Consider the following 57,671-nt stretch of genomic DNA (forward strand, 5'->3'; position numbering starts at 1 on the left):
GGGAGCTTATTTTTATTGTTCCAAATTCTATTTTAACTAATACAAGTAATAAAAAAATTAATGAAGAAATATATAATAATTTTTCAATCACTTATTGAGAATTAATAACTGAAAATATTTGAGAAAATGCATCTGTTCCAACTGCTATCATAAAAATAATAAAAACAAAAAATCATAAAGACAAATTAAATTATTTCTTTAATAATGGAAAAATTATATTTGGTGAAAAAATTAATTGAAATGGAAAAACAGAAGTTAAAGTTGGAGGAGCTTCAGGTTTTAACTCTTTGTTAGAAAATGGCGATGTTGAATTTGTTTTTTCTGAAACAGAAAGAACAAATAAAACAAAATTTATAAAATATGAACCATTAAAATGAAATAGATCAGTCCCTAAATATCCATTAAATTTTTCATTTCAAATTTTTGTAAATGCAAAAACCAGAAATAATAAACCTTTTTATATTTTAAAAAAACTACAAAAAAATGAATTTATTAATTATGATGCTTCAGTTATATGTATTTTTACTTTTGGAAGTAAAGAAGAAACATTAGAATTAGTGAATAAATTAAATAATTATGATTGGACTAATGCTGGAATAAAAAATGATGGTCGTTTCCATTTTTCACAATCAATTATTGAATGTATTTTAAATTAAATACATTTTTTTGGTTCTATTTTTTTGTTTTTGTATTCTTCAAAATCAAAAAATAATTTAGCTCTTTTTTTAGCACTTTTGTAAAAATTTTTCATAATGAAGTTTTTTAGATTCTTCATAAGTTCTATTTACCTTTTCTCTATTTTTATTTCACACACATTGAAAAGGTAAATTATTACCATTTGGATTTAGTTCATAAAGTTTTTTTAATGAATTGAAGAAAATATCTCTATTATTTTCTTTATTAATCACTAAAAAATAATAATCTCTATTATTATCTTCCATATTTGAATAAAGTTTTATTAAAAAATTTGACCAATTTATTTCATTTGAAAAAGCAGGGATTTTACCAGTTAAACAAAAATACATTCCTATCTTACAATTTAAATTATCAGAACTATTTAAATTCAAATTTGAAATTTTTAAGTTGATAGGACAAAAAAATGTATTATCTTCATTAAATATTAGAAAATCATATTATTCTCTAATATTGGGAATTTTTGCGATTAAATTATTTTTTGTTAAAAACTGTTTGAACTCATCGTTATCAGCTATTTGTTTAATAATGATAGATTCTGAATTTGCAGAATTTATTCTTCCATCTTTATTTTTGTTGTTTAAAGAAAAATTTTGCTTTTTTAATAAATCGACAATAAAATTTAATATTTTTTCATCGTTCATAAAAAGCATTATAAATAATTATTTAATTTTGAAGAGAAATTTATGAAACCTACATTTTAAATTACCTAGCTTTCTCAAATGTTTCTCAAATATTTCCGCTATTTTTGAATTCATATTATCCTTATAATAGGAGGGAAGGATGAAGACAAAACATAAGAAATTATTTTTTATTGGTCTTACCTTTTTAGTTTCTTCTTGTCTTCTACTTTCTTCTATTGGAATTAATAAATTGGTTAGAAAAAAGAAAATAAATAAAGAAGATAAAAATAACCAACATAAAAAAGTTGTTACTATAAAAATAAAAGGGGCGGTATTTTATCCAGGTGAATATATAGTAGAACATGGCAGTAAATTTTTTAATTTGCTGCCAAGAATTAAATTAAAACCTAATGCTGATATAACTAAAATTGATAATAATTTAATTTTAGAAAAGGATTTAACTATCTTCATTCCATTTAGCAGTAAGGCCAAAATGAAACTAAAAGATATTAAGAAAGTTGATGATTTAATAAATATTGGAATAAAAAAATCTATAGCTACAAAATTATTTAATTTGATAAAAACTAGGAATTGAAATATAAGATGGGAAGACATTGAAAAAGTTTCTGGAATTGGTGTAAAAACTATGCAAATTCTCAAAGAAAAAATCCAATTATAAACTCATTATTATCAATATTTTTGTTAGCTTTATCTTTATTTTTGATAGTTATTAGAGAAACTACTGTAATATTTTCAATTACTTTTTTAATAATTCTATTATTAAATATCTTTAATTACAAAGTTATTTTGCTTGGAATTAGTTTATTTACTATTTTATTTTTATCTTGAAATATAACATTTTGAATCTTAGCTGGTCATCAGAATTTGAAAATTGGCGGTGATTTTGAAATAGTAAAAGTTTATTCTCATAGCTTTATAATTAAATATAACAGTATTAATGTTTTGATAAAAATGTTTAAACATCATTATAAAGTAGGGAATATTATTTATGTTTCTGGAAAAATTTCAATGATAGAAAAAATTACTAGTTTTAATAAATCAGTTAATGTTTTTCTAGAAATTCATAAGCCATTTATTAAATTTATTTCGAATAATGAAAACACAAATTATTTTCATACAAGGCCTTTTCCTTCTAATATATTTTTGAATCTAATTTTATTTTCTAAAAAAATACCAGAATCAAAAGAAGTTAATGAGCTTCTAAATCAATTGAATATTTCACACTTTTTTGTTATTAGTGGATTTCATTTTTCAATTTTATTTTTCATCTTAAACTTTATGTTTAAAAAAATAAAATTTACCAAAAATATAAGCGAAGCAATTACATTGTCACTACTTTTTGTGTATCTTATGATTCTAAAATTTCAAATATCAGCTGCAAGAAGTTTCTTCTATATTTTTCTAGTTATAGTAAATGAAAGATTTTTCAACAAAAAATTTCAATCACATTCTATTTTAATCTTTATTGCTTATATCTTTTTAATGTTTAATCCACTACTACTTTTTAATTACTCATTTATATTTTCATTTACTATTACATTATGTGTTCTATTAGTTAATGATCTTATCAGCAAAAAGAAAATTCATTTTTTTTGAAAATCGCTCATCATTTTATTTTCAATTTATGCATCTTCGTTTTTAATTTCATTAACTATTAGCAAAGAAATATCAGCATTTGGTTTTTTATATCAACTTATATTCACACCAATATTTTATATTTCATATTTTTTAGGAATAACTATGTTTTGAAGTGGTGAAGTGATAAGACAGTATTTTGTGTTTCTATTAGAATTCTTAAAACTATTAAATAGTTTTAACGTGTTAATAAAAATCACTGCGGATCTCAGTGATTTAGTAATTGTGCTTTATTTAGTTTTCGTGGTAACCTTTGAATTATCTAAGAAAATTAAGAGATATCAAATTTATCAAAGAAATCCTTTTCAGTTAGCATCTTTATGCCAAGTTCAGTAGCTTTTTTCAATTTACTTCCAGGATTTTCACCGTAAATTACATAGGTTGTTTTATTAGAAACTGAATTTTGAATATTTCCATTATTTATTTTAATTAAATTTTCATAATAACTTCTAGGTTGAGATAAAGTTCCTGTAATTACAAAATTCATATTTTCAAAGATTCTACTTTTTATGTCATCTTTGTGCTGATTATTAATATTTAGCTCTAGAAGTGAATTAACTAACTTGATATTTTCAGGGGTTTTAGTTCATTCAATAATTGATTCAATAATTTTTTCGCCGATTTCATTATATAAAATAAGCGATTTATAATCATAGGTCAATAAGTTTTCTAGTTTTAAAATTTTAGAAGCTATGAATTTAGAAATCTTTTCACCAATGTGCTTTATAGAAAGAGCTGATATCATTCTATCAAGTGGAAGTGATTTGGATTGTTCTATTGAATCTAAAATTTTCATAACTGAAGTTTTGCCCATTTTATCCATTGCAACCATTTCATTGATTTTATCTTTTAAGAAAAAGAAATCAATGGGTGACGATAGAAGTTTTTTTTCAATAAGTCTTTCGATTACTCTTTCGCCCATTGAAAAAAAGTTTAAACATTTCAAAGATGCAAAATGAATTAACTTACGTTTAATAATTTCGGGACATGATTGATTTAAACAATATTCTTCTAAATTAGTATCACTTTCTTTTAGAGTAGAACCACAGTAAGGGCATTTTGTGAATCTTTTTATATGATCTAATTTAATTTTTGGATTAACCAAACTAATTACACAAGGAATTATTTCACCAGCTTTTTTAATATAAACTTCATCACCAATATTCAAGTTCAATTCTTTAACATAGTTAAAATTATTTAAAGTTGCATAGGTGATTAATGAACCAGATAGTTTTACAGGAGTTAATTTTGCGTTATATGTAACAAGTCCTGTACGACCTATAGTTATAAAAATATCTTCAATTTTTGTACTTTCGATATTAGGAGAGTATTTAAAGGCAATGGCTGAATGGGGAAATTTTTGAGTTTGACCCAAAAGTGGATATAAGTTAAGTTCATTAACTTTGATTACTATTCCATCTACTTCATAGTCTAATAATTCTTTTTTGGCTTTAAATTCAGCAATATATTGTTCAATTTCTTCAATATTTTTAACAACTTTAGAAATAGTTGTTATATTAAAATTCATCTTTTTTAAAAATTCAAATGATTCTTGCATACTATTGATGTTGTGTTTTTCAGCATCAATTATGTAATAAAGAAAGGCAGATAATTTTCTTTGTTTAACTATTTCAGGATTTAATTGACGTAAAGTTCCGGCAGCTGCATTACGTGGATTAGCAAGTAAAGGTTCAGAATTAGATTCTAGGATTTTGTTTAGAATATTGAAATTAGAAATAGATAAAAAAACTTCGCCACGAACTTCTAGCTCTTTTTTATAATCTATTTCTTTTGGTACACCTTCAATTTGCAAAACATTTTGTGTAACGTCTTCTCCAGTTATACCATCACCACGAGTAACAGCTTGCACTAATTTGCCATTAATGTATTTTAGCGAAATAGAAAGCCCATCAATTTTGGGTTCGATAAAGAAACTAAAATCGGAAGTTATTTTTTTTACATTATCAATAAATTTGATAATTTCTTCAATTGAATATGCTTTATTAAGCGAAAGCATTGGGGCTGCATGTGTTACTTTTTCAAAAATATTTAAAGACTTAGCATTTATTTTTTGGGTTGGAGAAGATTTTAATTCTTCATATGAAAAAAAAGCAGAATATTCATTTTCAAGTTTTTGTAATTTGATTATTTCTTTGTCATATATTTCATCTGATATAGTAGGGGCATCTAGATTGTAATAAGCATTATCTCATTCTTCGATTTTTTTTCTTAATTCAAAAACTTGTTTTCTTATTTCATTCTTTTTATCTTCCATAATTACCTACTAAATTCTTTGGAATGAGTTTATTCATCATAAAGGAAGAGGTATTGTTTCAATTTGACAAATAATGATAAAAGCTGTAAATATCATCATTAATGAAATTGCAAGAAAGTCTCTTCAACTAATAATTAATTGTCTATATTGTGTTCTTTTAGCATAAGGTTCATAACCACGCGAAGTCATAGCATCTGATAAATCATTTGCTTTAGCAAATGAAGCCACAAAAAGTGGAATTATTAAAACTAAAAATGCTTTTGCTTTATCTTTCAAATTACCATGCTTGAAGTCAATTCCACGACTAGCTTGTGCCTTCATAATTCTATTAGCTTCATCAAGTAAAGTAGGGATAAAACGTAGAGCTATAGAAATTATCATTGTAATTATTTGGGTTGGAATTTTTATTAAACGCAGTGGTGATAAAATGTCATCAATGGCTTTGGTTAAAAGTACAGGTTTTGTAGAAACTGTTAATATAGTAGTTGTAAGAATAACACCATAGATTCTAAAGAAAATCGAAGCAGTTCTTATTAATGAAAATTTTGTAAGTTGGAATGTTTTATCCACACCAAATGGTGCTCAGTAAATATCATTAATTATAGTTTGCCCACGATGAACTATATAACTATCTATATTTTTATCGCCTGATATTGGAATATAAGGGATATCAGCATTTTGAATAGCGCCTTTGATTGTAAACATATTAATTATAAGAACAAAAAAGGCAATTCAAAATGGCATTTTGAATTTTAAAATACAAGATTTAAATGACTTAGTTGTAATCATATAAGCAATCATTATGAAAAGAACAAAGAAACTTAATGTTACAAAATGGTCAATAACAAAGAATAAAACAATAAACAAAATATTTCCCAAGAATTTAAGTCTTGGATCCAATTTATGTACAAATGTATCTAAATTGACATATTTTCCTATTATTGTTCTATTCATCTTATTTTATTTATTCCTGTTGTTTGTTTTTGGTTTATCTTGTTTTTTAGAGATTATATTATTTAATTTATCCGCTAGTTCATCAAGTGAATTTACTTTTCCTAAATCAAAACCTTTGGCTTTTAGTTTATTTACAAATGATAGAAGTTTGGTTGGAACTAAATTATTTTCCCTCAAGAATTTTTCATCATTTAAAACATTATAAGTATCTCCATCGTAAATGATTTTTCCATCTTTAACAAATAATGTTCTATTAGTTCAACGAAGTGCATTATCTAAATCGTGGGTAACAATTATGATAGTAGTATTAGTTTCTTGGTTTATTTTATGGAACAGTGAAAGCATTTCTTCTACACCATTAGGATCAAGTCCGGCTGTAGGTTCATCCAAAATTAGAAATTTTGGTTCCATAGCTAGAATTCCAGCAAGTGCTATTCTTCTTTTTTGTCCACCTGATAAATTGAATGGGCTACGTTTTAAATATTCTTCAGTAAGGCCAACTATTTTGATATATTTTTTAGCATTTTCTTTTGCTACTTCTTTTTTTATTCCCATAGAAATAGGACCAAAGATAATATCTTTTTCAATAGTAGATTCAAATAGTTGATATTCAGCAAATTGGAAAACAACACCTACTTGTTTTCTGATTGCCTTCATATTTTTTATTTTACGTTTTGTTTTATGAATTTGAATATTAGCATAGATAATTTCAAATCTATCTTTTCGACTTAAAGCTTTAAGTCTAACTTTTTCATCATTTCATTCTTGAAGTTTTTTATTATATTCTTCAATTTCTTCAGTTGAAGCCAACTTAGAAAGTTTAGGTTTAGAACCTAATTTAATTTTCTTTTTAAGTGGTACATCAATAAAATCGATGTTACCAGTATCAGGTAAAATAAGTCCATTCAAAGTTTCTATTAAAGTAGTTTTACCACTACCAGTAGGTCCAATGATGGAAATTCTTTCACCTTCTTTTATGCTAAGTGATATATCTTCTAAAACTTTAATATATGATGGAAGTCCTTTGTTATATTCTTTAGAAATATTGTTTACTTTAATTTGCATAGTTCCTCAATTAAAGTGTCTTCATCATAAGTAGGTTTAACACCTTTGATTTTTTCTGATAGTTTATAAATAAAAGGTGAATCAATTTTTGCAATTTCAATAATTTCTTTGTTGTTAAGAATTTCAATTGGACTTCCTTTTGCAATAACTTTTCCACCTGAAAACACAATTAAAATATCAGCAAGTAATGCTTCATCCATATCGTGTGTTATAGAAATCAAGGTTTTATTAGTGCTTTTATGTAAATTATGAATGATTTTATAAATATCAACTCTACCACGAGGGTCAAGCATTGAAGTTATTTCATCAAAAATTATAACTTGTGGATCTAATGCTAAAGTTGAAGCAATAGCAACACGTTGTTTTTGACCTCCTGATAAATTTTGAGGTTCACGTTCTAAATAGTTTTCCATACCAACAGCGGTGGCATATTTAACTACAATTTTACGCATTGTTTGATAGTCAAGTTTCTTGTTTTCCAGACCAAATGCTATATCATCTTCAACTGTTGAACCGATAAATTGGTTATCAGGATTTTGAAAAACTATACCAATCATTCTTCTAATTTCTGAAATATTTTCAGGATTTATTTCAACTCCATCAACAATAATTTTGCCACTTGAAGCTTTATAAATTGCTGAAAGCAATTTTGAAAATGTAGATTTTCCAGAACCATTATGACCTAAAATAGCAATATATTTGCCAGTTTCAATATCTAAATTTATATCATCCAATGCATACTTTTCTGCACCAGGATATTTAAAGTATAAATTCTTGATTTCTATCATAATTATAAAATTATATAGGAATTTAAGGTCAATAAAATAAACTAAATTAATGAGATTTTTCTAGTTAATTATCTAAATAAAATAGCATTCAGTTTTTAATAAAACTGATTTTTTGCTTGCAAAATTAGTGTAATAAAAAATAAACACACCTAAATGTGTGCTTATGAACAAATTTCTAGATCTTTGTGATCAAATTCAACAGGAACTTTACGACCAAATTCTTCAATGTTTACAAATGCTCTTTGAGTTGCATCATTGTTTTTTATAATTTCACCAATTTCATCCTTAAAAGGTCCATCGATTATTTTTACAATTACACCTTCTTTAAAAGCAGTTTCGATGTCACCTTCCTCAAATTTTTTGAAAAGAATTTTTTCTTTTTCAACCATTGATTGGAAATCTTTCTTGCTTATTGGAGTAGGCTTTGCTCCTTTCCCGGAAGAACCAATTAACCCAGTAACATATTGAGTATTTCTGACCAAATATCAAGCTTCATCAGTCATAACCATATTCAAAAAGATATAACCTTTATACATATTGATGTATTTAACTTTGTATTCTAAACCTTTGGTCTTATTTTCAAGTTCTTTATTTGGAAGGTGAGGCATTTTGAAGATTCTAATTTCTTTAACTAAATCTTCCATATGTTGAGTTTCAATTTTATTTCTCAAAGCTTCAATAACTTGCTCTTCTTTACCTGAAACAGTTGAAACCATATATCATTTAAATTTGTATTCAGTTTCCATAATTATCTCCTAAGATTTTATTCCAATAGCATTTCAAATAGTAGTAAAACCTAATGTTACAAGAAAACAAAAAACAGCCATTACAACCAAAAAAGCAATTGTAATACCAAATCATTTCCAAACCTTTGAACTCTTTGGTCATCTAATTCTTTTAATTTCTTTGATGAAATTTTTAGTAGTTGAATCAATATTGCTTTTTGGTTTAGCAATTTTTTGTTTTGTTTCTTGATTTTCCACTATTTTTCCTCTTTGTGTAATGTTTTACTATTGCAATATTTGCAGAATTTATTTATTTCTAAACGCTTATCATTGCTTTTATTCATAGTGTAATTTTTGTGTTGACAAGTCGAACAAGCTAATGATATTTTTTTGGTCGTATGCATTTTAATTATTATATAAAATTTTTTAATTTAATTATAATTTAAATTAGCAATGGTGTCTACGAAGATTTTTTTTGTTATTTCAATAAATATATTGTTAATAAGTTTATTTGCTTTTTTAACAATTTTGCTTTTTTCAAAGTTTGCACCGAAAGTAATTTTAAAGAAGATTACAAAATATCAAGATATATTTAATAAATACGAAGATTATATAAATAAACTTGAAAACCAATATGCCTCTTTTTTGGAAAAAACCAATAGAAAAATGGTTAATGAAAATGATACACAGATATACGAACTTATTATGAGTTTTGAAAAAAGCAAACAATCATTTGATAGTCTTTTTTTGCAATGTAATTTCAAAATAACAAAACACATTGAAAAACATAGTGGCTTTGAAACCAAATGTGTCGTAAATATTTTAAGGCTGCAAAAAAATATGAATAAAATTTTGAGTGATGGTAAGCTAATTCATTCAAAAATAAATGCATTAATTAATGAAAAAATTATCATTCCCCAAACTATTCTAGAGCACTTTGACACTTTGCAAAAAGTGCAAAAAAATATTGATTATATTTTTAGGCAAAATAAAAATCTAACTATATTTTTTATTGAAAAAATAAAACTTCTTAATCTTGCAATTAAAGAAGTTTCGAAATTTTTTCTTAATGATATTTATTTAACTAAATCAGTTAGCTTCAATGTTTCAAAACTACAAGAATACAACAAGCTAATCAGAGAAAAACTTCTTGTTGCATCTCATGGTGAAATGTATCGTAATATTGTTGAAAACTCTCTTCCTAATTTGATAATTAAAAATAATTATTTGGTTGAAGACAACGATAAAGATAAAGAATATGAAAAAGCTAAGAAAAAATATAATGAACTTTTAATTTATTTAAAAGATGAACTCGCTTTATTGAATTTTGTTGATAATGAAAGCTGATACAGTAATTTGCTTTTTGATATCATTGAACAAATTTATCAAAAGAAAAGTTTAAGAAAATTTAAATACCATGCTAAAGTTTTTCTAAAACAATCTATGCCACATGTTATTATAGATATTGATGAATTTAAGGTTAATCAGGAAGAAAATAATAAAGAAATTAATAGCTTATATTCAAAAATTCCAACTAATGTTGTAAATGAATATATTGCTAACAATGAAGCTATAAATGAATATATAATCAAAAGTATAGTAGGAATTAAAAATATTTACGATGAAGCAATCAAAAAAGAAGACTATATAAAAACATTGAATGATTTAAAGAATAAACTAATTGAATACAATGAATTAAAAAAATCCCAAATTGAAATTTTTAATAATATTCAATTTTATAGAAATGAAAGAAATGTTTATTCTTTAAGATTTCAAAGTTTTAGTCATCACCTTTTTATGTTAATAAATGCTTGTGATAAATTCAAGGTTATATTAAATGAGGAAGAAAATCAAGAATTTGCTTTACTTTTGATGCTTGATAATAAGTTAAAACAAAAATTTGAAAATGAAAATTATGAAAATGTTTTCTTAATAGAAGATGTTGATATCTATAGCAAAAGAGTTTTTGAACATAGTTCAAAAATCAATTTAAAAATAGAATGTGCCAAGGTTACAAAAATAATTGTTCAAAAAATTGCGCCTTATGTATCATCAGATGAAACAATGAAAAAATTATATGAACAATTAAGCAAATTAAATAATTTAAATAAATATGAAGAAGCAATTGAAACAATATATGATTTCTTGCAAAATCATTTAAATTAAAACTGGAGAAAAATGTTTGACAAAATTTTAATTCGCTATGGCGAACTCACTTTGAAAGGTGATAATAAAAAAGATTTTATTAAAAAACTAAAAGAAAATCTTTTGTATTTTATTGATAAAAAAGAAATCTCAATCGAATATGATCGTGCTTTTATTGAATATAATGAACATAACATAAAAATTTTGCAACACATTTTTGGCATTTTTTCTTATTCGCTTGTAATCCAAACTACTAATGAATTAAAAGATATTGAAACTCAGATTCAAAATTATATTAATACAAAAAGCAATATAAAAACTTTTGGAATATTTTCGAGACGTAATCTCAAAACTTTTCAACTAAATAGTATGGAATTAAACCAATATTTTGGTAATTTTGTTAGCAAACTTTTGCCTAATGCAAAAGTAGATTTAAATAATCCTGAAATCAAAATTAATATTGAAGTTCGCAAGAATGCTACTTATATATTTTTCGACAAAATAAAAGCTTTAGGCGGTATGCCTTGTGGATCGGCCGGAAAAGTTTTACATATGATGAGTGGTGGAATTGATTCGCCTGTTGCAGCACATTTACTCCAAAAAAGAGGATTAAAAGTATTCTTTTTAAATTTCATAACCCCGCCACACACCGACGAAAAAACAACTAATAAAACTAAAGAACTAATCGAAAAATTAGTTGATTATCAAACATCAGCCACTTTATATCAAATTAATTTTACTGATATAATGAATTTACTAAGTTTAACTAGCAATCAAAAATATAAAATAATTTTGATGCGTAGAAGTTTCTATAGAATTGCAGAAAAAATAGCTCAAAAAAATAAATTTTTAGCACTATCAAATGGTGAAAGTTTAGGACAAGTTGCTTCACAAACGCTTGAATCTATTAATGTAATTTCATCAGGTATAAATTTGCCTATACTAAGACCACTTATTTCATTTGACAAAATAGATATAATTGATATCTCACAAAAAATTGGAACTTATAATATTTCAATAGAAAAAGCATGCGAAACTTGTGAGTTGTTTGCTCCAAGAAATCCAATTACAAAACCTCATCTTTTTGAAGTTGAAAAACTTGAAAAAGAATTACCTCAACTTGTAGAACTTGAAAACCAAGTTATTGAAAAAATGGAAATTTTCAAGTTTGAATCTAAATTAAAAAAATAAAATTAACATATTTTTATGCTTTGAAATTGACTTTTTTAGTAAAAACTAGCAAAAAAGTCAATATAAAAAATAAAAATGGAAATAAAAAGAGATCTATATTTAAAATAAATTATTTAAATAATTTATACAATGAAATATATTTAAAAGATATCAAAGAAAGATATAAACTAAAAAATAATAATAATTTAACTTCTATTTTAGATTTTATCGCTTCAAATATAGGTTCATTAACAAATCCTGTAAAACTAAATAATGCATTCAAATCAATTTTAAATGTAGAAATATCAAAAAATACAATTGACAATTATTTAAATATTCTAGAAGATTCTTTTTTAATCAAAAGAGCAATTCGTTTTAATATAAAAGGTAAAAAATATATTAATACCCTATAAATTCTATTTTACTGATATAGGACTAAGAAATGCGAGACTTAATTTTAGGCAAATAGAAGAAAATCATTTAATGGAAAACATAATTTTTAATGAATTAATTGCTCGTAATTATTTAGTGGATGTCGGTGTTGTTGAAATAAATGAGTTAAATAAAACCAATACTTATTCAAAAAAACAACATGAAATTGATTTTGTTGCAAGTATGGGAAACAAAAAAATTTATATTCAATCTTGCTATTCAATGCCTACAAATGAAAAAATTATTCAGGAAATTAAACCATTAATTAATGCTCAGGATTTTTTTAAAGAAATAATCATTGTAAATGATGACATAAAATCCAAAATAGATGAATATGGAATAATTACTATTAGTATTAAAGAATTTCTTTTAAATAAAGATATTATATAAAAGATAAAAACAATGGAAGTTTGATACTAAAAAATAGAGTCAGTTGTAAACCTGGACAAAAATATTAGACTCAAATCTTTTTTCTGATTTGAGTCTAATATTTTTGTACAAGTTTAGTTACTCTATTTTTTAAAATTTGTAATTATTTTCAAAGAGATTCCATTGAAACCGGTTTCATTTCTTCTTCGGGTGGAGCGAAATAAGGGAAGTTGCTAATTTGAAGTTTTTCACAAACATATACAGTTCAAAAGTTATAGATTTCAGAATTAAATGCAGATACTTTTTGATTATATATTCTAATTGCTGCATAAATTTCATCTTCTTGATTAACAATTTGAGTTTGAAGTTGCATAAATAGTTTTTCAGATTTTAATTCTGGATAACTTTCAAGTTGAATATTAATTCCTCTTCTAACTTCATCTAATATAGCCGCTGTTTTGGTTGGATCTTTTTCTTTGTTTGCGTCATCTATTCTTGAACGTAATTTAGTTACATTTGTTAAAGTATCTTTTTCGTGTTTTGCATAACCTTTTACAGTGTCCAACATTGCTTGAAGGATAGCAGTTCTTTTCTTTTGCGCAGCTTGGATTGTTGCAGATGCCTGAATAATTTGAGATTGTTTTCTACGATATTCATTTTTTCTAATTATATAAGCAATACCAAATAGCCCAAGAGTAATAATAAATAAGAAAATAACACCAAATTTTTGTGCACCATTTGCTTTTGCTGGAATTTCTCTATTATCTATATTTGGTCTAAAACCTTCTTTAGGTTGCTCGTTTCTTGTATCAAATAACATTTATAGTCCTCTATGTAAAATAATCTTGTAATAAAATTATAGTTTAGTTTGTTGGAAAATTATCATTTATATAATTTGCAATCTCAGTGTTATCATATTTATCAAGTTCATTTAAATATAGTGCAAAAGTGTCTTGATTAATAATAATAGTTACAGCACCTCATAAATGTGAAAATTGTTTGTAGAAATTGTAAATAAAGTTAATAATTTTTTTGCTTTCTTCATATTGGGAAGTAGCTTCATAATTCATATGAATTCTACATTTTCCAATTAAATCATTTACTTCAGCAATTTCAGGGTCATTATCCGGATTTGGGAAAAATATTACTGCAAGGTTATTTCTAGAAGAAATAATTTCTGAATTATTAGAAGTTAAATGTGTTACATTTAATAAAATTTGCTTTGGTTCTCTAATTTCATTATATCTAATATAAGGCACTGGAACTTCTTGATAAAAATCTGTGGCTTGTTCAGCCTCTCAACCATTTAATATGACACTAGTTTCAATTCAATTACCAGCAATATAATTATCATTTTTTCAAGTTATAAATGATGCTTTGTCAGGTGAATCATTTCAATTAGTGAATGTAAATGCTTTTCTTCCAACTACATTTGTAAGCAAATTAAAATAATGTCAATTTGTTGAATCATCTTTTTCTTTGTCAATAGTTACATCTAATAAGTAAGCTTCTTCTCTACCACCGAAATTTTCATTTGCAATCTTTGAATTAGAAAACATCAAGGTTAATGCTTCCATCATATTTCTAGTTTCATTGGCGATTGTGATTTTTATTTTTTGTCTAATTTCATCAAGATTAAGAGTTTTTTGTGCTGAAATAGTTTGTCAAATTCAATCTCCACTTTGAAGATAAGAATCACACTCTTCATTATTTTTATTAGTTACATACAGATTTTTTTCATATTTATTGATAGTAAATCTTTCAGTTTTAGGTCTATTTTCAGAATCTAAAATTTTAGATAAATTAATAAAATTTTCTTGAACTAGAGCAGGGAAGTATTGAAAAAGTCCATAAATATCATTATAAGAAAATTTATACCTTCTATTAAATTCATCATTTTCTAAATAATCTTTTTGTTGTTTTTTTCAAATTTTGATTTCTTTTTCCGTAAGACCATAACCTTCATGAATGAAATTAAGTTTAGGTAAATAATTTGTAGGCATTGTATAAAAAGGAATTAATTTAGTAAATGGTGTTGGTTCATGGTGATAAGAAGTTATTACTCTATAACTTGTATTGCCTTCAGAATTAGTATATGAAATAGTTCTAGAAGCTTGAGTTGTTACTATTTTATATTCTAAAATTTCAAGTAAGATGTCATAAAAATATGTATTTTTAAATCTATATTTTTTGACAAATTTTATTGGTAATACTTTTGCATTTTGACTACTTAATTTAGCAATAAATTCAAGTTCTTCAACTTTTATATTTTTCACTTCTTTAAAGCTATATAGTTCTAGAAACTTACTAACTAATCCAGCATAACCAAATTTACAAATTTCTTGTCCAATTAAAGTTTTTGTATGATTTCAAATATTATCAATTTGATTCAAAGTTTCATTTCTATATAACTTGAAAGCTTTTATCACACGAGCATTAGCTAAAAAAGCTGGCATAAGTCCAAGCCCAATGACTGTAAAAAATAAAATGAACATTAGTGCATTAGCAAAAATTCGACCACCGATGTGATCTTTTTTTCTACGTTCTTTTATTTCTTTGCGAAGTTTTCTAATTTCTTCATATTGTTCATTAGCATATGCTTTCAATTTTTCATAATTTTGAAACTTTGAGACAAAAAAAGCATCAAACGCTTCATCAAAAGTATTTATAAAATTCTTATATATTCTTTCATATGGCTTATTACCAATATTTACAATATCTATTTTTGTATCATAAATTTGGTTGCTAGCATCATTACTTTTATTTGGTTTTTTAATTAAATTTTCAATGTTCTGCTGATTCATTATTCTCTTTTCTTATCACAAACTCTTAGTTATATATATTATAGAATAACTAACTAAAAATAATGTAGTAGTTGAGAAACATTTGAGAAAGTTTTAAAAAAGAATTGTGGTTAAAACAACTCTTCTTTATCTTGTATAATAGCATACCTATTCTTCTTGTTTTCTTCTGGTGAAACTTCTTCGTGAGGTTTAGAAGATATTTTATTTAAATGTTCTTCTTGAAGTTCTAAGTCAATTATTTTTGTTTGTTCTGCTTTAAAGTTATTTAATTCTTTTTCGCTCACAAATTTTGATAAATAGTTTTCTGCAGTTTTTTCTATTGTTTTATTTAATGCATTTGATGCTACTGCAGCAGGAGAAACTATTTCTAAGCTAACTGTACTAGTATAAAAAGGATCATCTTCAAATATAACATCAACTTTAGGTTGAACTGTGATTTGCTCAAATTCAGTTGAAAGTTTGTGTTCAATTTTCTTTTCTTCAATAATTTCTTTTTTAGCATCTTGAACTTCAGTGGGTTTTGGAGTTTCTTTTAAAGAAGTAGGAATATTTAAGTTCTTAATTTTTTCTTCCTGGTTTTTAGCTTCAAAATGAAGTTCAAGCGGAGGAAGCGATGATTTTGTTTGGATGGGTTCGGCGGTTTCATAAACTATTTCTGGTTTTGGAGTTGGTTTAGTTCCAATAGTTTCCTGGAGATTTTTATTTTCTAATTGACTAGCTAGTGGACTAAATTTAGGAACTTCGGCAATAGATTCGACTGCTGGCTTTGATTCTTGAATTTGATGAGTTATAATTTCAGAAGTTTTGATAATTTGAGGTTCAATTTCTTGAGGTTTACTATCTAAATTTTCACTAGTTTTAGTAATGGTAATTTCATTAGGAGCAAGTAAGTAACGAATACTTTTTGATTTTATTTTATCTATTTCTTGTCTTGCTGCTTTTCTTTTTGATTCTGAAAAACTTAAGAGTTTAAATCTTAAATCACTAATAAAGAAAAACGAAAGCGCAACTACAAGGGTGGTAATAGATAAAATAAATGAAATGGCAATTCCAGCTTTATTTCCAACAATTGAAAATAAAGAATAAAAGAAAGTACCAAATATACCAGCTCCATATTTGTAGGGAAGAGTAGGAACTGCATTGGTTTTAAATTCATCAAATCAATAAGAAAATACTTCTTTAAAAGCACTTGCAGGTTTTGTCACAAAAATTTTGTTTGCTACATAATAAATAGTAGATCCAAATATGATGATTGCTAAAAAAAGAGTAGCAAGTCTTCACATACTAAAATGAAAAAAACGTGCTGTATAAGTATTTTTTAAATTAAATAGTTTTTTTAGACAAAATAAAATAAGCCATAAATAAAAAAGAATGGAAAACATTCCAAAAAATATATTTATAGAATATGAATGAATGGTAGTTAAACCTTTAACATTTAAATAAGAAATGGTAATTAGTGAAAATAAAATCAAAATCAAAACAGTTCATAAAAAACTTGTGTCTTTTCAAACAAAATATTGTTTTTCTTTTCGATACTTGTTTTTCTGACTTTTGATTTTTAAGTTTAATGAATTCTCACTTGTTTTTTGCATTCCTACCATTGCTTTCTAAATTTCATATAAAGTAATAACAATCAAAGGTTCTTTATCAATTGTGCGATAAATTTTTCGCTTAATTGATTTACGCAAATTTTCCTGAATTGCTCTTAAATTAATTTCTTTTGTGGTTTTACCTTCAAATTCTTTTTTAAACAATTTGTTGATAATATTATAAATTATATCCTTGTTATCTTTTGTAATTGCACCATATGATGCAATATGAACATCACCAATTGGCATTTTTTTACGATAATTAATTAAACAACTTAAAGCAAGAACTCCATCACGTCCAAGGTTTTCACGTTCTTTAATAACCTCAGTTGAAATATCACCAATGCCAAAACCATCAATAATTAAATTTCCTACATTTTTAATGGTTTGTTTTTGTGAAATTAGTTGAAAATTATGAAACTCAGCTACTTTTCCATTTTGAAGTACTATACAATTTGCAAAATTCATGCCAACATCACGGGCATCATGAGTAGCCACAACCAAATAACGGTAAAGCCCTTGAATAGGAATAAAATATTTAGGTTTCAATTCACGAATGAAGTTTTTGATATCTTCTTTTGCGGGATTGCATCTATAGTATTCATCAGAATTAAGTTCCATAACATTAGGAGTATTTCTTGCCACTTCATCAAGTGTATATGCATAATTAACTTCAAGCCCATTAACAGGAGGAGCTACGAAAATAACAGAATCATCTTTTCTAAATTTTAAATAGATATCGTTTTGTGTGGCAATCCTCACAAAACGAAGATAAAGTCTTTCGATAGCACCAGTTACTAATATGACCGAATTATTCACTTTGTTAGCTTCACGGTAATCTAAGAATTTAGGTCATTGTAAATTAGGATTAATTTTTTCTACTAATTGAATCAATTGTGAATAATTTCTACCATAAGTTATTACAGGACGATTATACATTTTAGCAAGAATTAAAACTTCATGTGCCGTAATCATATCTTCATCATATAGTCCAATAATAATTCTTTGATTAGGACGTGCTTGTTTGAATTTGTGTTCAATTTTTTTTGAAATTCAAAGTTTATCAATACTTCTACCAGGATAATTTGAACGTCCTGAGTCCATAATTAAAGCAGTTAGTTCTTTACCATTAAGTACTGATTTAATTTTTGATAAATTAGTTCTACCATAAGGACCTAAATCACCATCTACAAAACTTGTCATAAATAAAAAGTTATGATCTTCAGTACAAAAATTAAATCCGATTTGACCAGGTAGGCTTCCTGCTAGTTCTATAGGTGTTATTTGAACTCCATTGAAATCAGTTTCTTTATTTATTACTTTGATTTCAAAATTACGATGTGGAATGTCATATTTCGAAATCCGATCAATTAGAGCAATTTTATTAAAACCTGACGTGAAGATTTTCAAGTTTTTAATTTTCATTAAAAGTCAAGGAATACCTGAAAAACTTTCATTGTGTACATCAGTTAGAAAAAGCCCAACAATGTCTTTTTCTCTACGTTCTAAATAGGTAAAATCACAAATAAGAGTATCAATTCCAGTATGTGAATTGATAGGAACTTTAGTTCCGAAATTAATAATATGAATTTTTTGATTGATTTCTAGAATATAACAGTTTTTACCATTTTCATCTAGCCCTCCCAGGGCAAAGAAATTTACCTTATTCATTTATCCTCCATAATAATTTTAGAAATACAAGAGTTGCGTTATTCAAAATAATAACATAAAAAACCAAAATGCTTCTAAAACATTGAAATTTCAATAAACACAATTTAAAAATAAAGAAAAGTGGAAAATATAAAATTAGATTTTTAAACAAAAATACTAATGAATGATCAAAATATTTGTTTTAAATATTTGGTTATTTTTCATATACATTAAAAGTAGTATTTAAAAATATAGTGACTAAGATTTTAGTTAAAGTTTAATACTATCTGTTTGTGAAGGCTCTTGATTTTGCGGAGATTGCAAATTTTCTGGAGTTTCAGGCATTTGCGGAGTTTGTTGGAGATTTTTAAAATTGATTTTAATATTTTCTTTTTTTAGTAAATATAAATAGCAGCCAATTGTAGGAATTAAATCAATTGCCATACCTATACCAAACATTAAAGCAATTCCTTTTAATGTCGGGATTCAAACTCCTGTTTTTCAAAGAATAAACATTGTTACATAATATAATCCATTTGTGAATACACTTTCAATTAACATATAACTTGTTTTGCCACGTCCATAAATTGTTCCATCACAAATACAATTAAAAATATAAACTATGTAAAAAGCAGATTGAATCAACACTATATAGTAAACACTTTGATAAGCATCACTATTCAAAACATAACGAAGAATGGTTTTCATACTAGAATAGATATAAACCAAATAGCAGAGAACATAACAGAAATAACAATATAACCTAAAGTTTTATTACTTACATTTTCTTTTGATTCAGCTGTTTCTTTTTTGATTACATCATATAAAGCAGTAGCTGGTATCAACAATCATGTTCATATGAAATTGTTTGCTATTCAATAAGTTCCTTGTTCAGATATTACATTTACAAGTCTTGATATCATAATAATAAAAGCTATATTTCTTACAAATGATTCAAGACTAGAAAAAACACCAATTTTTCCATATTCTTTTAATCATTTAAAATCAAGTTTCTTTTTGGTAAAAATATGAATACGTTCTAATTTTAAAAATACAATAGCCATAATAACTAATACAAGCGAGACAATAATATTAGAAATTGCTATTCCATTTACTCCTATATTTGCCGATACTTTAAGTTTAGAAATAAGAAAAGTGTCAAACAATATAAATAAACTTGTTTGAATAGTTAACAAAATGTACATATATTTATCTTTTTTCATTGTTATAAATACAACGATTATGAATTTAGACAAAATACTAATTGTAGAAGCTATACTTTCAATTCTAATATAAGTAACCGTTTCTTTTATTGTAAGTGAATTGGATGCCATTAGATTACATAGCGGTTTTGCTAAGGCAAAAATTAATGCTGATAAAACAGCATACATACTGCCGCTTATAATTAAGCCTACCCTTGTTTTATTTTCTATTTCTTCTTTTGAATTAAATGATTTACCTAATAGGAAAAACATCGGTAGAATCAAACCTTCTTCTAGTATTTCGTAAATCAAATTGACTCATGACAACTGAGATGCAATATTTACACCTCATTCATTTGGCATATCACCTAAAAATAAATACGCAGAGTTTTATATAGTGAAGGAACAAATAAAGTAATTGCAATAACTAATCAAAGCCTTCAATTAAATGTTTTTATTGATTGAAATATTGATTTCATTTTATTGTTTTTATATTTAAATATCTTTTAATTTTATTAATGTATTAATAAAATGTTAGCACCGAAATCTTTTTTTTTTTTTTTTGAACAAAAAAGAAAATAATATTGTTGTTTTATAGACTTCAAAACATATATTGAACCAAAAAAAAGTAAATTTAAACTTTGAGAAAGCCAAGTTTGATTTTGATAAAGGCTCTTTATTAATGCATTCAAGGGGCATAGCAGTAAAAAAATAGTATAATTTTATAGTCAAAATTATTTTGGAGAAATTAAACAAATTGAAAAAATCATTTAAATGAATCCTTTCATCTATGAGCTTGTCAGCATTTTCATTACCTTTGATTGCTACAAGTTGTCCAAAAAAAGTAAATGAACAGGATACCTTAAACACTTTTGCAAATAATTATGCATCTAATGTTGTTTTAGTAAACAAAGATATTGATCAAAATAAAGCAATGGATAAGGGTGCATATAATATGCCAGGGTTAGAAACTGGTTATGAAATTACTGATTGAAACGTTGAAAAAGTAGGTGAAGAAAAAGTCAAAGTTACTTTTAAAATCAAAAATAAATCAGGTAAAATTTCCAAACCAATAACCAAAGAGTTTTCTGTTAAGAAGAGTTCAACCAACCCAGGTGGTGGCCAACAAGGCGGAGGTCAAGAGCAACCAGGGGGGGGACAAGAACAACCGGGTGGCGGTCAAGTAACTCCTGAAGAAAAGAAAATAGAAATTATTGACGAAGGTGAACAAACAGTTTCATTACAAGAAGGATGAAACTTAGAAAACCTTTCAGTTGATTTAACTAAAGTAATAGTTACTATCACTAAAGAAGATTGACCAAAAGAAATTAAAATAGACAAAAAGAAGAATACAAAAACTGTATTTTATAGTTTTCAGGAGAAAAAAATCCATGGTAAGGCTAATAAAGGAAAGATGCCATGAGAGGGACCAGAATTAATGACAGTTTCTGTTCCATATGATTTATGTAACGATAATAATCCTTTATATAAAGATAAGAAAACCGACAAATACAAGATATCATCTTATTTGAATGTAATTGAAAATAATGACCACTATCTAATTAAGTTTAGATTTTATGATTTCAAAGCAAAGAAAATTTCTAAACATATTTATGCTATTAAAATAGCTAAATAACCCCATAATAATAATTTTAAAATTGAATAAAAAAATGCAACTACAAAGTTGCGTTTTTTTAAGCTCCATAAATATTACGATGAGGAATATAAATTTTCGCTTCTTTTTCCTCTTCGGCAATTTCTTCTTTTAAGGCTTTTAAGGCTTTATGACTTGCATCAATTCCACGAATATAAATATCAGTTCAAGAACTTGACACTTCTTTTAATAAAAATCATACTGCTCTTTTGTTAGGCATATAAATTTGTTTAACAGGTGCATCTATAAAAGAATCAGTTTGAATTTCTCTAATGTTATCTCCCAGTCAAACATAGTAAAGCTTTTCGCATCCTTGAAAAGCACCTTCTTTGAGAGATTCAATAGAATCTGGCAAATATAGTTTTCTGATTGAAGTATTTGCAAAAGCATACTTTCCAATTTCTTTTAATGTTTTCGGAAATTTAACAGAAGTCAATTTAGTTAAATCTTCAAAAGCACTATCAGCTATTCTTTCAACCGTTGAAGGAAGTGAAAGACTTGAAATTTTACCTTTACTCTTTTTCAAATTATCAGAAAGACCATAACAAATTTTTTTATCGCTACTTAATTCAAAATTTGTTTCAGCACTTGAAACAAATTTGCAAGATACCATCAGTGCTGGAAGAGTTGCAAAACTTGCAATTAATCCAATGCTAAACAAAATTTTTTTCGTCTGTTTCATATTAAGTTTTTCTTTCATAAATAGCAATAAAATATGTAATAAATTTTAACAAGAATATTTTTTATCATATAAAATATTTGTTTAATAATGTATTAAATTAATAAACATTAGACTTCTATATTTTTATAAGAATAATGGGGTGAATATGAAACCAACAAAGATTTTTGGATTAGGTGGAATGCAAGAAATTGGTAAAAGTACACTAATTATTGAATATGACCAACATATATTTATTATTGACACAGGTATTAAGTTCTGTGATATTTTTACCACAGGTGTTAATGGCTCAATTCCTGATTACACTTATTTAGAAAATAACCAAGATAAAATTGAAGGTTTATTTATTACTCATGGTCATGAAGACCACATTGGTGGTGTTCCTTATTTAGTCCAACAAGTTGATATTAAAAGAATTTTTGCTCCAAGAATTGCAATTCAATATCTAAAATTAAAATTCCAAGAAATCAAATTAAAACACAAAGTAGAACTTATTGAAATCAATAAAGATGATAAATTCCACTTTGGTGATTGTACAGTTGATTATTGAACTGCTCAGCACTCTATTCCTGATGCATTTGGTGTAAGAGTTAAAACACCAAATGGTTCATTAATGATGACAGGAGATTTTCGTTTTGACTATAATCCAATTGGTAATTTTACAGATTTTAGTAGATTAGAAGAAATTGGAAAAGAGGGATTAGATGTTTTATTTTCTGATTCAACAAATGCTATGCGTCCAAATCATTCACCTTCTGAAAGTGATATTCTAAAAGATATTGAAAAATATATGCGTATGGCTGAAAAGAAAACAATTATTACCGCTTTTGCTTCTAATCTAACAAGAATTAAAGCCATTATTGAATTAGCCCACAAATTAGATAAGAAAATTGTATCATTTGGTCGTTCAATGGTAGATGGAGTTGAAATTGGAAGAAAACTAAAATACATCAATGCACCTGATGAAGTATTTATTGATCGCAAAGCAATCAATAAATTTAATGATAAAGAACTTGTTATTTTAACCACAGGTTCACAAGGTGAAGAACTTGCGGGACTTGCTAAAATGTCAATTGAAAAACACCCACATGTCAAAATTAAACCAGGTGACACAATAATTTTTTCATCTAGTCCAATTCCTGGTAATAGATCTAAAATTGAACTTTTGGTTAATAGACTTTACAAACTTGGTGCTATTATTCGTGAAAATGGTGTTGATGGATACTTACATACTTCAGGACATGCTTATAAAGAAGAACACTTGAAATTATTTAGATTAACAAAACCTAAATATTTCATTCCTTATCATGGAGAATATCGTATGAGTGTAGTTCACTGCCAAACCGCTATTGAAGGTGGTGTTCTTCCAGAAAATAATTTTGTGGCTAAACTCGGAGATGTTTATTATTTAGAAAACCACAAATTACGTTTATCAGATGAACGTGTTTATTTTGGCCCTGTGTTTATTGATGGGACTATTCTTTCAAAAACAAATTCAACTTTGATTAGACAAAGAATGGAACTAGCACAAAATGGATTTATCCATGCAGTTGTTGCTATAAATAAAGAAAAGAACTTAATTTTGGGTAAGCCTAGAGTGGTTTCAAGAGGAGCATTTTTTGTTAAAAACTCTCTTCAATTAATAGAAGAAGCTAAAAGAATTGTTCATGGCGCTATTTTATATACTATCAGAAACAATAAAAACTGAGATACTCCACAATTAAAACAAATAATAATCGATAGACTTGAACCTTTCTTTTATCGCCACAAAAGAAGAAATGTTGTAGTTATTCCAACTATTTTATTCACCACTCAAACCAAAGCTAACATTGAAGAAAACCCCGAACTAGAAGAAAAAGAAAACCAAAGTATTGATTCTTTTGTTGAAGAATATGGTAATAAATTAGAATCTCATTAAAAATTTCTAATTTTTGTGTTAATTAATAAATAAAGCAATTTTTTTATAAAAAAAAGAATAAAATTTAAAGCTGTAAAAACTAATGAAATACAAGCAGCAGATTAGACAAGAATTAAATTATTTTTTACTATCATAAGTAGTTTTTTAAGCTACTTATTTTTTTATCTTTTTTAGACTAGAATTATTAAAGAACTTTCAAAAAAGGAGACTAAGTTATTTATGATTAAAAAGAAAAACCTACTGATTATTAGCATACCTTTATTAACTGCAACTCCCCTTGCTTTTTCAGTATCATGTAAAGATACAAAAGCAGAACAATTACAAAAAGTTGTATCAGCTTACCAAAATGAAATAAAAGTGGCAGAACAATTAATTAAAGAATTAGAAGATGTAACAAAATACCCTCAACTTCAAAGTGATTTAACTATGTTAAAACAAGAAGTTGAAGCCATCAAAAAAGAATTTGAAAAATCAAAAAATGTAGCAGCTGATGTTCAAAAATTAATAACCAAAATTAAAACAAAAATTCAAACTGCACTTGAAAAGAAACAAGCAGAAGATGCAAGAGATAAAACATTTGATTCAATTGATGCATCAAGTTCTCTTGAAATAATTTCTGAAAATGCCGCTGACTTTTATGAAACTATTCGTCAAGGCAATGACTTTTACTTTGACCGTAAAGCATATAAACTAGTTGCAGTTGAAAAAGGTAAAAGACCTAATTGAACTGAAATTCAAAAATATTTAGTTAATGTAAACATTAAAGATCTTGCTAATGACTTACAACTTGCTAATGATGCCGAACCTTTATATGGTGGCAATAAGATCTCAGGTAAAATTGATTATCAAATTAAAGATAATGAAATTATCTTTAAATATAAAGTGGCTTTCTTTAACAAAGGTAATCCTAAAGTAAGTGAAAAAATATATGAAACTAATTTGGGCGAAATTTTAAGTCAAGAACAACTTCAAAAACTTGCTAAATTAGAAGAAGCAGAAACCAAAACCTCTTTTGAATATAAAGGGCAAAAACAATTAGAAGAAACTTATTTAAGTGAAGTAAATGGCGAAGATATAAAAGCTAATGTCCCTGAAGGTTTCGAAATAGCAAAACAAAAAATAGTTAAAAACTCAGATGTAGGATTTTATGAATTAACTATTTTATTCAAATTGAAAATAAAAGGAACTGACATAGTTTCAAAGAAAAATAAACAATTTGTAATTACTGGTTGAAAGAAAACTCCTGAAAAAATTGCTGAAGAAGAAAAAGCTAAAAAAGAAATTGAAGAACAAACTAAAACTATCAAAGTTTATGTTTCAAATGAAAAAGCATACCAAGATATAATAATAAGACAAAAACCAACCCAGGAAAATGCACAACCTAATTTTGTTTTAAATGGTTATAGTAATTTATTTCATGCAACTGTAGTAGAGGTTAAAGTTGAAGATGAAGGTGGCAAAAAGAAAATCACTGTTACATATGAAATTTGAGCTAAAGCAAATCAAAGCATAAAAATTAAAAAACAAAATGTGAATGTTGAAACAAATTATAATAACGATACAACTAATCCGCATAATTTAACAGAAGAAGAACAAAAGAAATATTTAGAAGATGCAATTAAAGATGTCAAAATAATTCCTTTTTATAGTAAAGATAAAACTTATATTGAAAAATTAAGAAATGAACATCTAACTAATAAATCATTTTTTATCCAAGGAAAAAAATATCAAAACCTAGAATATCAATATGGAAACGTTGTTAAAAATGGCGAAAAATTCGAAGTTGAAGTAACGCTAAGTTATTCATATTGACCTCAAAGTCCAAAAATTAAAGTTAAAAAAGAAATTGATCTAAGTATTCTTGGAGTTGATGAAATTAATAAAACAAAACCTGATGGTAATAAGATTCAAGATATAGAAGCACCAAGTGCGACAATAAATGATTTCTTTGAACCAACTTTAGATATTAATAAATTTGTAGATTCACCCGAAGATGAATATGTTGGTGGCCCAACTATTAAAGTTATAAAAACTAATACTTTAGATAAAATAAAAGACTTAGTTTGTTGAAATAAAACTTTATATGACCAAATGGCTTCAGGTGATTTTGGTGAAAAATATTTACTTCAAAATTTGAAATATGACAAAGATACATATGAAAAGAAAGACAATATTTATTTCTTGCAAAGAAAAGGTTCACCAAAAGAACTTTTAGGAAATCATTATGTATTCATATTTTCAAAGCCTAAATATGATCAAAATACAAAAGAACTTACAATCAAAGTTTCAGTAGTTTCAGTAAATGATTTAAATGCCGGTAATAGTGTTGAACAAGTAGCTTCAAAAAGAATAAATGTAAAAAAAGACATTTTCTTGAATGAAAATGATACTTATAAAACCATATTATTTAGTGAAGATGTTTATACTAAATCTAAGTTTAAAGCAGATGAATGGGATAAGAAAAATAAATCCGCTGATCACTATACTGTTGAAGTAGTAAAAAATATGCTAGAACAAAAATTAACAGGCTATACTGTTTTTGATGTTAAAGTTGATCATTCCGAAAAAGATCAAGGAATTCTAAAATATGAATATACTGTTAAGAATGATAAATTTACAAGTTATCCATTTAAAATAACTGTAAAAAACTTTAAAAAATAATAATCATAAATAACAAAAAAACATAGAATTTTGCCATCCTATGTTTTTTTATTTAACTTTTTAAAGTTAAATAGGCTTAATTATTAGTAAGTGTGTTCGGTAATATTTAGACTATCAACAACAATGAACTTGTCACCTTTTTTGATATTAAATTTTTCTAATGCTTTTTTAGCGGCTTCATGGTCTTGCTTAATTTCGGCACGCAATAATTCTGAGTTTTGTTCACAATAAATTCCAGAAGTAATTCCATATTTACGAACTAAATTATCATCACTTACAATCCCTGCAATAAAAGCATTTGGACGATATTTAGAAATTTCTTTTAATAACTTCCCTGTGTGAGATATAACAACACCAAATTTGAACTTACCATCTTTTAGTTTTTTAGCAACTTCGTAAGCAATAATTTCACGTGATTTTGCATCTTTTGAAACCGCTTCTATTTGAATGTTATAGAAATGTTCATTGTAATATTCTTGTTCTGCACGTTGTGAAATTGTAGCCATTGTTTTAACTGCTTCTACTGGATACATTCCACTTGCTGATTCGCCAGAAAGCATTGTAGCATCTGCACCAAGTTCAACAGCATAATAAACGTCTGTCACTTCTGCTCTGGTAGGAAGCGGACTTTTTTCCATAGAATCTAGCATTTGTGTAGCAACAATAACTTGTTTACCAGCCAAACGACATTTACGAATAATTTTCTTTTCGTAATAAGGAACATCATAATATGGGATTTCAAGTCCCAAATCTCCACGGGCAATCATTATAGAATCAGAAGCAGCAATAATTTCATCAATGTTATCAATACCTTTTTTAGATTCTATTTTTGAACATATTTCAATATTTTCGCCACCATTTTCTTTTAGAATTTGTCTAATTTGATTTACATTAGCAGCGGAGTTTACAAATGAAGCAGCAATAATGTCAATTCCATATTTGATGCCTCAAATAATATCATTTTTGTCACGTTCAGACATAAATGGCATTGAAAAATCAATTCCAGGAATATTAACTCTTTTGTTGGTTTTAAGCATATGAGAATTTTTGGCAACAACAATTATTTGAAATGGTTTCACTTCTTTTACTATTGTTACTAATTTACCATCATCCAAAAGTACTGTATCATTTGGTTTTAAATCTAAATCCATTCTATAAGATACAGTAATAGTTTTTTCATCACCTATTAAATTCAAATATGAATTTTCATCTGTTTTAATAGTAATCTCTGTATTTGCAGTTATTTTGCAAATATCATCTTTCATTTTTCCAATTCTAATTTCTGGACCTTTAGTATCAAGCAATAGCGAAATTGGAACACCTAATTCTTTAGATACTTGTCTAGCTAAATCATAAACTTGTTTATGTGTTTCTTCTGTTCCGTGTGAGAAATTAACTCTAACAGTAGAAATTCCTGCTTTAACTAATTCAGTTAGAGTTTTATGATTGTTTGATGAAGGACCAATAGTCGCAACTATTTTGGTTCTTTGTTCATTAAATTTCATTGTGTCTCCAAATATTTGTATTAATATAATGTTAGCACACATAAAAAAAACTAAATTATAATTGCAAAAAATAGAATTTCAAGGACCCTATTGTAAACACCCTTCAAATCATTAAACTATTTAAAATGCTATAATTTTAAATATATAGTTGCAAATAAATAGCACCCCAGAAAGGATTAATTATGAAGAAAATTTTTCTTCAACTAACACCACTTTCTTTTTTAACACTCCCTTTTGCAACTATTTCTTGCAGCCAAAAATTAAGTTATAAGATTATAAAAACCTTTGACCAAGGTTTTGAAATTTTTGGGCTTAACATCCATAATAATTTATTTAATTTTACTAATAAAACCAATGATCAAAAATGATTAACTGCACAAAAAAATTATTTCGAAAAAGAACTTCCAGATCTAGATTTTAATAATAAACCAGCCGGCATAAGCAAGAATGAATATAGAACAATAAAAGAAAATTTCATCAAAAGAAATTATAAAAATAGTTTTAAGGATGATGCAACAGAACGCGAAATTGATGATTTTTTAGTTGAGAAAAATATTGATAATATAGCCAATAAAAATAGTTTAATTGTTTTGAATACTTATGAAGAATATTTGGAATTAACTAAACCATATTGAAATAATAATTTTTCTTATAATCAAGTTTTAAATAACTTAAATAAGAAATATACAAGAGATTTTTTTGAAGCTCATAGTTTAATTTTGATTTTAAATGTTCCCATATTACGTATTGATTTAAACGAAGGGAATTTAGCAGTTATAGATTTTGATGTTGTAGATATAGAAAAAAAACTAAATGAAATCAAAATTAATTTAAATGCTAGTGTAACGCTTGAACAAAAATCAGTTAGCTATAATAAAATCACCATCAATAATTACTCAATCGAAATCCAAAAACAGACATTATTTGGAAACAAAATTTCAAATGTTTCAATATATACCAAAGTTTATAATAAAAACTGACTAGAAGAAATTAAAAAATAAATTTTTATAAAACATCACCGTCAATTTATTTCAAATAAGCAAATACGATTTGGATTTATTTTCTGTAATGGATAATTTTATACATTATAAAAAGCAAATGATGATGTTTATTTCTTAATAACTAGAAACGAGTTTTAATTAGTCATATTTTATGATTTTATTCAACAGAGAAAAATGAAGACAAAAGAGAAATTGAAGAAATTCGTAAGGGAATTATAAAAAAATTGATGTAGATTCATACATAAATTATAAATTCGATTAAAACCAAATGTTTCAAATTAGAAAAGTCCTTGAAGAAAGACTTAATATTTCTTGATATGCTAAACTAGACTTTAATTGACAACAAATGGAACAAATTCGATTTGGTCTTGAATATAATGCCGGCATACACCATGCGGAAGCATATGACGATGTTGACGACATTGATGAAGAATAAATTATTTTAATTACTTGCAAACTCATAAAAACCAAAAGCGATTTAAAAAACATTTGGTTTTTTATTTGTTAAATGACTAAATTCTATAACTATATTTGCAATCTATTTAAACGTTAAAATTTTAGGGGTTAATAGAAATAGTTTTATTGTGTAATATAATTTATTTATCTTAAGATAAAAATTAGTATTTTTTTGCTCTTGACAAAAAAGAGTTTTAAGAAATTTATTCATATAATTTTTGAAGGATACAAGTTGAATAACGACAGAATAGGAAAAAGTGGAATAAGTGGATTACTTGATTTGATTGGCACAAGTAATAACATAATTTTCACAGTTCCAATTTACCAAAGAACATACAAATGGGGATTACCACAAATCCAAAAGTTTTATCAAGATTATTTAAGTATTAAAAACTCATCTGATGATGATAAAAGAAAACACTTTCTAGGGATGATTATTTATTACACTATTGAAAGAGATAATAACTTATTTGAAAAATTCATAATTGATGGACAACAAAGATTAATAACAACTTTTTTATTTCTTTTAGCATTTCGTAAGGTTCTAGAAACTAAAAATTTAGGGGGGGGGTCAAATTCAAGAACTGAACAAGTATTTAATTAACAGTAGAAAAAATCCTGATGAAAATTATAGAATTCACCCTCAAAGCATTGACGATGGTGTTTTAAGTAAAATCATTCTTAATGAAACCAATTTCACTAAAGAAGATAAAAAAACTAATATTTATAGAAATTTTGAATTCTTTTATGACAAATTAAAAAATGAAAATTTAACTCCAACCGGAATTGAAAATATTAAGAATAGTTTAAACAATATGGAAACTATTTATTTAAGACTTAATTCTAAAGAAGATAATCCACAAAGAATTTTTGAAACAATAAATTCAACTGGGGTTAAATTAACACAAATTGATTTAATCAAAAACTATATTTTAATGAATCTTAATATTGATGAACAAAAAGAAATCTATAAAAAATGATTAGAATTTGAGTCATTATTCGAAGACAAAAAACAAAATAATATAGATAATAAATTTAAAGAAATGCAATTATTCTTTCGTCATTTTTTAGTACTTAAAAACGATTATGTTTTAAATACTGAAAATCAAAATTATTTTGTTTTTCAAAAATGAATAGAAAAAGAAAAGTCAATAAGTCAATTTAAAAATCAAGAAAATTTTCATTTTAATTTTATCAAAAACATTATCGATAATGAATTAATCAAATACGGCAAAAAATACCGTCAATTAAAAATTGAAAATTTAGCCGACTTAGATCCAAAACTTCAAAAATCAATAATGATATATAGACAATATAAATCTGATATGCCTATTTGTTTTTTGATGTGAATGATGAATTATTTTGGCGAAAATAATGAAACAAAAGACATTAATAAAATAAATGAATTAATTAAATTAACCAACATTTACTTCATTAGAAGAGGTCTGTGTAATCGTTTAACTGGAATCATTTCTAGATTTTTCCCTCAAATTTTGAGAAGCATAAATAACAAAATTTCTGAAAACAAAGATATTGATATAGTTGATGAATATAAATTTGAATTAAGTAATTCCAACATTAATAGTAAATCTAGTATGCCAAATGATATTGAATTAGAAAGGGAACTTGAAAAAAGTAATTTGTATGTTTCAAATGCTTCTGTTTATTTAACATCTGCTTTTTTATTACTTGAAATGAATACTTCTAATGTTTTGATAGAACTTACAAATTCAAGAATTACCATTGAACATTTAATTCCTCAAACTGCAAATGAAGAATGATATGAAGAAACTAATTTCACTGAAGAAGAATATAAAGACAATGTCCATAGATTAGGAAATTTAACACTTCTAGCAGACCTTGATAATTCACAAATCAGCAACTTTTCAAAATCTAGAAAACTTCAAAATCTAGAAAACAATAGATTAACAAAAGCAAAGGAAATATTCAAATTATATTCAAATTGTAAATGAGATAAAGATTTCATAAACAAAAGAACCGACAGTCTAATCAAAGATATTAAGAAAGCATTTCCTTATTTTAAAGGCAATCGTGAAGTTCCAATTAAAAGAAAATACACTGAAGATGAGCTAATAATAAATGGGAATAGCAAACAAGAAATTAGAGATTTCTACTATAAGATAAAAGAAAGAATAAACGCAAAATACAATAATGATTTTGATTTTGAAACAACAAAATTTTATGTAAATTGCAAAATTTTATCAGTATCTAAAATTATTTTTTCCATAGTATTTGGACGAAGCCAATTAAAATTAGTTTTCACTTATAAAGAAATAAAACAATACGATAATAAAAACCTATTAAAAGATATGTCAAACATATGACATTGAGGCAATGGTATTTGACAATATAAAATAACAAACGAAGAGGACATGGAATACTTCTTTGAATTATTTGATATTTCATATGAAAAAATTACTAAAAAATAATTAATAGCCGTAAATATATAATACTATCCAAAATTCAGGAGTCACATAAAATCTATTTTAAAATAAAAAATTAACCAGTACAAATTGATTAATTTTTTGTAGATGCATTAACTATAAGTTAATGCTAGGAATTTAATTTGATTGTTTTTATATTTTCATTTTTTAATTTTTCGACAATTTCATCACGTACTGAGCCCGAAAAATCATTATGTTGAACATACGAATTAAACAAAGCAACACCATTAGTTACATATTTACTTTTTCCATAAGCATCTACTTCATTTGAACTAGTTTGTAAAAAGTTAATACCAATTAAATTAAACCTAGAATCTATTGCCATAGAACCACTTGAACCGCCGTGAAGAACATGCTCATTATTTGTATAAGTATTTAAATATGAAGATTGTACTATAATTTCCTTTTTCATACCATGTAAATGATCATCTCTAAATTTTTTCTCATATTTTTTTCAATTATCATTTAATTTATTTCAATCTTTGTTTTCTTGTTCGTTATATTTTACTCATAACGATTGAACTCAAGGATCTTCATTTAAAAATCTATTTCTGGTAGTAATGGTCCCACCTTGTGATTTTTGACCTTTAAAATTAAATGTTGAAGTATATTCTTGATAAGGATAACCAGCAATAAATTGAGTTTGATAAGGTGAGAATTTTTGGTTTTGTCCAACTCCAATATATCAATCTTTTTCTTTTGAGGTATTTAAAATACTATGTAATTGTGGAAAAGCAAATGCTATTTGGCTTTTATCTAATCTAAGTTTGAAAATTACTAAATCCATTCCACCGTTATCAGTTGAACCAATTCTTGAATTATCAAATTTATTTAAATATTTTTCATGAATTTGTCTAATGAAATAAAGCCCACTAGATTTAAATCTCGGTGTATATCAAAATACATCTGTATATCTATCTTTAATGTTAGAAAACGTAGCTTTCTTTGATGCCATACCTAATGCTTGTTCACCATTAGCTGCATTAGCACGTCAAATATTTCAACCAGCAAGATAATCTTTCTTTCTTCTAGTTAATGTTTGATAGGTTATGTGCGGATTATTAGATTTTTGAAAAGTCTTGATTATATCATTGCTCGGATAAAAAGAAGCAAGTCCGCCATTTCAATTTTTTGACATTTCATTGTTTTCATTATGTATTTCTGTGTCATAAAAATATTTTGATTTATCAAAAATGTCATTATAAGTTAGAACATGAATATTCGTTGCAGCTAGAAATTCGTATTGTTCTTCTTTTTCTAATTCTTTATTTTCAATACGATCTAATATTCAAGCAGTTCCCCACATTCCAGAATTTTCAATAGTTGAACTATGAGTGTAGGGATGTTTATTTCATTTTAAATAATTAGTACCAATACTAATAGTTCTTTGATAAATATAATCATAAAAATCAGCATCTTTTTTTAGAGATTTTTGATTAGAAGCATCAATTTTAATTAATACTTTTGAATTATCTTTTTTAACTACTAATATTTCACCCGTACCAGCCTTATCATCGAAATTCATTTTTAAAGATGCAATGAAATCCACTTTCAAAAGTTTTTCGATATCTTCAATTTTTAGCATATACAAATATTGACTTAAATTTGAAGGTAAAAACCCAAATGGATTGTCTTTAACAATATCTTCAGTTAAATTGTGCAATGATGCACTTGAACTTTCGCTCGAATTAAAATTTGATAAATATTTTTGTTTAGTAATATATTCACTTGAAAAGTAAGGATTAAAATATTGAACTTTTTCCCTGTCTGAATCGCCATATTCACCAAAAACACCAACATCTTCTAATTCTTCATAATATTTGCGGCTTTCACTAGGTCCTGAAGAAGTTAAAAAGTTTATACCTTGACCATTATAGTTTTTTAATGTTCATAAGAAATTATTAAGTTTTACTTTATAAAGCGGTGATTTTTGTCAAACATCGTGAATACTATTATTTTTAAAATCTTCACGGTTGAAAATATGTTCGGATTTAAATAAATCAGAATAAACGTCTTTCGAATAATATGTCTTACCTGAAAAATCATAGTTTGAATTAACAATCGGGATGTTATTTTCAAGTTTAAAACCATTTATTATAAATTCTTGAAAGCTAGAAGTTATACTTCCATTTTTTTCAGAAATTTGGAAGTGAACTTTAATAGAAGTTTCGCCATTTAGTGTTAACCATAGTTTTTTTACTAAGTATTGTGAATCTAAGTAGTATTTTAAATTGCTTTTATTATTGATAGCATCTTTAGCAAGAATTGTGTTTTTGCCTTCATAATCAAAAGAAATTGATTTAGCGATGTTATTAAGATTTTCAACTGTTTTATGTAGAGGTTGTTGATTGGTAGTAGATAGATTGGGATTTTGAATTACAGTTTTTGATTTAAACCCTGTAATCAAGGCGGTGTATAAATTTGATTTAATATTTTCTTTTTTGTGATTTAAATAATATTCAATTTCAATAGTTGAATTCTGCAAATCTCTCTTAATACTATTAATTATAAGCTCATAATCTAATTCTAATGAATAATCTAACTGGCTAACTTCTGCTTTAGCATCTTCTACATAAGTAGAAGATTTATCTTTATAATCAAGTATAAGTTTACTTGCTATATTGTTTAATTTATGTTTAATTACATTTTGCTGTGGACTAGCAAGTAAAGGACTTTTTTCACCGTCTTTATTATCCTTGTTATTTTGTTCTGATTTTGAATTATTACAAGATAAAGAAAAAAGAGGAGTAACCAATAAAGGTAAACACCCTGCTAATTTCAAGAAAATACCTTTTTTCATATAACCCTCTTTCTTACTTTTTAAAATTATTTTTTATATAAACTTAAGCATTTGTACGTTCGGTAGAATTTTTGCAAACTTGTGCAAACATAATTCAAATTAAAATAAAACAAGTTACGGTAATGCAATTTGAAACTGTTGTAATTCCTATATAAATGTTTTTAAATGTTTCATTGTTAATAAGATTTTTATCATATTTAACTTTGTAAACAACAAGATAAGTAATGAAACATAAAAATGCTAGGCCAATTAATTTTTCTAATATAAATAAAATTAAATACGCAGGTCTTGTTTGTTTCAAACTTTCAACCTTTTTAGTACGTGATAGCATAACACACGTAAAAACAAATGAAATAATATTTAGGATTACTAAAAATATAGTAGTTAGCCCATATACTAATTGATCACCTTTAAAATTTAGTTTAAAAATATCTTTTAACAATATTAAAGCTACATTAAGAAAAATAATTAATGTAAAAGTAATTGCAACTGATAAAACTAAATTTTTCTTTTGATTTTGCATCGTATCGATCCTTTAATTTATTTAATGAATTTATAGTACAAAGAGTTTATCTTTGAACTAGTTTTTGCCGGATAATTATATACTCTTTTTTTCTTCAAAATTCAATATTAGAAAATATCAAAAAATTTCCAAAATAAAAATTTAATAATTTTATTAGATTAAATGATTTCTAATTCCATTTAAAAAACTTGTTAGATAATAAATGTTAGATAAAAAAAGATTGCCTATAATTAATTTAATTTTTAGTTCTATTTATGCAATATAGAAAAAAATATCAACCCGTCTATGTAATAAATGTTTGATATTTTTTAACAATTTGATTTATATAATTTACTATTTAACTATTTAAAAAGATTAGGATTTTCCATTCGATTTTTATAAGTATCTTCTGTTGTGGCAAATCTTGATTCATTTTCCATTTTTTTACGGTTTTTCATTACCATTGAATAAAAGATTCAACTTATAACAACTAACATACCCAAGATAATGTTTAAAGTAATTGTCCCAGCGTAGAAATTTAATTTAGAGAATGTAGGATTTTTATAAATTTTAGTCATAATCTCATAAAAATCACTTCCGTTAAATTGCAGTGAATTCTTCACAATTAAAAAGAACATAGAAAATCAAAATAACATTGATAATAATAAATAAGATACAAAAATACCTAAATAAATAGATCAAAATATTTTGACGTTATTTATTTTTGCAGTTCGCGCAAACATTATGAGTGTAAATATTATGAGTGTAAATATTATTGATGTAATTGCCAGTGTTGCAAAAAAGGTCATTATGCCTCGACTATGATTTAAAATCTCCTTATTCTTAAATAATTTAAATTCATAATAATTAAAGTAAATATATATACCAATATATAATGTAAACAATATCGTGTATAAAATTGGTACTGTTAATACAAAAGATTTTTTAGTTTTAGTCATTTCATTCCTACTCAATATATTTATACTTAAAATTCTAACAAATTACCTTTAATACAAGTTTATTTTTTATAAAATGGTCATTTTCGGTTTAAAAATATTCTGTTAAATAAGTAATTATCATTTTTTTTAAAAAATCTACCACATCATGTGTTGTATTTTTATCAAATGAATCAAAATCTTTATTTAAATAATAAAGAGCATTTAATTTGTTCACACCCAATTCAAAAGTCGAATGTTCATAGCATAAAAATCCACCCTTATGAAATTGAAAATCAATTAGTCCTTTTTGTCTTCCACATTCTACGCATCCACTATATGCTGGATAAATGCCTTCACATTTTAAAATTTTATTAATTAAATAAACTAAAACTTTATTATTTTTGTTGTGACCAACCATTGGTAAAAGTTTTTCATATGTTTCAATAAAATCTAAATAATTACTAGCTTTTATTTTATTTAGAAAATAAAGCAAAGTTTCTTGAAATTCGGCATTTTGATAATCTAATGGAAATTTATAGATAAGCGTTGCAGTTTTAAGCCGCGGTAATAGATTTGTAATTTCATTACGTGTTAAAATTTCAAAATTTGTAAAATCCAAAAGACTTAAACTCATAGCATTTTTACTATTTATTTTTCTTGTTCCAGGCGAAAAAAATGTATAAATTCCTGTTTTGCAAAGCGTGGATATCACTTCATCAAATTCACCCGAATCGCTTCTTTTAATTACAATGCCTTTTATTATTTCTTGCATATCTTTTTTTATATTACATAATTATAAAAATATTACTTTTAAATTTAAATTTTTATGAAATAAAAAACCCAGTTTTAATTCTGAGTTTTGTTTTCTTATTGAAAAATTGAATTGTCAGCTTCTTGCTTTTCGTTATTAACTTGTTCTATTTCTTTGATTGTCTTGCTTTTTCCGTACATTATTCAAATTATCACTAATGAAATCAAACTTGCTATTGTAGTTACAATACTAAATACTGATTTTTCTGTACTTCCTTTTTTTAGAAATCATTGAATGATGGCCAAAGTGTTGCTAACTAAAAATAAGACAAGATAAGTAATTCACAATTCCTTTAATTCTTTAATTGTATGCGTTCTTACTAGCATTATTATTGCTACAATAAATGTCGCTATAGATATGGAAATTACTGCAAACAAAAAAAGACCTAAAATTCCTAGACCAGCTAATAATCCATTGCTAGATCCTGACACTGCTGCACCGGCAGAACCCAAAATAATAATTACAAGAATAATATAAGATATAAAAATAACTGTTGATAAAATTGCAGTTTCACGTATAAGCGTTTTTTTAGATCTTTTTAAGATCGTAACTTGTGGATTAGGATTAGTAGGAATATTATTTGGATTTTGTAGATTTGGTTGTGTATTTTGTGTTTCCATAATTAAAATTATATAAAAAAATAAGTTTTATAATTGCGTTTAAAGACAAAAAAACTCTAGATAGAGATGTTAACGTATCCGCAAAACGGAAACATCAAAAAAAGAGAAAGCAAACTTTCATCAGTTTGATTAAAAAGATAAGAAATTATTTTTTATTATACTAAAATAAAAAATACAAGGAAAGAGATTATGGATAAGAAAATCACATTAGGGCAATTCTTTACTATAAAAAATAGTTGACTAAAACCCTAAATTAAAAAATTCATCATAAATTCTAATGCTAAGGTTTTATGTGGTCCTTTTGCAGGTAATGGTGATTTAATGAAAGCAATTGATTTTTATAGTTTTGAAAAAACCATAGGTTTTGATATTGATCCTAGTTTAAACTGAACTATAAATAATTCACTAGTAAGTATTCCCTCATTTCCTAATTCATTAATATTAACTAATCCTCCTTATATTAAAAAGCATTCAGCTACAAGAAAGAAAATTAATTTAATATAAAAATATCAAAAACTTTGTGTTGCGCTTGATATTTTTAAATTTATTCATTAACTAATTCTCCTTTTAATTTCTCAAAAATTAATTTTTCTCTTTTTTCAAAAAAATCTTTTATATCATTAAAATCTGCATCTTTAGGAATTAAGTTCTTATTTTTGTAATCTTCGCATTTATCTTTTTTAACTGTTTTTATTCAATCAATAAAACTCACATTACTTTTTTTGAAATTACCATATCCATCTAATATTTGTAAATTACAAATATTGTTTATATTTTTATTATCCTTATGCATTGATTTTGGGTATATATGATCTATCTGATAATCAAATATTTTTATCATATGTGGATACAAAATACGCATTATTCTTAACAAAGGTTTATCGCCATATTTTAAATTTAACAAATAATCTTTTATTTTTGTTTCACTATATCTTAGTGTGTTTTTTGTTCCTCAAAAATGATTATTAATTTTATCAAAAGGAAATTCTTCGCCTTGACTAGTATCATTTATTATTGTTCTTATTTGTTTAATTATACTGTTTGGTTCTCTATTAAACATTCCTTTTAATAAAGTTAGATAAAATCATTTTTTAATAAATTTTTTATTTTCTTCTGTAATGTCGTTTAAATTAAATAAATTATTTTTAAACAAATAGTGTGTAATAGGAATAAATATATCAGTTGTATCTACGCTATCTCTATCAAAACCAAACTCAGAAACAAGTATAATAGTAGAATTTATTGCTTGTTCAATATTTTTTCAATTGTCTAGAATTATTTGTATTGAAGTTTTATTATTATCAACAAAATTATCTAATGTTAAAGTAACAGTTTCAAAATCATGCAATGTAAAACAAGTTTTTAATATTGTGTCTTTTTTTATTTTTAATTCTTGACTAAGTTTACTGATATTTTCTTTTAATTCTTCTATTTCTTCTATATTATCAAAAACATTTTTATTTTGTTCAATGAAAGAAAAGATTAAATTTGAACAATTTATATTATCTTTTTCTGTATTTATACGAAGAAATATTTTAAATATCTCTTTTATTTCATTAGTATTCTCTTGATAATAAGAAATAACATTTTCTTTATTAACAATTTCAGATAATCTAATTAATGCATTAAAAGCAAATTTCTTTTCACCATCATTAAATTTTTCATTATCTTTAATTTTTTCAGTGTAGTAATCAAAAATATCTAATTCCCTTTTGCCTAAAATATCAGAGACTTTGTATCAATATTTTTTCTTTCCATCTTTTGCGTTTTTATCTGTGTTTACTTTATTTGTATTATTTTCAACTTTGCTTTCACTGTTTTTAATTTGTTCATCAGACAAAAATTCAAATTCATATTCATTGTCATCATCATAAATATTTTTATACAAATTTAAATATAAATATCTATTTTTAATTCTATTATTGTTTATAAAAGAATATGAACCCTTTAATCCTATATAAATAGAATTTAATCTTTGTTGTCCATCTAATATAGCTATTTGCTCTTTAAAATTTTCAAATTCTCCCAATTCATATTGGTTATCTTCATTATTGCTTTTAGAAACATAATTTTTTATGAATTTATAAAAATTTAATTTATATGAATTTTCTTCATTTTTATTATTAGTCGGAATTTTTCAAAATAGAAAAGTACCAATTGGATAACCTCTCATAAGAGTGTCAAACAAGGATATTATATCTCTTGTTTTCCATATAAATTTTCTAGCAATAAAAGGTAGTAAATACTCTCCATTTTCAATTTTATCTACTATCTCTTTAATTGTTAATGGCATTTGAAATGACATAATTATTTTTTCCTCAAATAAATGTATGCAATTATTATACAATCTATTTTTTACTTATTAGAACTTATGTCAAGAATGGTTAAACAAGATTTTTATTCAATATTTTTTATTTTATTTAAAAGATTTATAACTTCTTTTTGAAATTTTTCAAACTTGTTTTTATCAGTATTAAAAAATGGGAATCCTAATATTTTGTATTTTTCATATTCTTTGTCAACTTCATAAAATTCATTTAAAGATAGTAAAAATGTCTCTTTTCATTTATCTTTCTCCATTAAATGTTCTCCTTTTGGTTCAACATAACACTGATAATATTCTTCATTTTTTTTCATTACAAATAATATGAAATCAGGTTCTATTCTTTCACCACTATCAAAAGTATAAATAGCAAGTTCAGGTATTCTTTCATTCCTTATTACATAATAATTTAGTTGTTTTTTATCTAGTTCACATTTAATATTTTCTACAAATTTTTTAATAAACGCTTTTTCTTGATCTGTGCCATAATTATCTTCATAAACATATCAATCTTCTGTTTTTAAATTTAATTGTAAATTTTCATCAATAGATTGATTTTGCGAAACACCATAACCTGAATTAGAAGATATATTATTGAAATTAATTTTCTTATTTCTAAGAATATTACAAATCTTATTTGGTATAAATTTCTTTGTTCCTTTATATTTAGGTTTTATTTCAGTTATATATGAAGATATTTTTGAAAGAGCAAATTTCACTGCTTCATATATTATTTTTGTAGATAATTTATCTCTTTTATGTTTTATATTTATTTTAATGTCACCTAAATATTTATTTGAAATCAAAAATTCTTCTTTAGAAGATAATTTCGAAAATTTATTTTTTAAAACATTAAATTTCAATTGTTCAAAACAATCAATTGCTCCTAGCAAAATATTTAAATTTATAGAATTAAAATAAAAAGATGTAACTTGTTCATTTTCTAATTTTATTTCATCATCATCAAATAAATTAGTAACATTTCCATTAATTGTTTGTGAAATATAATATATTTCCTCTTTTTTGATTTCAGAATCAATACCAGTTTCGCTCAAATCTTCAGAAATTCTTTGATTTGAAAATATGATACCTTTTCTATAAAAATCAGATTTTTTAAATTCTTCTTTAAGTTTATATTCACGAACAATTGTATTCATATCTTGAAGACCAATATATATTAATGCTTTCTTTAATTCATTAATATATTTTGAATCATTTTTGCTGTGAAAAAACATTGTTTCAAGAATACGATACTTATTATCTAAGTCATTATCATATTTTCTTTTAAAAATAGTATTAGGATCGCCTATATCAAAAGGACAATATCTAGCCCCTCTACCAATCAATTGTGCTTCTTTGATTGTGTAATTACTAATTTTTCTAGCAGATTTATCTCCGCCTTGTCTTGTATCATATAAACGTACAATATCAAATAAATTTAAAACATCTCATCCTTCATTTAACATATCAACAGTAAAAATTATTCTTATAGGATTTTTTTCATCCTCAAGTGAATTTAGTAATAATTGTTTTTCAATACTATTATCTGAAGTATTATTCATAATAATAGCATTATCTTGTGCAAAGGAATTTTTAAGAGAATTTATTAATGAATTTAAATTGTCATTCCTTTGTTCAAAATAATCAATAGCACTTTTCAATATTTCAATATTTGTATCTTTTAATGCTCTGATTTCTTGAGGTTCAATTAACACAAGTTGTTTAAAAAAAATATTGTAAAATTTTTCTGAATCTAAAATCCTCTGTGATTTTAGCATAACCACAGGTTTAATATTCAGTTTTAATTCTGCAAATAAAAATTTCCTATACTCGCTCATTATAAGTGCTATTAAAGTTCTTGATCATAAATCACTATTAGTGGCAAAATTCTGGAAATCTTTTGTATATTTGCTTTCTCTAAATGATGAAAGTGGATAATTAAATACAATTTTGTTTTTATATTTTTCTAGTACATTTTTATCTTTCAAATCGCAAGTAGCTGTGAATTCAAGCATTACATTTTCTCTATTTTGTTTAAATGCATTAATCACTGACATTTCTCAACTACTTTCTAATTCGCTTTCAGACTTTGTTGGTTTTTTAGTTAAAGAATTTATATGATGGCTTTCATCTGATATAAAAACAATTTTTTTATTCAAGAAATCATCAAATGTTAATGAATTTTCTTTTGGTGAATTTAAATCTTTATGAAGTTTTTGAATAGTGGTAAAAATAATTTCAATATTATTATCATTTTCACTAAAACTATCTACCTTATCAATTTTTATTCTTTTTTGTTCATATTCAATAACTTCTTTAAATAAAAATTTATCCGATGAAGAATTAATAAAATTGCCAATTGTCTTTTCTAATACATTTGTTTGATTGACAAAAAATAGAAATTTTCTATAACCTTTTGTATATAAATAGAGAATTAATCCAGCCATTATTACTGTTTTCCCACTGCCTGTTGCCATATGAAAAAGTGTATGAATTGAATTATTATTATCTTTAAATTTATCAAAATAAAATATGTAATTTAAAAATGCTTGTTTTTGATATTCTCTTAGTTTTATTTTTGATGATAACCCATTTTTAATAATTTCTGGTATTTCTTTTGGCTTTTCTTTTGCAAGAAATTCCATTAGAGTATTTATTTTTTCATATAAAAAATTCTTATTATCTGTTTCCATAAAAAGATTTGGTAAATTTTTTATCACTTTCACTTACTTTATAGTTTTTATCATCAATATCTGAATAATTTACATATAGTTTATTTATATTAATTAAATCTATTAATATTTGCTTTTTGTCTTTTAAATCTAATTTGTCAAATTCGTTATCAACTTTTAATAATTCATTTGTTGAAATAAACGGAATAATTCTTTGGTCACAATATATTTCGGTTTTTATTTTTTTAATTTCATCTTCATTTGCTGAAATAATACTATTTAAAAGTTCATATGCATCTTCTAAAAGTTCACAATAAACAAAAGAGCCGCCTCCCTTTCATCCTATTTCTTTTGATATACCAGTGTCATCATTTTTTATTACATTATTTAATCTTTCTACTGTTATATTATTAATGTAATCCATTTGTTCAATACCTATATATTTTCTATTCATCTTATGTGCAACAGCACAAGTGGTGCCAGAACCCAAAAAGAAATCTAATACTAAATCATTTTCAGATGTAAAAATATCAAAATAGAATTTAATATATTCTTCTGGTTTCTTTGCGTTTCTAAAAGAAACCCCACCTTCTTTATTGACTGCATTGTATTTTTCTGCATAATTTAAGAAATTAGGATATGGTTTCAAAGTAACATCTGAGCTTTTTGGTTTTCCTTGAAAATATCTTCCAGCTTTTTTTCCTGCTTTCGGAAATTGAAATAGTCTATATTTTCTTTCATCATCTCCCATATCAAAAACCGCAAACATAGTTTCGGGAGGATAATTTTTATCATTAATTAAAGGTCTAAGATATTTTTCAAAAAATCTACCACTTGAATTTTTTTCGCTTATACTACCAGTTATTGTATACATTTTTAATTTTTTAAAATTAGGTTCACCGGTTTTTATTTCAAAAGTTCCAGGCTTATAAATAACTACTTCTTTATTACCTATTTTTATTTTTTCACATTTTTCAGGATCTTTTTCCAAAATTATTTCGTAGCAATATAAATCTTCTTCTTTTTGTTTAATCATTTTTGGCATTTTAAAATTTTTACTTTTTGAATAAACTAGTGTATATTCAATAACATCATTGTATTCTTTATCGCCAGTTAATATACGTTCAGTATTTCTAACCAATGTGTTAAAATCCATTATATGTTTTCCGTCAGAAAATATTTCATCTACTAAAACCCTAAGATAGGGAAATTGATGAAAACTAATTTGAATTAATAATATACCATCATCGCTCAAAAGTTTTTTTGCTATTTCTAACCTATTTTTCATAAATACAAGTCAAGTAGTTCTATTAAAGGAATCGTTATAAGAAAAACTATCAGAACCTGTATTATATGGCGGATCTATATAAATGCATTTAACTTTTCCTTCATATACTTTTAAAATTGAAGAAAGAGCTATTAAATTATTTCCTTTAATAATTAAATTATCATTTTTATCAAAAATGATATCTTTATTTTCTATATTATTTTTACTATATCTTTTTATATTTGTGAATACTTTGGGTGCAAGCATTTGATTTATTTGATCACTTGCGATTATTTTATTGTAAAAAATTTCTTCACGTTTTTGATCGTCTTTAGTTTGGCCACCATAGAGAATACAATCTTTGAAGGGAAAATTCAAGACTATATTTTCATTAAATAATGCCCCCCCCCCGAAAATGTTGAAAGGCCTATTTTATTTGAAAATCTTGTATATGAATCAGGCAAAAATTCTTTGGAATTTAGAAATCATACAAATTTATTTTTATCAAAAATTCAATTATCATTCACTTTTACAAAAAATGAATTTTTAATTTCTTCATTGGACATTAATAAACTTATTAATTCTTTATTCATGTTCATTACATCATTGTAAACAACAGGCTTTAAAATTTTTTTATCTTTTGATAAATATTTACTATTATTTTTTAATAATTCTTCAAGCAACTGAAAAATGTTATTTTTCATTTTTCCCTTTCTTTTGTAAACTTAAATGCTAATAAATGAGAATTGATTTGATTATAAATTAATTTGCAATTTTAATCTAAAATTAAATCTAATTTATTAATGTGCTAATGACCCAAAATAAAATAAAAAACAAATTCCCTTGCTTTAAGAAAATTTGTTTAATATTTAAAAAGGTTATTATTCTTCTTCGTAATATGGAATTACGTGAATATGAGTTCTCGGAATTTCTTGTCCAGCGGCTTCACCGTTGTTGCTTTCCAATTTGAATCCTTTTGCATTAAGTTTTTTAACTTGCGATAAAGCTAATTTTTTAGTTAATTGCATTAACTTTACATATTGCTCATCTTCAATATCAAATAAGTTTTCTGAATATTCTTTTGGAACTACAAGGAAATGACCCTTATTAACGGGATTAATATCGAGAAATGCAATTACATCATCATCTTCATATAAGATAGTTGCAGGTATTTCACGATCTATTATTCTCTGAAAAGTATCTTTTTCCATTACTATAAAATTCCTAATTGTTTCAATGTGTTTTTAATTTCGTCATTTAAATTTGAAGATTTTTCATCTATTTCAAATAATTTTAATTCTTTATAATATTGAATTGCCTTTTTAAAATAATCATCTGGACTATTGAATATCAAATTCAAAGCTAATTTTTTAGTTTCTTCTTTTTCGCCTCAAGGTGTTGAATTAAATGTGAATTTCTCTTCTCCACTTTTATTTTTGGTTAATAGAGGAACAACTTGCATTACATATTTTCCTTCAAATTCTTTTGATGAATCTTTGTAAATATCAATTTCAAGTGGAAATTCTAATATATTAAATTCTTTTGCACTTGATTCTGATTCGCCTTCAGCTGTTATAAGTTTTGAATCAAATTTAACAGCGTCCCTACGTGAAATTTCTTGAATATTCATATTTCAATTAACTTCAACGTCTTTTGTTTTTTCAGGATCTATTTTAATTTTATCAATACTAAACTCTAAAGTATAGTCTTTATTCGTAGTTGTAATTGTATTGCCCAATGTTGCCAAGTATTCTCCAACATCAGTACTTGTCAATTTATATTCAAAAGTAACTTTCTTAGTTGTCGGATCTTCTTTTCTAGTAGTTTCTTTTCACGATGAACCATCATATACTTTTAATTTAAAGTTTTTATCTTCAAGAGTTTTTAGAGTGCCGGCTTTAAATTTATTTTTAATATCATCTTCTAAACTGGCAAGTGCTCTATATTTAACTTTTCTAACTACTTTATTGAAAATTAAACTTTCAGGTGAATAAATTCTATTTTTGTTTGGTTCAATGTAACCATAAACAACACTTTTTCTTTCTTTTATATCTTCAATAGTTATTGATAAATCTCTACCAGCAGTAAAATCAGATGATTTCTTATAACCTTTATATCCTCTTAATTTATCAAATTCAATACCCATATTGCTTTTGATCATAATTTTCTTTTGTCATTCTTTAGCAACAGGATTTAAATCAAGTTGAGGAGTTTCAGAAGGGTTATAACCTGCAAGTCTATTAAAATCTTGAATGTTCTTAATTTTTCCTAATGACTTACGTAAGTTCATATCACGTTTATCGGTAAATTCTCATGAAAAAACGATTGGAGTAAATAATAATTCTCTCAACATATTGATTGAGTCGTCTTTTCAATCAAGTTTTTCATGAATTTCTTTTTCTTTAACGTTAATATCTTTTGGTAACTTTTTCTCAGCTTCGATTTTATCTTCGCCTTTACTATTATTAGCAACCTTTTTTAATTCAGGTCTATCTTTCAATAAGAAAAGTTTTTGTAACAGTAATTTTTGGATTTCTAAACTTATGTTTTCATTCAAAACGTGTGAATTTTTTACAATAAATTTTAATTCTTCGGCTGAAGGTACATCAAATAATTTCGGATTAAAATTAGAAGTATCAATATTTGAATGTTGGAATGTTTCTTTTAAACTACTAAAGTATTGTTTATCAGTATCAATTTTTTTTAATGCTCAAACGTCAAAGATTTCTTTAAAATCTTTATTTAGTGCAGTATTATCTTTGTTTATAACTTGATTAATTAAATCAATTTTATTATTTGAATTTATACCAGATGCTTTAATATCATCCGCATAAAATTGAGAAAGTAATACACTTGTAATCAAGTGTAAAACAGTATTTTTTGAAAGTTGTGAATTGATTATTATTTTTTGATTACCAGCAGTTTCTGTGCTTTCGGTTGATTTTTTTGGACAACTTGTAGCAACTAATGTGAGAGGTAAAACTGTTGCTAGCGGAGTAGCAAGAAGCGTTAATTTCTTAAATATATTCTTTTTCATTAGTTCCTCTTAATTATTTTAGAAATTCGGTTAGTTGTTCAAAAATGTATTTTAGCATCTCAAGATTTTTCTTATTACTATGTTCAGTTAATCAATAACTTTCATCAGATGATTGGAATGAGAAGTCATGAAAGACGGCATTATTAATTTGTTCTTTTGTGTAATCTTCAATCTTTTTAATCTTTTCTTTTATGAATTTACTTTTAGCAATAACAGTTAACATTTTTTGATAATCTATAACGCTTTTTATTGCGGTATCATCAAATTGTTTTTCAACAGATTCAAGTGTTTTATATTTTTTAGACTTAATATAATCTTTGAAATCTTGTTTTTCGATTAGTTCGGCAATCTTAAAGTCTGTATCAATTATTGAATTAAACATTGTATCTAAGTTCAATAATGGTTCTTTAAAGTCAGTTGTATAATTCAATTTAGCATTTATTTGTAAATCACGCAATATAACTTTCTTGGTTTTTTCTTCATTTTCCAATTGATAAATATTTTGAATTGTAATACCTTCACTATTTACAAAAACATAATTTCCATTTGTTTTATATACGGCATACAATTTTTTATCTGAAGTATCAATAAAAGCATCTCTAAATATTTCGCCAAGTTTTTTGTTTAATTTATCTGCATTAGCACCATCAAGAGTTGATTTAATTAAATCATTTAACTTAGCATATTCTTTTGATTTTTCAGTGGTGTAATCGGATTTATTCATTTCACTGTTATTATTATTCTTTAATTTATCATACAACGCTTTAATTTCAGTATTTGTGGTTGAACCTACAATTACATCATCATTATTGAATATTTCAATTAACTTGTTATATAAAGTATCAAATAAATTAGTTTCTTCTTTAGGCTTGAAAATACCTTTTGTATTTGATTGAACATCTGGCATTAATGCAGAAATTAATGGTAAATAAATTGAAGGATCTTTTTGATTCATTCTTGTTTCAATATCTTTGAAACCTTCTGAACCAAATTTCTTAGCATTTGTTGATGAGTTTGAAACTTCATCTAATGCAATTTCATCGTTTCTAGCACTTAATAAAGTTGTTGAGCCAATAGGTGTACTAGGATCAACTTCTAGAATTCTTGAAACACCTTTGAAGTCTTTAATAGCTTTCATTCCAGGCACAACTTTAACTTTATCTTCTGCTGAACCGTTAAATAATGTGAATTTTAAAAGTTTAATAACTTGGTCTTTTGAAACTGATCAAGGTTTTGATTTATCCTTTAAATCAGGTTTTGCATTAATAGTAAATTCAGAAGTAATTAATTGCTTTTTACTACTTCATTTTTTCAAATATCTTGAAATAGGATCTTTTAATTCTTCAAATTTAGATTTTTCTCATTTAGTGATAAATGATCTAGTTGTAAAAATAGGAACTTTGTATTCGTCTTTTGTATTAATTTTTAATTCAGGTGAATCAGCAGGAGGAAGAACATAGTTTTCATTTTCTTTAGCAAAAGGTATTTTTATAATTTCGCCTTTAGAAGCAATTTTTACTTTATTTCCCTTGTAGGTATATTCAACATCTGAGTTAGCAGTTATTCCATCTTTAACTTCGGTGTAAGTAAAATCACGGTTGGTCTCAAAAGTATAACGTCTTTGGGCTTGAATTTTTAAACGTTCTGTTGATTTATAGTCAATAGCTTCTTGTTCTGTTTTAGCTTTTCCTCATTCAGGTTTTGCAATTTCTTCATCAAATTTTTCTTGTCATTTTTTTTGAAAACCAAATTGATCCTTGAATTTCTTTTTCAAGTTTTCAATTTCTTGTTTTACTTTATCTTTAACTTCTTGAATTGAATCTAATTTAAAACTTTTTTGGTTTGAAGAAATTTTGTTAGCATTATAAACAGCATCATAGTAAAGTGAAGCTTCATATTCTTTTTCATATAAATATTCAAATAAATGTTTATCCATTTCTTGTGATAAATGGCTCTTTTCATTTACCGAAGTGTTGTTCTTATTGATTTCACCGTATGTTACACTATATTTGTTACCACCTGAAGTTATTTCAAAAACTACATCACTATTCTTCAAAATAGGAGTAGCTTTTGGAAGTGCTTTGTAAGCTTTTACAACTGGAATAGTAATACCAGAAATTAAAGCCCCAGAAAGTACAGTTCCTCAAGTTGCACCCATAATGATTTTCTTTCTTTTTACCTGCTGTTCAGTTGTAACAACTCTATTTTTCTTACTCATTAAAATACCTTTCGGATTGTTAAATAAAAATAATTTAATATTTTACCATTTTTCTAAAATTAAATTCCATTAATGAGAATGCGGCCATTATTAGCAAATGTACAAGAGTATAATTTTTTATAAATTTAACATAGTTAAGGTCAGTTTTTTGCCTAGAAAAATATCAAATTTTCAAGCATTTTTTAAGGCAAAAAATTTATCGTTTTGTTTTGAATAATTGAATAATTAATGCTTAAAATAGTAAAATATTTATTAACTTAAACTAAGTAGGTAGCAATGGTTATAAATAATGTTAAGTATAAAAAAACTGAAATTTTAAAACAGTTTGTGGAAGTTTGCGAGGCAAATTCTTTGTGATATTCACTAGATGAAAAAACACTTTTACTAGCTTTTACTAAAAATAATTTTGATGATTTTATGGATCATTATGAAGTATTTATGACTTATGATTCATATGAAAAATTGAAGCTAACTTGTCCAAAAAACGTTCTAGATAATTCAAAGCATTCTAGATACTTTGACCTTCAATGTAAGTTTATAAGCGATATAAACAACATATATGAGAACCAACCATTTTTAAATATTAATTTAATTCTACCTACTACCATTAAAAAACTAAAAAAATTTGTAAGCTATAAAAACAAAAAGAAAAGTCAAATTAATCACTATCTTTCATACCGCAACACTAATGTTAGCAGTATCAAAAATAAGATTGCACTTTCTAAACTTTTACGTCCTTTTTATCTAACTTTCTCTTATAAAGAATTGATAAATTCTTTGTATACTGATGAATACGAAGGTTTCATAATAACTCAAAACATCATTACAAAAAATATTATTGATAAATGAATTGGCAATCTTTCATTCAGAACTAAAAATGTAATTTTGAACGGTCTTACTGTAAAAGTTATAGAAGAATATGAGGATTATTTAATTAATTTATTTGGAAAAAATTATGCAGAATTTATTCCAAATGAACCTGCTAATTGATACATCAACCCTATTGAAAAATACAACTTTGCAAAAATAGATTTAGAAGAAAATAAACCAACAAGCGAAATCAAAGTCTTCAATACAGGAGAAGAAAACAAAATTGATGGCACATTAAAAACCGAAGAAATTAAGGTCTTTGACTAAACTTCTTCGGTTTTTATTTTGAGGTTTTTGCTACTAAGTTTTAACAAAACAAAAATGCCGTGTGGCATTTTGTTAGTTATATAAAACTCTGTTTTTTGATAGTACACGTACTAGATGTAAAATACAAGTTACGGTTATTAAGATTAATAGGATTAAATAGAATACAAACAATAATATTGTGTCTACTTGTTTTCCTGAAAGTCCTCCACCTTGAACAATTAATACATATATCGATAAGAAAAATAAAGCTAGAAGTACACCAGCAAAAAATATTGTTGCTCTTTGGGTTACTTTTGGAAAGTCTTTATTGAAAGATAATGAAATTATTATCAAGTTGAATATAGCGGCAACAAAGCCAAATAGCAATACCGCTACCAAAATTCAAACCACTTTTTCTCCTTGTTTAATTTTTGTAGTGTGTAAATTTTAGCACATAAGTCTTTTTATGTTAATAATAGAGTGTTTAAAAGACTTTTCTATAAAATTTATTTAGAATTAGATTCTTCTTGTTCTGCAACAACTATATTAGGTTGTTCAGAAATTAAAGACTTACGTTTTTGTTCTTTAATTTCTCTAATTTTACCATTTTCAAGTCATATAACTTTATCAGCAAGCTCAGCTATATCAGGATCGTGAGAAACTATGATAATAGTAGAATGATAATCACGGTTTATTTCTTGTAGAATCTTCAAAACAATTTTTCCAGTCTTTTCATCAAGTGCTCCAGTTGGTTCATCTGCTACTATGATTTCACTATTTTTTGCTAGCGCACGCAAAATTGAAACACGTTGTTGTTGACCACCAGACATTTGTGAAGGATATTTATACATACATTCAAGTAGGTCAAATTCTTTAAATAATTTTCTTATATTAATTTTTTTTGATTTATCTGCTTGAAGATAAGCACCAGTTTCAACATTGTCATAACTATTTAGATTTTGAAGTAAGTTATAGTTTTGGAAAATGAATGAAATATTTTTTCTCCGAAACATTGTTTGTTTACGATCGCTTAGATAAGGAAGTGAAATATTATTAACAACAATCTTACCACTTGTTGGACGATCAAGAGCCGACATTATATTCAATAGTGTTGATTTACCAGATCCTGATTTACCATATAAAATCGCAATCTCGCCTCTTTTAATACTAAAGCTTATTCCTTTTAAAACATTAGTTGCAACATTACCTGAAATATAAGTTTTAGTTAAATTTTCAACTTCTACAATATAACCTTCAGTGTTATCCAAATGTGCATTAGCATCTTTTGGTCAAGGTTTATTATTAGCTTTAAGAAGTTTTTTTAACTCCCCACGATTCAAGATTTTAACCGAACTATCTTGTGGTGGATTTTGCGGATCAAATTCTAATTCAGGATTAATCTTTTCTCCTACTTCTTTTTTAGGCTTGTTTGCTTTTTGTTTTTTGGTTGGTGCAGCTTTTTTAGCGTTAATTTCTTTTTTTGATGTCTTTGCAGCAGAAGAAGCTTTAGCTTCTTTTGCTTTTTGAGATTCATGCTCTAAAATACTGAATTCTTGTTCAGCTGGTTCAGGTAAGTTTTTTTTATCATCTTGTAAATTCATTTTAACCTTCTTATTTACCTTTTAATACTTCAATTGGTTTTTCTTTATTTAACACTTTTCAGGTAATTAGTGATGTAATTGCAAACACTATTAAACACAAGCTAACTGAAAGAATTATAGTTGAAATTGAAAGTGAAAGAGGAAGGACAGTTTGTGATGTTGTTAGCATAAATTTATTAAAGATAGAAATTAATGCATAAGTCATAGGAATCATAGCAATAACTGCAAAGACAATTGTAGGAATAAAGTTTGAGAAGAATAATGCTATTTTTTCGTTGTTGGTATATCCCAAAATTGAAAATGTAGCAACTGCTTTTAGTGATGAAGTAATCATAATATTAGTGATTACAATCAAAATGATTATAGAAATAATTAAAGCAAATATGATTAAAAGAGTTAGTATTGAATTAACCGTTGAAGAAATACCTGAAATAAATCCAACTTCAATGTCTTTACTATCAACATTAAATGAAGCTCCATACATAATATCTTTACCATATATAGATTCTTTAGAATCTTCAAAGAAAGTCTTCAATATTTCACGAGCTAGTTTTGACATCTTAGGATCAGGATTTGACATTTTACGAATATCTTCAAGTTCTGATGGAGAAATACCCAGTAAATTAGTTACTTTATCTTCATAACTAAAATTAATCTCACGTCCACTATCTTTATAAGAATCTTTGTAGGAATTTACGATGTGTTCATAAACTGAAATATATTTTTCTTTAGGATTTGATATAAAGATACGACGGAAGAAGTTTCAAATAGCTTCATCACTACTATTATGAACATCAAAACTTGATGCAGCTCCTCAGAAACCTAATGAAGAGTAGGTGGTTAATGTATCAATAGTTTGAACTGGACTACTATCATTTGAAAGTACACCATTAAATGCTTCATATTTACGTTTTCATTGTTGCAACATCTTTTCTTTTTGGTCTGGGAAAAGTGCGTAAAGTGAATTAAGTTCATCTTTGCGAGCATCTTGAAGACGCTTAGATAAAATGTCAAAACCAAGAATACTATCAATAATATCTTTTCTTGAAACAAATTCGGTGTTGATGTAAGTATTAGACATACCTACAACTCTGAATTTAAGGTTTGTATTAGGTTTTTGAACCTTTAAAGATTTATAAATAAATCTATCAGTGTGATTTAATAGTTCAAAATCATAAACTCCATCTAATGAAAGACCTAAAACTTTTTGTGAAACTAGGTTAATTACTACGGGTATAGGTTCGCCTGGTTTTCAAGAAATATTAGCAAGAAGTTTAGATAAATCATTACCTTTGCTATCAATTAATCTAATGTATTTGCTATTAGGATAATATCCATAAATTTTATATTCTTTACCATTTATTTTTGAAGCAGCATGGCTATATTTTTCATTAGTTGAATCATTTCAATAAATACCACCGAATGATACAAAGAAATCATTCATATCAATTTTCTTATATGCTTTAATTAGAAAATCACGGTATTCTTGACGAAATGCAGAAGTTGATACTCTAATAGGTTTTAAATATTCTTTGATATTAGCATCTCATTCAACATAGTTGAATTGTCGAAGTTCATCTTTTTCAATATCATTCGAATGTCCTGTTCCTGATTTAGAGAAAATAAAGAAACTTGCACGGTTGTTTAAATCTTCTTGCTTGCCAGCTTTTAAATCAGCCAAGTATTTTTCTTTATCTTTTACAGCAATTAGTCCTTGATAAGAAGTGGAAGAATTAGACTTAAATAGATTTTGAGTATCTTGCATTTTTTCACTAACACGTTTGAAAATTTGAATAACTCTAGCACGTTGAGTTTCAGGCATATTAGCATAAGTAATATCTCAAGGTGATATTTCAACACTTAGATCCATTAATAAATCAAGTGATGATTTAGTTAATACAACTGGGTCGAATTTATTGATAATAACATCAGTGTTGAAGTTTCCACCAGGACGCAAGAAGTTAGGGTTATCATAATCAAGTTGCGAACCATTTGAAGATGATGCTCCTCCTGCTAAATCATTTGGAACATATAAGTATTTATGAAGTTCGTCTTTATTATATGTAACATAAGGTCCACCTTCTACAGTTGGCGTTTCTAAGTTAAGTTTATATTTATAATTCCGATGTTCATAAGTTCGTTCAATTGATTTATTAAATACATTATTAGAAGATAAGAAGAACATTGAAATTAAAGCAGTTACCGAAAAGGCTATGAAAAGCGAGAGCATCTTCCAGAAATTATTTATCGCTATAGAAATAATAAACTTAGTTTTTATACTTGCTCGACGGAATAATGAAGATATTTTTTGAGCAATTTTACTTACGTTAACTTCAGCAAGTCCTGAAATAAGTTCAATTGCTTTTGTTCTTAGTGAAATTAGTGTAATTAAGAATATTAAAAGTGTGACTGCAATTAAAGGTAAGACAATGGTAATTATCATTGAGAGGAAGTTAAATGGTATTGGCTGATTTTCAAGCGTCCAATAACTTGAAAAGATTTTCATAATTTTTAGTTGAACTGAAAGCCCGGCAATGTATCCTGCAAAACATCCTACTATTGTTGGAATTCAACCAAATGATGAAAAGGCAAATGCAATTTCTGAAACTTTATATCCTTGCGCTCTTAAAATACCAATAACTTTGTTTTTAGATTCAATATATCTTTTGATAATAAAGAAAATAATTAATGAAACTAAAACAATTAGAAGTGTAACTAGATAAATAGTTGCATTTTTGATGATATCAACAATTTTTCTAATAGTTACAACACGAATAACTCTTTCTGGGTGCAAGAAGTTAGTTTCATTTTGTAAGAATGCTTTTTTATTTGAAGTCTTGGTTACATTTTCAATGAAAGAATTGAATTTGTTTCTTAATTCAGTTGGATTTTTTTCTTTTAAAAATCTACCTTTTTTATCAGTTGGTGATTTTACAAGTGCATATTCTTTAATTGCAAATGTAGGATATGCTGAATAAATTCTGTCAAATCCTTTTTGATTTACATATAAAAGTGCTTGGTGTTTAGTATCAACTTGTAAGTTTTCTTCATTTACCACAGGATATAAATAATCTGCGGTCATATCAGCACCAATAATTAAATATTCAAGTGTATTAATCTTGATTTTATACTTATCATCTACTGAGGCTATAAATCTAGCCATTTCAATTGGGTTTTTAATATATTCAGATAAATCACCAGTATAAACTGATTTTTTATTGGTATTTAAATAACCATAATTTACTTTAGCTAAATAAGATCCTGCATCAGTATAAGTTATATAGTTATAAATTGTGATAGGTTCAATTAATTTATCTACAAAAGTTTTAGCTATTTTGCTTACATTAATGCCATAAATTATTAAATCACCACCATTTTTATCTTTTAGTTTTTCACTAAAAGCATAGTTCATTCATGAAATATCAAGATCAACATTATTATCTGATTTTTCTTCAAGTTGGCTTTTATTCAAAATAAATTTATCAAACAAAGGAATTATTGATTCTTTAATTTGATCAACTGAAAGTCCTGAAAGGTTGTTGAATAATTTCTTAACTATTTCAGCCACATTTCCTTTGTTTGGCTCATTTGAAAGAGCATATGACATTAACAGTTGTGGAAATGAAAGTGAAGTTAATGGATTTAAGGCAGCACCTGGGAAATTAATTAATGAAAGTGATCTTGGAAGTTTAGCATTTGACAAAGTAATGTTATATAAAATATCAAATTCATAATCGTTAGCCACTAATGGTTTAAGCGCATTATTCTGATTTGTACTTTCAGTTACCATAAAAGTAGAAATAAATGTTTTCAATGCTTCTATGTAATTAGTTGGCATTAATGAAGATGATGCGATGTAACCTAGATTATAAACAACTTCATATCTATGTTTTAACAAAATTTTCTTTCAATCTTCTACAACTTCAGCACTTATTTTCTTTTTTGAAACTAGTTCATCGAAGTATTGTTTTATTGTACTATTAGTTTCAAATAAACCTTGAAATTGTGTAGCAAGTTTTGAAGTTTCTGCATGAGCGAGTGCTATTTGTAAGGTCTTAGATTGATATTCAGTACCAGCCCCTAAAATTCCAATACCTGGAATTTTGTCAATAACAGCATCATAATTTGAAAATATTTTTGATATATCTTCTTTAGAAGACATTTCCATAAATTCAAGCAAAATGTCTTTGATTTGAGAATAAGTTAATTTCTTATTTTTAATTGTTATAACTTCGGGTTTTTGAGTTTCTGGATTCTTAATTATTTTTTGTTCGATGGTAGAAAGTTCATTTAATTCATATGCAAGTTTAATTCACAATGAATATAAATTCAAAGTGTTTTTAATCATCGATGCATCGCCATCTTTCATTAAATAAGGCACTAAGAATTTAGCAAGTGCTGAATGTAAGGTTTTTAAAAGTTCTTTATCTTGAACATTAGCCTTATCATTTATTAAAGCTGAATAATAGCTTAAATCGCTATATGATGCAATTTCTTTTGCGTTTTCATCAAAACCATATAGTCATTTACCAGTAGCAGGATCAATATTTTTATAGTTTTTCAAAGCAAGCTTTGAAACAAAGTTTTTATAAGTTGCAACTTTTCTTTCAATTTCAATTATGTTAGTTAGATCACTATCGGTTGCAAGAACTGTAGTTTTTAAAAAATCAATTTCTTTTTCAGTTAGATCTAGTTTTTGATTATTGTTTTTAGCATATGTAATTTTAGTTAAAATATTTGAAATTTGTTCTTGGTTAAAAATATCAATTTCTTGACTTGGTTGTGAATTAGGAGAAGTTATATTTAACTTCAATAAACTAGGAATATCCAAAAGTGAAATCTTAGAATCTGATTTTTTAGGAATTTTAATTTTTAGAGTTTGACTTATAGTTTCAACTTCATCAGACAAGTTAAATAATTTAATGATGGCTGATTGGAAGTTAGAAATCTTACCTGTTATGTTATCTTCATTTTCAGAAGTAAGACCTGAAATAAATGAAGCAAGGTAATCTGAATTTTCAAGGATTTCAACATTGAAATTGCTATAAACTTTACCATTTGCTTCAACTTGATAAGTTCTTCTGCTTTGTTTTAATCTTTCTTCTAAAGCAGTGGCAAATTTGGTTACTGACAAGTTATCAATTAATTCATTGATACCATCATTTATGTTTTTATAGTAATCTGGATCTGGTGTTCCATCTTCAACTTTTTTAGCACTTAATCTTTTGAAAAAACTTTTTAAACGATCTGCATCAGTTTGAACAAAAGTATTATTTTTCTTATGAAC

At 25.6% G+C, this 57,671-nt stretch carries 48 protein-coding genes (2 of these 48 only partly in view); 16 read left to right on the plus strand and 32 right to left on the minus strand.

Annotation, left to right across the window (positions count from 1 at the left end; genetic code table 4):
- Positions 1–656: the 3' portion of an Eco57I restriction-modification methylase domain-containing protein gene (locus JN03_RS08495; RefSeq protein WP_422385921.1), read on the plus strand. 169 nt of this gene lie to the left of the window's left edge; only the last 656 of its 825 coding nucleotides appear in the window; its start codon lies off the left edge, out of view; it ends in the stop codon at positions 654–656.
- 69 nt (positions 657–725) lie between these two features.
- Here JN03_RS08495 and JN03_RS00700 read toward each other — a convergent pair whose 3' ends face one another.
- On the minus strand, positions 726–1,025 hold the full coding sequence (locus JN03_RS00700; RefSeq protein ID WP_051599145.1) for a hypothetical protein: 300 nt from the start codon (positions 1,023–1,025) through the stop codon (positions 726–728).
- A 108-nt stretch (positions 1,026–1,133) separates the two neighbouring features.
- Entirely contained in the window at positions 1,134–1,337 is a 204-nt protein-coding gene (locus JN03_RS00705; RefSeq protein WP_051599435.1) for a hypothetical protein, read from the minus strand.
- Positions 1,338–1,476: 139 nt separating this feature from the next.
- Here JN03_RS00705 and JN03_RS00710 point away from each other — a divergent pair, with 139 nt between their 5' ends.
- Positions 1,477–1,995 carry an MAG0490 family ComEA-like DNA-binding protein gene (locus JN03_RS00710; protein ID WP_134076464.1) on the plus strand — a complete coding sequence of 173 codons (519 nt, stop codon included), beginning with the start codon at positions 1,477–1,479 and terminating at the stop codon, positions 1,993–1,995.
- On the plus strand, positions 1,920–3,308 hold the full coding sequence (locus tag JN03_RS08500) for an MAG0480 family ComEC-like protein (protein WP_134076465.1): 1,389 nt from the start codon (positions 1,920–1,922) through the stop codon (positions 3,306–3,308). The genes JN03_RS00710 and JN03_RS08500 overlap by 76 nt, the downstream gene beginning before the upstream one ends.
- Here JN03_RS08500 and ligA read toward each other — a convergent pair.
- The 7 genes from ligA to rpmG all read right to left on the minus strand — a co-directional run bounded on the left by ligA (position 3,244) and on the right by rpmG (position 9,183).
- The gene (ligA, locus tag JN03_RS00720; protein WP_134076466.1) at positions 3,244–5,247 is read right to left on the minus strand and encodes an NAD-dependent DNA ligase LigA; all 2,004 of its coding nucleotides are present in this window, start codon (positions 5,245–5,247) and stop codon (positions 3,244–3,246) included. The two genes, JN03_RS08500 and ligA, sit on opposite strands and share 65 nt — an antisense overlap.
- Positions 5,248–5,256: 9 nt before the next feature.
- Positions 5,257–6,201, minus strand: coding sequence for an energy-coupling factor transporter transmembrane component T family protein (locus tag JN03_RS08505; RefSeq protein WP_134076467.1), 945 nt, complete (start codon positions 6,199–6,201; stop codon positions 5,257–5,259).
- A gap of 6 nt (positions 6,202–6,207) precedes the next feature.
- The gene (locus JN03_RS08510; protein ID WP_036441987.1) at positions 6,208–7,266 is read right to left on the minus strand and encodes an ATP-binding cassette domain-containing protein; all 1,059 of its coding nucleotides are present in this window, start codon (positions 7,264–7,266) and stop codon (positions 6,208–6,210) included.
- On the minus strand, positions 7,251–8,054 hold the full coding sequence (locus JN03_RS00735; protein ID WP_036443815.1) for an energy-coupling factor transporter ATPase: 804 nt from the start codon (positions 8,052–8,054) through the stop codon (positions 7,251–7,253). Before JN03_RS00735 ends, JN03_RS08510 begins: the two co-directional genes overlap by 16 nt.
- A 161-nt stretch (positions 8,055–8,215) precedes the next feature.
- Entirely contained in the window at positions 8,216–8,800 is a 585-nt protein-coding gene (gene nusG, locus JN03_RS08515; RefSeq protein ID WP_036443817.1) for a transcription termination/antitermination protein NusG, read from the minus strand.
- Positions 8,801–8,809: 9 nt separating this feature from the next.
- On the minus strand, positions 8,810–9,037 hold the full coding sequence (secE, locus tag JN03_RS08520; RefSeq protein WP_235187855.1) for a preprotein translocase subunit SecE: 228 nt from the start codon (positions 9,035–9,037) through the stop codon (positions 8,810–8,812).
- Positions 9,037–9,183 (minus strand): 50S ribosomal protein L33, encoded by a 147-nt coding sequence (gene rpmG / locus JN03_RS00750; RefSeq protein WP_134076468.1) that lies wholly within the window; start codon positions 9,181–9,183, stop codon positions 9,037–9,039. Before rpmG ends, secE begins: the two co-directional genes overlap by 1 nt.
- Positions 9,184–9,445: 262 nt before the next feature.
- Between rpmG and JN03_RS08525 the strand changes: the two genes are divergently transcribed.
- The 4 genes from JN03_RS08525 to JN03_RS00770 are packed head-to-tail and all read left to right on the plus strand — an operon-like array spanning position 9,446 to position 12,916.
- A complete protein-coding gene (locus tag JN03_RS08525; RefSeq protein WP_134076469.1) occupies positions 9,446–10,945 on the plus strand; it encodes a hypothetical protein in 1,500 nt (499 codons plus the stop codon).
- A gap of 12 nt (positions 10,946–10,957) precedes the next feature.
- Positions 10,958–12,115, plus strand: a complete 1,158-nt coding sequence (gene thiI, locus JN03_RS00760; protein ID WP_134076470.1) for a tRNA uracil 4-sulfurtransferase ThiI — start codon at positions 10,958–10,960, stop codon at positions 12,113–12,115.
- 20 nt (positions 12,116–12,135) lie between these two features.
- Positions 12,136–12,507 (plus strand): DUF4143 domain-containing protein, encoded by a 372-nt coding sequence (locus JN03_RS00765; protein WP_134076471.1) that lies wholly within the window; start codon positions 12,136–12,138, stop codon positions 12,505–12,507.
- A gap of 52 nt (positions 12,508–12,559) precedes the next feature.
- Positions 12,560–12,916 carry an ATP-binding protein gene (locus tag JN03_RS00770; RefSeq protein WP_241859106.1) on the plus strand — a complete coding sequence of 119 codons (357 nt, stop codon included), beginning with the start codon at positions 12,560–12,562 and terminating at the stop codon, positions 12,914–12,916.
- 142 nt (positions 12,917–13,058) lie between these two features.
- Here the strand turns inward: JN03_RS00770 and JN03_RS00775 are convergent, their stop codons facing one another.
- From JN03_RS00775 to JN03_RS08550, 6 genes are all read right to left on the minus strand, one after another.
- Positions 13,059–13,715, minus strand: coding sequence for a LemA family protein (locus tag JN03_RS00775; RefSeq protein WP_036439890.1), 657 nt, complete (start codon positions 13,713–13,715; stop codon positions 13,059–13,061).
- 43 nt (positions 13,716–13,758) lie between these two features.
- Entirely contained in the window at positions 13,759–15,699 is a 1,941-nt protein-coding gene (locus tag JN03_RS08530) for a hypothetical protein (RefSeq protein WP_134076473.1), read from the minus strand.
- A 110-nt stretch (positions 15,700–15,809) separates the two neighbouring features.
- A complete protein-coding gene (locus JN03_RS08535; protein WP_134076474.1) occupies positions 15,810–17,300 on the minus strand; it encodes an ABC-2 transporter permease in 1,491 nt (496 codons plus the stop codon).
- A 6-nt stretch (positions 17,301–17,306) separates the two neighbouring features.
- Complete coding sequence (locus JN03_RS08540; protein ID WP_134076475.1) at positions 17,307–18,959, minus strand: ribonuclease J; 1,653 nt, start codon at positions 18,957–18,959, stop codon at positions 17,307–17,309.
- 249 nt (positions 18,960–19,208) lie between these two features.
- Positions 19,209–19,586, minus strand: coding sequence for a hypothetical protein (locus JN03_RS08545; RefSeq protein WP_166666748.1), 378 nt, complete (start codon positions 19,584–19,586; stop codon positions 19,209–19,211).
- Positions 19,586–20,503 (minus strand): MATE family efflux transporter, encoded by a 918-nt coding sequence (locus tag JN03_RS08550; protein ID WP_134076477.1) that lies wholly within the window; start codon positions 20,501–20,503, stop codon positions 19,586–19,588. Before JN03_RS08550 ends, JN03_RS08545 begins: the two co-directional genes overlap by 1 nt.
- Positions 20,504–20,897: 394 nt before the next feature.
- Between JN03_RS08550 and JN03_RS08555 the strand changes: the two genes are divergently transcribed.
- The gene (locus tag JN03_RS08555; protein WP_134076478.1) at positions 20,898–21,776 is read left to right on the plus strand and encodes a variable surface lipoprotein; all 879 of its coding nucleotides are present in this window, start codon (positions 20,898–20,900) and stop codon (positions 21,774–21,776) included.
- 58 nt (positions 21,777–21,834) lie between these two features.
- Here JN03_RS08555 and JN03_RS08560 read toward each other — a convergent pair whose 3' ends face one another.
- The gene (locus tag JN03_RS08560; protein WP_166666749.1) at positions 21,835–22,476 is read right to left on the minus strand and encodes a leucine-rich repeat domain-containing protein; all 642 of its coding nucleotides are present in this window, start codon (positions 22,474–22,476) and stop codon (positions 21,835–21,837) included.
- A gap of 145 nt (positions 22,477–22,621) precedes the next feature.
- Here JN03_RS08560 and JN03_RS08565 point away from each other — a divergent pair, with 145 nt between their 5' ends.
- Together JN03_RS08565 and JN03_RS08570 are read left to right on the plus strand one after the other, a co-directional pair.
- Positions 22,622–24,391: a ribonuclease J gene (locus tag JN03_RS08565; RefSeq protein ID WP_134076480.1), complete on the plus strand. Its 1,770-nt coding sequence runs from the start codon at positions 22,622–22,624 to the stop codon at positions 24,389–24,391.
- 219 nt (positions 24,392–24,610) lie between these two features.
- Positions 24,611–27,052, plus strand: coding sequence for a coiled-coil domain-containing protein (locus tag JN03_RS08570; RefSeq protein ID WP_134076481.1), 2,442 nt, complete (start codon positions 24,611–24,613; stop codon positions 27,050–27,052).
- A gap of 83 nt (positions 27,053–27,135) precedes the next feature.
- Here the strand turns inward: JN03_RS08570 and pyk are convergent, their stop codons facing one another.
- Entirely contained in the window at positions 27,136–28,557 is a 1,422-nt protein-coding gene (gene pyk / locus JN03_RS00825; RefSeq protein WP_134076482.1) for a pyruvate kinase, read from the minus strand.
- 182 nt (positions 28,558–28,739) lie between these two features.
- On the opposite strand from pyk, the gene JN03_RS08575 reads away from it, so the two are divergent.
- From JN03_RS08575 to JN03_RS08590, 4 genes are all read left to right on the plus strand, one after another.
- Positions 28,740–29,558 carry a hypothetical protein gene (locus JN03_RS08575; protein WP_134076483.1) on the plus strand — a complete coding sequence of 273 codons (819 nt, stop codon included), beginning with the start codon at positions 28,740–28,742 and terminating at the stop codon, positions 29,556–29,558.
- Positions 29,559–29,826: 268 nt separating this feature from the next.
- Positions 29,827–29,994 (plus strand): hypothetical protein, encoded by a 168-nt coding sequence (locus JN03_RS08580; RefSeq protein WP_166666750.1) that lies wholly within the window; start codon positions 29,827–29,829, stop codon positions 29,992–29,994.
- Positions 29,995–30,246: 252 nt separating this feature from the next.
- The gene (locus JN03_RS08585; protein ID WP_166666751.1) at positions 30,247–30,618 is read left to right on the plus strand and encodes a DUF262 domain-containing protein; all 372 of its coding nucleotides are present in this window, start codon (positions 30,247–30,249) and stop codon (positions 30,616–30,618) included.
- Entirely contained in the window at positions 30,614–32,464 is a 1,851-nt protein-coding gene (locus tag JN03_RS08590) for a GmrSD restriction endonuclease domain-containing protein (RefSeq protein ID WP_338418610.1), read from the plus strand. Before JN03_RS08585 ends, JN03_RS08590 begins: the two co-directional genes overlap by 5 nt.
- A 124-nt stretch (positions 32,465–32,588) precedes the next feature.
- Here JN03_RS08590 and JN03_RS08595 read toward each other — a convergent pair whose 3' ends face one another.
- The 5 genes from JN03_RS08595 to JN03_RS08605 all read right to left on the minus strand — a co-directional run bounded on the left by JN03_RS08595 (position 32,589) and on the right by JN03_RS08605 (position 38,150).
- Positions 32,589–35,279 carry an MAG2960 family serine endopeptidase lipoprotein gene (locus JN03_RS08595; RefSeq protein ID WP_134076485.1) on the minus strand — a complete coding sequence of 897 codons (2,691 nt, stop codon included), beginning with the start codon at positions 35,277–35,279 and terminating at the stop codon, positions 32,589–32,591.
- 43 nt (positions 35,280–35,322) lie between these two features.
- Positions 35,323–35,802, minus strand: a complete 480-nt coding sequence (locus tag JN03_RS00850) for a hypothetical protein (protein WP_036439923.1) — start codon at positions 35,800–35,802, stop codon at positions 35,323–35,325.
- Between the two features lie 341 nt (positions 35,803–36,143).
- Positions 36,144–36,359: a hypothetical protein gene (locus tag JN03_RS08600; RefSeq protein WP_134076486.1), complete on the minus strand. Its 216-nt coding sequence runs from the start codon at positions 36,357–36,359 to the stop codon at positions 36,144–36,146.
- Between the two features lie 469 nt (positions 36,360–36,828).
- On the minus strand, positions 36,829–37,491 hold the full coding sequence (locus JN03_RS00860; RefSeq protein WP_134076487.1) for a hypothetical protein: 663 nt from the start codon (positions 37,489–37,491) through the stop codon (positions 36,829–36,831).
- A 95-nt stretch (positions 37,492–37,586) separates the two neighbouring features.
- Entirely contained in the window at positions 37,587–38,150 is a 564-nt protein-coding gene (locus tag JN03_RS08605) for a hypothetical protein (RefSeq protein ID WP_036439933.1), read from the minus strand.
- A gap of 321 nt (positions 38,151–38,471) precedes the next feature.
- Here JN03_RS08605 and JN03_RS08610 point away from each other — a divergent pair, with 321 nt between their 5' ends.
- A complete protein-coding gene (locus tag JN03_RS08610) occupies positions 38,472–38,654 on the plus strand; it encodes a hypothetical protein (protein WP_036439936.1) in 183 nt (60 codons plus the stop codon).
- 40 nt (positions 38,655–38,694) lie between these two features.
- Here the strand turns inward: JN03_RS08610 and JN03_RS08615 are convergent, their stop codons facing one another.
- From JN03_RS08615 to JN03_RS08640, 7 genes are all read right to left on the minus strand, one after another.
- The gene (locus JN03_RS08615) at positions 38,695–40,455 is read right to left on the minus strand and encodes a DUF262 domain-containing protein (RefSeq protein WP_036439939.1); all 1,761 of its coding nucleotides are present in this window, start codon (positions 40,453–40,455) and stop codon (positions 38,695–38,697) included.
- A gap of 92 nt (positions 40,456–40,547) precedes the next feature.
- Entirely contained in the window at positions 40,548–43,118 is a 2,571-nt protein-coding gene (locus JN03_RS08620; protein WP_273570222.1) for a DEAD/DEAH box helicase family protein, read from the minus strand.
- A 34-nt stretch (positions 43,119–43,152) separates the two neighbouring features.
- Positions 43,153–44,790, minus strand: coding sequence for a site-specific DNA-methyltransferase (locus JN03_RS08625; RefSeq protein ID WP_051601302.1), 1,638 nt, complete (start codon positions 44,788–44,790; stop codon positions 43,153–43,155).
- 2 nt (positions 44,791–44,792) lie between these two features.
- Complete coding sequence (locus JN03_RS08630) at positions 44,793–45,116, minus strand: site-specific DNA-methyltransferase (protein WP_254736952.1); 324 nt, start codon at positions 45,114–45,116, stop codon at positions 44,793–44,795.
- A 177-nt stretch (positions 45,117–45,293) separates the two neighbouring features.
- Positions 45,294–45,623 carry a histidine triad protein HinT gene (gene hinT, locus JN03_RS00890; protein WP_036439966.1) on the minus strand — a complete coding sequence of 110 codons (330 nt, stop codon included), beginning with the start codon at positions 45,621–45,623 and terminating at the stop codon, positions 45,294–45,296.
- Positions 45,624–45,625: 2 nt separating this feature from the next.
- A complete protein-coding gene (locus JN03_RS08635) occupies positions 45,626–47,449 on the minus strand; it encodes a HinT-interacting membrane complex lipoprotein P60 (RefSeq protein ID WP_134076489.1) in 1,824 nt (607 codons plus the stop codon).
- 13 nt (positions 47,450–47,462) lie between these two features.
- Positions 47,463–49,667 carry a HinT-interacting membrane complex protein P80 gene (locus JN03_RS08640; RefSeq protein ID WP_134076490.1) on the minus strand — a complete coding sequence of 735 codons (2,205 nt, stop codon included), beginning with the start codon at positions 49,665–49,667 and terminating at the stop codon, positions 47,463–47,465.
- Positions 49,668–49,943: 276 nt separating this feature from the next.
- Here JN03_RS08640 and JN03_RS08645 point away from each other — a divergent pair, with 276 nt between their 5' ends.
- Positions 49,944–50,804 carry a hypothetical protein gene (locus tag JN03_RS08645; protein WP_134076491.1) on the plus strand — a complete coding sequence of 287 codons (861 nt, stop codon included), beginning with the start codon at positions 49,944–49,946 and terminating at the stop codon, positions 50,802–50,804.
- Between the two features lie 72 nt (positions 50,805–50,876).
- On the opposite strand, the gene JN03_RS00910 is transcribed toward JN03_RS08645, so the two are convergent.
- From JN03_RS00910 to JN03_RS08655, 3 genes are all read right to left on the minus strand, one after another.
- A complete protein-coding gene (locus JN03_RS00910; protein WP_036443861.1) occupies positions 50,877–51,194 on the minus strand; it encodes a hypothetical protein in 318 nt (105 codons plus the stop codon).
- Between the two features lie 95 nt (positions 51,195–51,289).
- On the minus strand, positions 51,290–52,384 hold the full coding sequence (locus JN03_RS08650; protein ID WP_134076492.1) for an ABC transporter ATP-binding protein: 1,095 nt from the start codon (positions 52,382–52,384) through the stop codon (positions 51,290–51,292).
- Positions 52,385–52,394: 10 nt separating this feature from the next.
- Positions 52,395–57,671, minus strand: partial view of an ABC transporter permease gene (locus JN03_RS08655; RefSeq protein WP_134076493.1) — the 3' portion only. The gene runs 3,114 nt beyond the window's last position; only the last 5,277 of its 8,391 coding nucleotides appear in the window; its start codon lies beyond the right edge, outside the window; its stop codon occupies positions 52,395–52,397.

This window comes from Metamycoplasma hyosynoviae (assembly GCF_004365165.1).
GTDB lineage: Bacteria > Bacillota_I > Bacilli_A > Mycoplasmatales > Metamycoplasmataceae > Metamycoplasma > Metamycoplasma hyosynoviae.